The sequence below is a fragment of the Micromonospora sp. CPCC 205546 genome (assembly GCF_036902715.1).
Lineage (GTDB): Bacteria > Actinomycetota > Actinomycetes > Mycobacteriales > Micromonosporaceae > Micromonospora.
Genome location: NZ_JBAKHL010000017.1, coordinates 57,672 through 110,987 on the forward strand (window position 1 = coordinate 57,672; position 53,316 = coordinate 110,987).

General features: G+C 73.9%; 54 protein-coding genes, 1 tRNA gene and 1 riboswitch (1 of these 56 cut by a window edge). Of the genes, 20 read left to right on the plus strand and 35 right to left on the minus strand.

Annotated features, from left to right (window positions below):
• Both V6U77_RS11550 and V6U77_RS11555 read right to left on the minus strand, forming a co-directional pair.
• Positions 1-80, minus strand: the start of a protein-coding gene (locus V6U77_RS11550; protein WP_334606266.1) for an alcohol dehydrogenase catalytic domain-containing protein. The gene continues 1,099 nt to the left of window position 1, outside the view; 80 of the gene's 1,179 nt are visible here — the first part of the coding sequence; it begins with the start codon at positions 78-80; the stop codon falls past the left edge of the window.
• Positions 77-526 (minus strand): hypothetical protein, encoded by a 450-nt coding sequence (locus V6U77_RS11555; protein WP_442934416.1) that lies wholly within the window; start codon positions 524-526, stop codon positions 77-79. Before V6U77_RS11555 ends, V6U77_RS11550 begins: the two co-directional genes overlap by 4 nt.
• A 112-nt stretch (positions 527-638) precedes the next feature.
• Between V6U77_RS11555 and V6U77_RS11560 the strand changes: the two genes are divergently transcribed.
• A complete protein-coding gene (locus tag V6U77_RS11560; RefSeq protein WP_442934417.1) occupies positions 639-3,749 on the plus strand; it encodes a LuxR C-terminal-related transcriptional regulator in 3,111 nt (1,036 codons plus the stop codon).
• 150 nt (positions 3,750-3,899) lie between these two features.
• On the opposite strand, the gene V6U77_RS11565 is transcribed toward V6U77_RS11560, so the two are convergent.
• The 4 genes from V6U77_RS11565 to V6U77_RS11580 form a co-directional block, all read right to left on the minus strand.
• Positions 3,900-4,445, minus strand: coding sequence for a DsbA family protein (locus tag V6U77_RS11565; protein ID WP_334606268.1), 546 nt, complete (start codon positions 4,443-4,445; stop codon positions 3,900-3,902).
• A gap of 109 nt (positions 4,446-4,554) precedes the next feature.
• Positions 4,555-5,241 carry a BON domain-containing protein gene (locus V6U77_RS11570; RefSeq protein WP_334606269.1) on the minus strand — a complete coding sequence of 229 codons (687 nt, stop codon included), beginning with the start codon at positions 5,239-5,241 and terminating at the stop codon, positions 4,555-4,557.
• A gap of 301 nt (positions 5,242-5,542) precedes the next feature.
• Positions 5,543-5,950 carry a hypothetical protein gene (locus tag V6U77_RS11575; protein WP_334606270.1) on the minus strand — a complete coding sequence of 136 codons (408 nt, stop codon included), beginning with the start codon at positions 5,948-5,950 and terminating at the stop codon, positions 5,543-5,545.
• A gap of 176 nt (positions 5,951-6,126) precedes the next feature.
• Positions 6,127-6,276, minus strand: coding sequence for a hypothetical protein (locus tag V6U77_RS11580; protein WP_334606271.1), 150 nt, complete (start codon positions 6,274-6,276; stop codon positions 6,127-6,129).
• Positions 6,277-6,605: 329 nt separating this feature from the next.
• Here V6U77_RS11580 and V6U77_RS11585 point away from each other — a divergent pair, with 329 nt between their 5' ends.
• Positions 6,606-6,968 carry an STAS domain-containing protein gene (locus V6U77_RS11585; RefSeq protein WP_334606272.1) on the plus strand — a complete coding sequence of 121 codons (363 nt, stop codon included), beginning with the start codon at positions 6,606-6,608 and terminating at the stop codon, positions 6,966-6,968.
• 68 nt (positions 6,969-7,036) lie between these two features.
• On the opposite strand, the gene surE is transcribed toward V6U77_RS11585, so the two are convergent.
• Together surE and V6U77_RS11595 are read right to left on the minus strand one after the other, a co-directional pair.
• The gene (gene surE / locus V6U77_RS11590; protein WP_334606273.1) at positions 7,037-7,861 is read right to left on the minus strand and encodes a 5'/3'-nucleotidase SurE; all 825 of its coding nucleotides are present in this window, start codon (positions 7,859-7,861) and stop codon (positions 7,037-7,039) included.
• The gene (locus V6U77_RS11595; protein WP_334606274.1) at positions 7,858-8,835 is read right to left on the minus strand and encodes a 1-phosphofructokinase family hexose kinase; all 978 of its coding nucleotides are present in this window, start codon (positions 8,833-8,835) and stop codon (positions 7,858-7,860) included. The genes surE and V6U77_RS11595 overlap by 4 nt, the downstream gene beginning before the upstream one ends.
• Positions 8,836-9,013: 178 nt before the next feature.
• Here V6U77_RS11595 and V6U77_RS11600 point away from each other — a divergent pair, with 178 nt between their 5' ends.
• A complete protein-coding gene (locus tag V6U77_RS11600; RefSeq protein ID WP_334606275.1) occupies positions 9,014-9,481 on the plus strand; it encodes an SRPBCC family protein in 468 nt (155 codons plus the stop codon).
• An 87-nt stretch (positions 9,482-9,568) separates the two neighbouring features.
• Here the strand turns inward: V6U77_RS11600 and V6U77_RS11605 are convergent, their stop codons facing one another.
• From V6U77_RS11605 to V6U77_RS11620, 4 genes are all read right to left on the minus strand, one after another.
• Positions 9,569-10,645, minus strand: a complete 1,077-nt coding sequence (locus tag V6U77_RS11605) for a coiled-coil domain-containing protein (protein WP_334606311.1) — start codon at positions 10,643-10,645, stop codon at positions 9,569-9,571.
• Positions 10,646-10,658: 13 nt separating this feature from the next.
• Positions 10,659-10,790: riboswitch (cyclic di-AMP (ydaO/yuaA leader) on the minus strand.
• A gap of 153 nt (positions 10,791-10,943) precedes the next feature.
• Entirely contained in the window at positions 10,944-11,861 is a 918-nt protein-coding gene (locus V6U77_RS11610) for a cation diffusion facilitator family transporter (protein ID WP_334606276.1), read from the minus strand.
• Between the two features lie 76 nt (positions 11,862-11,937).
• Positions 11,938-14,055 carry a HelD family protein gene (locus tag V6U77_RS11615; protein ID WP_334606277.1) on the minus strand — a complete coding sequence of 706 codons (2,118 nt, stop codon included), beginning with the start codon at positions 14,053-14,055 and terminating at the stop codon, positions 11,938-11,940.
• 153 nt (positions 14,056-14,208) lie between these two features.
• Entirely contained in the window at positions 14,209-15,144 is a 936-nt protein-coding gene (locus V6U77_RS11620; protein ID WP_334606278.1) for an alpha/beta fold hydrolase, read from the minus strand.
• 148 nt (positions 15,145-15,292) lie between these two features.
• Between V6U77_RS11620 and V6U77_RS11625 the strand changes: the two genes are divergently transcribed.
• A complete protein-coding gene (locus V6U77_RS11625) occupies positions 15,293-15,883 on the plus strand; it encodes a carbonic anhydrase (protein WP_334606279.1) in 591 nt (196 codons plus the stop codon).
• Between the two features lie 74 nt (positions 15,884-15,957).
• Here V6U77_RS11625 and V6U77_RS11630 read toward each other — a convergent pair whose 3' ends face one another.
• Positions 15,958-16,287 (minus strand): hypothetical protein, encoded by a 330-nt coding sequence (locus V6U77_RS11630; protein ID WP_334606280.1) that lies wholly within the window; start codon positions 16,285-16,287, stop codon positions 15,958-15,960.
• Positions 16,288-16,592: 305 nt separating this feature from the next.
• Here V6U77_RS11630 and V6U77_RS11635 point away from each other — a divergent pair, with 305 nt between their 5' ends.
• Positions 16,593-17,084: a DUF3145 domain-containing protein gene (locus tag V6U77_RS11635; protein ID WP_334606281.1), complete on the plus strand. Its 492-nt coding sequence runs from the start codon at positions 16,593-16,595 to the stop codon at positions 17,082-17,084.
• Positions 17,085-17,161: 77 nt separating this feature from the next.
• Positions 17,162-18,901 carry a glycoside hydrolase family 3 protein gene (locus V6U77_RS11640; protein WP_334606282.1) on the plus strand — a complete coding sequence of 580 codons (1,740 nt, stop codon included), beginning with the start codon at positions 17,162-17,164 and terminating at the stop codon, positions 18,899-18,901.
• Positions 18,902-18,949: 48 nt separating this feature from the next.
• Here the strand turns inward: V6U77_RS11640 and V6U77_RS11645 are convergent, their stop codons facing one another.
• Together V6U77_RS11645 and V6U77_RS11650 are read right to left on the minus strand one after the other, a co-directional pair.
• On the minus strand, positions 18,950-19,600 hold the full coding sequence (locus tag V6U77_RS11645; protein ID WP_334606283.1) for a lipoprotein: 651 nt from the start codon (positions 19,598-19,600) through the stop codon (positions 18,950-18,952).
• A gap of 74 nt (positions 19,601-19,674) precedes the next feature.
• Positions 19,675-20,580, minus strand: a complete 906-nt coding sequence (locus V6U77_RS11650; protein WP_334606284.1) for a helix-turn-helix domain-containing protein — start codon at positions 20,578-20,580, stop codon at positions 19,675-19,677.
• A gap of 88 nt (positions 20,581-20,668) precedes the next feature.
• Between V6U77_RS11650 and V6U77_RS11655 the strand changes: the two genes are divergently transcribed.
• Positions 20,669-20,887 carry a hypothetical protein gene (locus V6U77_RS11655; RefSeq protein ID WP_121400334.1) on the plus strand — a complete coding sequence of 73 codons (219 nt, stop codon included), beginning with the start codon at positions 20,669-20,671 and terminating at the stop codon, positions 20,885-20,887.
• A 70-nt stretch (positions 20,888-20,957) separates the two neighbouring features.
• Here the strand turns inward: V6U77_RS11655 and V6U77_RS11660 are convergent, their stop codons facing one another.
• The 6 genes from V6U77_RS11660 to V6U77_RS11685 all read right to left on the minus strand — a co-directional run bounded on the left by V6U77_RS11660 (position 20,958) and on the right by V6U77_RS11685 (position 27,583).
• Entirely contained in the window at positions 20,958-22,397 is a 1,440-nt protein-coding gene (locus tag V6U77_RS11660; protein WP_334606285.1) for an acyl-CoA carboxylase subunit beta, read from the minus strand.
• Positions 22,398-22,407: 10 nt separating this feature from the next.
• Positions 22,408-23,634 (minus strand): beta-ketoacyl-ACP synthase II, encoded by a 1,227-nt coding sequence (gene fabF, locus V6U77_RS11665; RefSeq protein WP_334606286.1) that lies wholly within the window; start codon positions 23,632-23,634, stop codon positions 22,408-22,410.
• Positions 23,635-23,636: 2 nt separating this feature from the next.
• On the minus strand, positions 23,637-23,876 hold the full coding sequence (locus V6U77_RS11670; RefSeq protein ID WP_007072348.1) for an acyl carrier protein: 240 nt from the start codon (positions 23,874-23,876) through the stop codon (positions 23,637-23,639).
• Between the two features lie 82 nt (positions 23,877-23,958).
• The gene (locus V6U77_RS11675; protein ID WP_334606287.1) at positions 23,959-24,903 is read right to left on the minus strand and encodes a beta-ketoacyl-ACP synthase III; all 945 of its coding nucleotides are present in this window, start codon (positions 24,901-24,903) and stop codon (positions 23,959-23,961) included.
• 118 nt (positions 24,904-25,021) lie between these two features.
• Positions 25,022-26,191: an acyltransferase domain-containing protein gene (locus V6U77_RS11680; protein WP_334606288.1), complete on the minus strand. Its 1,170-nt coding sequence runs from the start codon at positions 26,189-26,191 to the stop codon at positions 25,022-25,024.
• 78 nt (positions 26,192-26,269) lie between these two features.
• Positions 26,270-27,583, minus strand: a complete 1,314-nt coding sequence (locus tag V6U77_RS11685; protein WP_334606312.1) for a PucR family transcriptional regulator — start codon at positions 27,581-27,583, stop codon at positions 26,270-26,272.
• Positions 27,584-27,774: 191 nt separating this feature from the next.
• On the opposite strand from V6U77_RS11685, the gene V6U77_RS11690 reads away from it, so the two are divergent.
• Positions 27,775-28,110 carry a hypothetical protein gene (locus V6U77_RS11690; protein WP_334606289.1) on the plus strand — a complete coding sequence of 112 codons (336 nt, stop codon included), beginning with the start codon at positions 27,775-27,777 and terminating at the stop codon, positions 28,108-28,110.
• A gap of 36 nt (positions 28,111-28,146) precedes the next feature.
• Entirely contained in the window at positions 28,147-29,073 is a 927-nt protein-coding gene (locus V6U77_RS11695) for an NADP-dependent oxidoreductase (protein WP_334606290.1), read from the plus strand.
• Positions 29,074-29,182: 109 nt separating this feature from the next.
• On the opposite strand, the gene V6U77_RS11700 is transcribed toward V6U77_RS11695, so the two are convergent.
• The gene (locus V6U77_RS11700; protein ID WP_334606291.1) at positions 29,183-29,833 is read right to left on the minus strand and encodes a hypothetical protein; all 651 of its coding nucleotides are present in this window, start codon (positions 29,831-29,833) and stop codon (positions 29,183-29,185) included.
• A gap of 272 nt (positions 29,834-30,105) precedes the next feature.
• Between V6U77_RS11700 and V6U77_RS11705 the strand changes: the two genes are divergently transcribed.
• A complete protein-coding gene (locus V6U77_RS11705; RefSeq protein ID WP_334606292.1) occupies positions 30,106-30,708 on the plus strand; it encodes a copper resistance CopC family protein in 603 nt (200 codons plus the stop codon).
• Between the two features lie 101 nt (positions 30,709-30,809).
• Here the strand turns inward: V6U77_RS11705 and gltX are convergent, their stop codons facing one another.
• From gltX to V6U77_RS11720, 3 genes are read right to left on the minus strand one after another with little or no spacing between them, the layout of a single operon-like run.
• Positions 30,810-32,219: a glutamate--tRNA ligase gene (gene gltX, locus V6U77_RS11710; RefSeq protein WP_334606293.1), complete on the minus strand. Its 1,410-nt coding sequence runs from the start codon at positions 32,217-32,219 to the stop codon at positions 30,810-30,812.
• 49 nt (positions 32,220-32,268) lie between these two features.
• The gene (locus V6U77_RS11715; protein WP_334606294.1) at positions 32,269-33,546 is read right to left on the minus strand and encodes an MFS transporter; all 1,278 of its coding nucleotides are present in this window, start codon (positions 33,544-33,546) and stop codon (positions 32,269-32,271) included.
• Complete coding sequence (locus V6U77_RS11720) at positions 33,543-34,874, minus strand: GH1 family beta-glucosidase (RefSeq protein ID WP_334606295.1); 1,332 nt, start codon at positions 34,872-34,874, stop codon at positions 33,543-33,545. The genes V6U77_RS11715 and V6U77_RS11720 overlap by 4 nt, the downstream gene beginning before the upstream one ends.
• 186 nt (positions 34,875-35,060) lie before the next feature.
• On the opposite strand from V6U77_RS11720, the gene V6U77_RS11725 reads away from it, so the two are divergent.
• Entirely contained in the window at positions 35,061-35,507 is a 447-nt protein-coding gene (locus tag V6U77_RS11725) for an SRPBCC family protein (protein WP_250795157.1), read from the plus strand.
• A 140-nt stretch (positions 35,508-35,647) separates the two neighbouring features.
• Here V6U77_RS11725 and aceE read toward each other — a convergent pair whose 3' ends face one another.
• Complete coding sequence (gene aceE / locus V6U77_RS11730; RefSeq protein ID WP_334606296.1) at positions 35,648-38,392, minus strand: pyruvate dehydrogenase (acetyl-transferring), homodimeric type; 2,745 nt, start codon at positions 38,390-38,392, stop codon at positions 35,648-35,650.
• 185 nt (positions 38,393-38,577) lie between these two features.
• Here aceE and V6U77_RS11735 point away from each other — a divergent pair, with 185 nt between their 5' ends.
• The 6 genes from V6U77_RS11735 (at position 38,578) to V6U77_RS11760 (ending at position 43,294) form a co-directional block, all read left to right on the plus strand.
• A complete protein-coding gene (locus tag V6U77_RS11735; RefSeq protein WP_334606297.1) occupies positions 38,578-38,982 on the plus strand; it encodes a YjbQ family protein in 405 nt (134 codons plus the stop codon).
• Between the two features lie 66 nt (positions 38,983-39,048).
• Positions 39,049-39,531 carry a MarR family winged helix-turn-helix transcriptional regulator gene (locus tag V6U77_RS11740; protein WP_334606298.1) on the plus strand — a complete coding sequence of 161 codons (483 nt, stop codon included), beginning with the start codon at positions 39,049-39,051 and terminating at the stop codon, positions 39,529-39,531.
• A gap of 51 nt (positions 39,532-39,582) precedes the next feature.
• On the plus strand, positions 39,583-42,039 hold the full coding sequence (locus V6U77_RS11745) for a thiamine pyrophosphate-dependent enzyme (protein WP_334606299.1): 2,457 nt from the start codon (positions 39,583-39,585) through the stop codon (positions 42,037-42,039).
• A gap of 112 nt (positions 42,040-42,151) precedes the next feature.
• Positions 42,152-42,589, plus strand: coding sequence for a DUF3052 domain-containing protein (locus V6U77_RS11750; RefSeq protein WP_121400356.1), 438 nt, complete (start codon positions 42,152-42,154; stop codon positions 42,587-42,589).
• A gap of 83 nt (positions 42,590-42,672) precedes the next feature.
• The gene (locus tag V6U77_RS11755; protein WP_334606300.1) at positions 42,673-43,140 is read left to right on the plus strand and encodes a peroxiredoxin; all 468 of its coding nucleotides are present in this window, start codon (positions 42,673-42,675) and stop codon (positions 43,138-43,140) included.
• 79 nt (positions 43,141-43,219) lie between these two features.
• Positions 43,220-43,294: transfer RNA gene (locus tag V6U77_RS11760), tRNA-Val, on the plus strand.
• Positions 43,295-43,491: 197 nt separating this feature from the next.
• Here the strand turns inward: V6U77_RS11760 and V6U77_RS11765 are convergent.
• Positions 43,492-44,211, minus strand: coding sequence for a hypothetical protein (locus V6U77_RS11765; RefSeq protein ID WP_334606301.1), 720 nt, complete (start codon positions 44,209-44,211; stop codon positions 43,492-43,494).
• A gap of 144 nt (positions 44,212-44,355) precedes the next feature.
• Positions 44,356-45,414, minus strand: coding sequence for a hypothetical protein (locus V6U77_RS11770; RefSeq protein ID WP_334606302.1), 1,059 nt, complete (start codon positions 45,412-45,414; stop codon positions 44,356-44,358).
• 116 nt (positions 45,415-45,530) lie between these two features.
• Here V6U77_RS11770 and V6U77_RS30045 point away from each other — a divergent pair, with 116 nt between their 5' ends.
• Positions 45,531-45,779, plus strand: coding sequence for a hypothetical protein (locus tag V6U77_RS30045; protein WP_442934418.1), 249 nt, complete (start codon positions 45,531-45,533; stop codon positions 45,777-45,779).
• 3 nt (positions 45,780-45,782) lie between these two features.
• Here V6U77_RS30045 and V6U77_RS11780 read toward each other — a convergent pair whose 3' ends face one another.
• Both V6U77_RS11780 and V6U77_RS11785 read right to left on the minus strand, forming a co-directional pair.
• Positions 45,783-45,980 carry a hypothetical protein gene (locus tag V6U77_RS11780; protein ID WP_334606303.1) on the minus strand — a complete coding sequence of 66 codons (198 nt, stop codon included), beginning with the start codon at positions 45,978-45,980 and terminating at the stop codon, positions 45,783-45,785.
• A 125-nt stretch (positions 45,981-46,105) separates the two neighbouring features.
• Positions 46,106-46,669, minus strand: coding sequence for a dihydrofolate reductase family protein (locus V6U77_RS11785; RefSeq protein ID WP_334606304.1), 564 nt, complete (start codon positions 46,667-46,669; stop codon positions 46,106-46,108).
• 187 nt (positions 46,670-46,856) lie between these two features.
• Here V6U77_RS11785 and V6U77_RS11790 point away from each other — a divergent pair, with 187 nt between their 5' ends.
• Positions 46,857-47,444, plus strand: coding sequence for a phosphotransferase (locus tag V6U77_RS11790; protein ID WP_334606313.1), 588 nt, complete (start codon positions 46,857-46,859; stop codon positions 47,442-47,444).
• A 97-nt stretch (positions 47,445-47,541) separates the two neighbouring features.
• On the opposite strand, the gene V6U77_RS11795 is transcribed toward V6U77_RS11790, so the two are convergent.
• The 5 genes from V6U77_RS11795 to V6U77_RS11815 all read right to left on the minus strand — a co-directional run bounded on the left by V6U77_RS11795 (position 47,542) and on the right by V6U77_RS11815 (position 51,829).
• Positions 47,542-48,414, minus strand: coding sequence for an aminoglycoside adenylyltransferase domain-containing protein (locus V6U77_RS11795; RefSeq protein ID WP_334606314.1), 873 nt, complete (start codon positions 48,412-48,414; stop codon positions 47,542-47,544).
• 255 nt (positions 48,415-48,669) lie between these two features.
• Positions 48,670-49,218 (minus strand): nucleotidyltransferase family protein, encoded by a 549-nt coding sequence (locus V6U77_RS11800; RefSeq protein WP_334606315.1) that lies wholly within the window; start codon positions 49,216-49,218, stop codon positions 48,670-48,672.
• Positions 49,219-49,326: 108 nt separating this feature from the next.
• Positions 49,327-50,229 (minus strand): aminoglycoside phosphotransferase family protein, encoded by a 903-nt coding sequence (locus tag V6U77_RS11805; protein WP_334606305.1) that lies wholly within the window; start codon positions 50,227-50,229, stop codon positions 49,327-49,329.
• 159 nt (positions 50,230-50,388) lie between these two features.
• Positions 50,389-50,724, minus strand: a complete 336-nt coding sequence (locus tag V6U77_RS11810; protein ID WP_334606306.1) for a DUF6204 family protein — start codon at positions 50,722-50,724, stop codon at positions 50,389-50,391.
• A gap of 232 nt (positions 50,725-50,956) precedes the next feature.
• On the minus strand, positions 50,957-51,829 hold the full coding sequence (locus tag V6U77_RS11815) for a hypothetical protein (RefSeq protein WP_334606307.1): 873 nt from the start codon (positions 51,827-51,829) through the stop codon (positions 50,957-50,959).
• Positions 51,830-51,962: 133 nt separating this feature from the next.
• Between V6U77_RS11815 and V6U77_RS11820 the strand changes: the two genes are divergently transcribed.
• Positions 51,963-53,316 (plus strand): sigma-70 family RNA polymerase sigma factor (locus tag V6U77_RS11820; protein ID WP_334606308.1); only part of this gene is annotated, 1,354 nt, incomplete at its 3' end.

Sequence of the window (53,316 nt, forward strand, 5' to 3'; positions counted from 1 at the left end):
TCGTGGCCGTTGCGCAGCTCCGGGTCGGGCACCTGCCGTACCGCCAGCTCGCCAGCGCCCGCCCAGCACAGCGCCCTCATCGCGGCGGCCCCGCCGGGCGGTCGGCCGGCCAGCGGTCCGCGCGGAGCACCTCACCGGTCTCGGCGAGCTGCTTGGCCTCCCGCAACGCCCGGCGGACCAGCAGGCCGGGGTCGTCACCGACCAGGTGGGCGGCGAGGCCGGCCGGGGGCGCCGCGCCGGGCACCGGCCGGGCGGCCAGCTCCGTGCCCCGGCAGCCGGGGGCCGGCCGCAGCTCGACCTGCACGGCCGCGCCGAGCCGGCGCAGGGGCTCCGGCCAACGACCGTCGGGCAGCACCTCGCCGGGCGCGCGGTCGACGGTCACCACCTGCCAGCGCGCGGGCCGCGGATCGGCGCCGGCCGCGCGGGGCCAGGCGGACCCGGGCCGGCGTACGGCCAACGCCCGACCCGTCGCCACGAGGGCGAGCGCCGCCCCGGCCGCGCCCGCCAGCCGTCCCCTTCGACCCACCCCGGCCCCCTCCCGTTGCCCTCCCACGCCGGACGCGCACCGGCGCGCGGTCGCTCGCCCGCGTACGCCCAGGGTCGCCCGGGGCGGGGTGAAGCCGGGTCCCCCCGAAGGGGTGAACGGGCCCGCGCCGGGTAACCGCCGCCCGCGGGACCTGGGGGAGTGGACGCATCGGTGGAGGGTGGGCCGGATGCCGGAGCACGTACGGGACACGGGGGGCGTCGCGGTCGCGGGCGGGCCGGCCGGCGGGCGGCTGCTGACGTCGCGGCTGTGCCCCGCCCCGCCGCCGGAGCCGTTGGTGCTGCGGCCCCGGCTGCTGCGGGCGTTGGACGAGGGGACCGCCGGGCCGGTCACCCTGGTCCGCGCCCCGGCCGGGTGGGGCAAGACGACACTGCTCGCCTCCTGGTACCGCGCCGCCGGCGAGGCCGGCGCGCACCGGGACCGGGTGGGGCCGGGGCCGGTGACCGCCGCCGCCGGGGGGCCCCGGGACGACGGGCCGGCCGGCGCGGCTCCGGGCGACTTCGGCGCGACGGCGGGCGTGCCGTCGGAACCCGAGCGACCCCGCGCGGCCTGGCTCTCCGTGGAGGCCGGCGACGACGGCGACCGGCTCTGGTCCTACCTCGCCGCAGCGCTGCGCGCGGCCACGGATCCCACCGACGACCCGGGGCCGCCCGTGCCGGACCGGCCGCCCCGCCCCGACCAGTTGGAGGTGCTGGCCGCGGCCCTGGCCGCCCGGGAACGGCCGGTGCTGCTGGTCCTGGACGACCTGCACCGGATCACCGACCCGGAGGCGCTGACCGGTCTGGAGTTCCTGCTCCGCCACGCCGAGCAGCGGCTGCGCCTGGTGGTGGGCGCCCGCGCCGGGATGCCGCTGGCCGTGCACCGGCTGCGGCTGGCCGGCGAGCTGACCGAGGTCGGCCCCGACGAGCTGGCCTTCGGCGGCGACGAGGTCGCCGACCTGCTGGCCGCGCACGGGGTGGCGCTGCCGGCGGCCGGGGTGCGCCGGCTGCGGGACCGCACCGGCGGCTGGCCGGCGGCCCTCCGCCTCGCCGCGCTGGCGCTGCGCGGGCAGCCGGACCCGGCCCGCTGGGTCGAGCAGTTCGGCGGCGACCAGCCGGCCGTGGCCGGCTACCTGCGCGAGGAGGTGCTCGCCGGGCTCGACCCGGACGCGCGGGACGTGCTGCGTCGCTCCGCCGTCGCCGACGCGGTCTGCGCCGGCCTGGCCGACGCGCTGACCGGCCGGACCGACGCCGAGCAGACGCTGGCCGGCCTGGCCGGCGACGACGGGCTGCTGCGCCGCGACGACAGCCGCCCGCCCTGGTACCGGTGCCCGCCGCTGCTGAGCGACCTGCTGCACGCCGAGCTGGCCCGGCTGCCCGCCGACGAGCTTCGCGACCTGCACCTGCGCGCGGCCGGCTGGTACTCCGGCAACGGCCGGCCCGCCGAGGGGCTGCGGCACGCGCTCGCCGGCGGCGACCACGACCGGGCCGCCGCGCTCTTCGTGGCCTGCTGGCCGGAGCTGGTCCCCTACGACCGGGAGGCCCCCGCCGGCCGGGCGCCCGCGCCCCCGCCGCCGGGGGCCGTGCGCGGCGACCCGGAACTCGGGCTCGCCTGGGCCGCCGATCGGGCCCGGACCGGCGACGCCACCGCCGCCGCCGGGCACCTGCGCGAGGCCGTCGAGGCCGCCCGGACGCTGCCGACGCCGCGCCGGGACCGGTTCCGGCGGCTGGCCACGGCCGTGGAACTCACCCTGGCCCGGCTGGCCGGCGACCCCGAGGCGGTACGCGCCGCCGCCGCCCGGCTGCTCGCCACCCGTCCCACTCCGCCGGCCGGGGCGTCCCCGTCACCGGGGTCGGCCGGGGCGTCCCGAGCGTCGGGGTCAGCTGGGTCTCCGTCACCGGGGTCGGCCGGGGCGTCCCCAGCGTCGGGGTCGGCCGGGGCGTCCCCGGCGCCAGCGACCGGTGGGCCCGCGAGGCATCCGACCCCGCCGGGTAGGCCCCCCGACGGGCTGCCCGCCGCGCAGGTGCCGGCCGAGCCGCGCAGTGCCGCCGCCGAGGACGCCGACGTGCGGGCGGTGGCCGGTACGGCGCTCGGCCTGGCCGACCTGGCGGACGGGGACCTGCCCGCCGCCGGCCTCGCCTTCGCCCGGTCGCTGTCGGCGGCCCGGGAGGCCGGACGGCCGCGTACGGAGCTGGTCTGTGCCAGCCGGGCGGCCCTGCTGCACGCCGTGCGGGGCGAACTGCGGGCCGCCGAGACCCTCGCCCGGGACGCCCTGGCCCTGCCGCCCTGCCACGGCTGGTCCTGCCGGGAGGACTGCGCCCACGCGTACCTGGCGCTGGCCGTGGTCGCGCTGCACCGGGACCAGCCCGAGGAGGCGCGGGCGAACCTGGCGCCGGCCGACCCGGCCACCGGCCAGCCCGTCGTGGGGGCCGTGGCGGCGCTGTGCCGGGCGTACCTGCTGCGCGACGCCGGTGACCTGGCCGAGGGCCACCGGCTCCTCTTCGAGGCGCGGGAGCGGCTTGGCGACCGGCCCCGGGCCGGCGAGCTGACGCACTGGCTGCTGGCCGCCGAGGCGGACGTGCGCGGGGCCCGGGGCGACCTGGGCGCCGCCCGGGACCTGCTCGTCGACCCCGTACGCGACGGGACCGCCCCGCCGCTGGCGGTCGCGCTCGCCCGGGTGGAGCTGCGCGCCGGCGACCCGCGCGCCGCCGGGTACGCGCTGCCCGACTGGCAGTCGCCGGAGGCGGTTGGCTGGCCGCTGCCCGTACGCCTGGACGCCGCGGTGCTGGACGCGGTGCTGGCGCGGCGCGCGGGCGACGACCGGCGCGCCGGACGGGTGCTGGAACAGGCCCTCGACCTGGCCGGGCCGGAGGGCCTCCGGCGGCCGTTCACCCGCGCCGAGCCCGGGATCCGCGACCTGCTCGCCGCGCACCTGGACGCGGGCACGGCGCACTGGCCGACGGTGAGCGACCTGGTCCGGGGTGCCGACGCGCCCGCCGAGCGGGCCCCGGCGCCCCGGGCGGCGGCGCTGGACGAGCCGCTCACCGAGCGGGAGCTGACCATCCTGCGCTACCTGCAGAGCATCCTGACCAACGTGGAGATCGCGGCCGAGCTGTCCCTGTCGGTCAACACGGTGAAGACCCACGTACGCAACATCTACCGCAAGCTCGACGCCACCCGCCGCCGCGAGGCCGTCCGCCGAGCCCGCGACCTCCACCTCATCTAACCCACCCGCCCCGCCCCTGCCCCACCCCTCCTGCCGGTCGATCATGCAGTCGTGGTGGGCGGACTGCCCTCCTGCGCCCCATTCGCGGGGCACCCGAACTGCACGATCGGCGGGGTGATGGGCGGGGCGGGGTGGGCGGGTGGGGTGGGGTCAGGGGGTGGCGGCGTCTATTGCCGTGAGGAGGTCCGCGACGTCGTAGTTGCCGTCGTGGCGGGCGTCGTTGACGAAGAGGGTCGGGGTGGCGTGGACGCCGCTGCGGATGCCGCCCACGAAGTCCCGCCGCACCCGGTCGGCGTGCGCCTGGCGCTCCATCTCCGCGGCCACCTCGTCGGCGGGCAGGCCGAGCTGCTCCATGCCGAGCGACAGGTGCACGCGGTCGAGCTGGTCCTGGTGCTCGTAGAGCCAGTCGTGCAGCGCCCAGAACTGCCCGCGCCGGCCGGCGGCCTCGGTGGCCTCGGCCGCCTGCTCCGCGTACGGGTGCATGTTGGTGATCGGGAAGTGCCGGTACACCAGGCGCACCGTGTCCGCCCGCTGCCGCAGCAGCTCCCGCAGGTTCGCGTACGCGGCCCCGCAGAACCGGCACTGGAAGTCGGCGTACTCGACGATCGTCACCGGCGCGTCCATCGGCCCGCGGATGTGGTCGTCCTCGCTCACCGGGGTCCGCAGGAGGGGACTCACCTGGAGTGGGGTGGTCATCGGATGCTCACCTCAGTCATGTCGCCCAGCCTGCCCGGCGACGGGGTGAGGGCGGTTCACCCCGCCGGGGTGGCTCGACGTGCGGCCGTCGGGTGCTGCCGGACGCGGTTCAGCCCAGCACCGGGGCGACCGCGATGTGGTTCTGCACCTCGCGGATGCCCGGCGCGCACCAGGCGGTCCGCTCCACCTCGGCCCGCTCGGGCATCGAGTGGACCAGCCCGCCGAGCACCACCGTGTCGCCGTGCACCCGGACGGTGATCCGCTCCGCCGGGGTGGCCCGGTTGCGCGCCAGCGCGTCGACGATCCGTTCCGCCAGGGCGTGCCCGTCCGGCCGCGCGTCCGGGCGGACGGTGATGCCGTTGCTGACCCCGCGTACGCCGGTCAGCCGGGCCACGGCGCGTTCGGCGGCGCGGCGCTGGTACTCCCAGTCCACGTCGCCGTGCAGGGTGACCCAGCCCTGCGAGACGGTCACGTCGAGCCGCTCCAGGGGCACGAACGCGTCCCACTCCAGCGCGTGCGCGGCCGCGGCGGCGATGTCCGGGTCGGGGCGTTCGGCGCCGGTGCCGAGGCGTACCGCCAGGTCGTTGGCGACCGCCCGGACGCGCGCCACCCGGTGCGCCGCCCGCTCGGCGGCCCACTTCTTGGCATAGCTGTCCACCCGGCCGGTGAGCGTGACCACGCCCTCGGCGACGGTCACGCCGATCTCGTGCGGCCGTACCCGGGGTTCCCAGGCCAGCTCGTCGAGGACGGCCGACTGGATGTCCTGGTCGCTTCGGCTGATCGTCTCGATGGCCATCTGTCACTCCTCACCTGGCTGGCCGGTGCGCACGCCTCCGCCGGGACCGATCCTGGCGGGCGGGCGGGTGAGGGGGCCCCACCCGTACCGGGTGAGCGCGGGGAGCGCTTCGGCGCGGACCGACCGCCACGCGGGCGGGACCTAACTCGGCGCCCCGGTCGAGGACACCGTGAGCGTCGCCATCGGCCGCGCCGGCGAAGGCCTCGCCGCCGAGCGGTCGAGCCGGTGCTGACGGGCGTGCCCCGGTCGACCCGTGGGGGTCGGCCGGGGCACGTTCGCCGTCAGCGTGTGCCGGGGTTGCTCAGCCGTCGAGGCCGACGGGGGAGTTGGGCCGGTCGACGTCGACGAACTCGATGTCGTCCATCGCCCGGTCGCCGCGGCTGCCGGCGGCCCGCGCGGCGGTGCCGGCGGCCCAACCGACCGCCGCACCGACGAGCGCGGCGCCGATCAGCAGCGTCCAGGGCAGTGCGGGCCGGCGGCCGGCCAGCGCGTCGAAGGCCTGGGTGGCGCGGCGGCGGGCCTCGTCCGCCGCGGAGCCCACCAGGTCACCGGCCTCGTCGGCGAGACCCGAACCGCCTCGGCGGGCCGAACGTGCGGTGTCCCGGACACTGTCGCCGGCGGAGCTGACCGCCGAGACCAGTTGCTGCCACGCCTGGTCCGTGATCCGCTCGGGCTTGCTGCGGCGGTCCAGCAGGTTGCTTGCGAACATGGTGGGTTACCTCCTCGGGTGCCGAAGCCGGCGGCCATTTCGGACTTCGGCGTCGCACCGGCGTGTGACGGTTCGCTCGTTACCGCCTGTGCCCCGTGGGGCGTCTGCGCAAACCCGGTGCGGCGGCGGGTGCCGCGATCCGGGCGACGTCGGACGGGCGGCGCGCCCGTCCGGCGTCAGCGCAGGGCGACCGCCGAGGTCACGCCCCGGGCGAAGTCGTCGTCGTCATCGTCGTCGTCCCCGCCTCCGCCGCCGCCGAACCCGCACGCCAGTACGAGGGCCAACAGCGCGCTGACGCCGGCCAACGCGGCAAGTCTCCTGAGCATCGATCGTCCTCCCGGTCGTAGTCGTGTCTCCGAGCCGATGCTAGGCAGAACGGGCAAGGCCAGGGGCCGGAGCGCAACAGGCCACGCCCGGGGGACGGCTGTTGGGCGGTGCCGGGGGTGGCCGGCTACCCTGGGGGCGCGACGCGTCAGCGGAAGCCGATGCGCCGTGGGACAAAACGTCAATAGTCCGGAAAAGGGCGACTTGCTGTGTCCTGATCCGCGAATTGCTCATCCCGAGGGGTGGCGACCGAGGCCGTCGGAGGAATACTCTCGGTCGCGGCCCGCGTACTGATGAGGCGCCCGTCGGACGGGCGAGTGGAGGTGCTCGCGTGAGCCTGTCGATCGTGAAGTCGGTCCTGCCCGGTGGTGTCATCGAGATCGCCCCGCGGGGTGAGATCGACGTCGACACCGCATACGAGGTGCGCGAGGCCATCGCCGAGGTCCTGACCAAGGGCCGCCCCGCTCGGATCGAGCTGAACATGCGGCTCGTCACCTTCATCGACTCGGTCGGCATCAGCGCGATGGTCGCCGGCTTCCAGACCGCCGAGGTGAGCGGTGTCAAGCTCGTCGTCACCGAGCCGAGCCGGTTCGTGCACCGGCAGCTCTGGGTGACGGGCCTGCTCGGCCTCTTCGGCGCTCCCGAGCCCTACTACGCCGGCGCGCCCACCCCCGAGGTCCTCCCCGGGGCCTGACCGCCGTCGGCACCGCCGGCCCGCGCCACCACCGGAGGCGGTGCGGCCCGGAGCCCGGTGCGCGTCGTTCAGGCGTCGCCGAGGCCCGACAGGTCGACGTCCGCCACCTCGGTGACCGCGCGGATGGCCGTCACCGAGGCGTACCCCTCGGCCAGCAGTGCCAGGTCGGTGCCGGGCTGCACGGCCTGCCCCGGCTCCTCCAACGAGGTGCGGACGAAACCGTGCCCGGCCTCCGCCACCGTCATCTGCACCTGACCGAAGCTGGCCAGCGTGCCCCGGCGTACGCCCCGCAGCCGGTTGTGCGGCAGGTCCGGCGCGTTGACGTTGAGCACGCTCTCCGTCGGCCCCGCCGTGAGCCGGGGCAGCAGGTCCAGGGCCACCCGGGCGGCCGTCGCCCAGTGCCGTTCGGCGTCGCGTACCCGGGCGGCGGCGGCCACCGCGGCGCCCCCGCTCGCGGCGGTGGCCTCCCCGGCCGCGAGCACGTCGAGCGAGACGGCCATCGCCCGGCAGCCGTTCGCGGCAGCCGTGAACGCGGCGCCCACCGTGCCCGAGTGCAGCACGGCGCGTCCCGCGTTCGCACCCCGGTTGATGCCGGACAGCACCACGGTCGGCGGGGGGCCGAAGGCGCCGTGGACCGCGATCAGCGCGATGAAGCCGGGGGAGCCGCCGACCGCGAACGCCGGCACCTGCGGCAGCTCCGGCAGCGGGTGCTCGCGGACCACCACGTGCCCGTCGCGCTCCACGGCGGTCATCGCGGCGCTCGTGCCGCTCGCCTCCTCCAGCGGCGCGGCGACGACCACGTCCAGGCCCCGGTCCGCCGCCGCCCGCGCCAGCGCCTGGATGCCGGGCGCGGCGATCCCGTCGTCGTTCGTGACCAGCACCCGCAGGGTCATCGCTCGGCCGCCCGGTCGGCCAGCTCGTCGGGGCTGGTGCGCTCCTGCGGCCGGCTGCCGGCCGGTACGAGACGCACCCGGTCGACCAGGCCGGTGATCGAGTCGAGCCGGCCCGTGCCCAGGCCGTGGCGGGTCACGTTCAGCGCCCCGGCCGCCGCGCCGGTACGGATCGCGGTGCGCACGTCACCGCCGCGCGCGACCACGGCCGCCACCCCGGCGGTCATCGAGTCGCCCGCCCCGCGCGGGTCGGCGGCCTCCAGCCGGGGCATCTCCACCTCGAAGACCTCGCCGTCGACCAGGGCGAGGGCGGGCTTGTCGGCCCGGCTCACCACCACGTTCTCGGCGCCACCGGCGTGCAGGTCGTACAGGGCCCGGGTGAGCCGCTCCTCGTCGTCGCCGTCAGCGCGGCCGTCGGCCAGCAGCTCCTCGTGGCTGACCTTGAGGAAGAAGACGCCGCTGTCCAGGACGGCGTCGAGGTGCTCGCCGCAGAGGTCGACGACCACCCGGCTGCCGTTGGCCCCGAGGTCGGCGGCGAACCGCCGGTAGAGGTCGGCCGGGACCAGCGACGGCTCGTTCGGCCCGCTCAGGACGCTGACGGCGGCGCGCAGCCCCTCGCCGAGGGCCAGGTTGTACAGCTCGTCGAGCTCGTGCCGGCTGAGCGGCTGGCCGGGCACGTCCACCAGCTCCTGCCGGGAGCCCTCGCGCCGGTCGTGCACGTAGCCGCCGCTGCCGGAGTCGCGGACCACCACCTTCAGGTCGACTCCCTCGCTGACCAGCAGGGGCTCCAGCACCTGGCCGATCTCGCCGCCGAGGGCGGTGCAGAGCACCACCTCCACGCCGAGCGACATCACCATCCGGGCCTGCCACACGCCCTGCCCGCCGGGGTGCAGGTGCAGCTCCGGGGCCTCGCTGGGCTGGTCGATGGTCACCGTCAGCCGGGGCGTGGGCGCGAAGACCATCACGTGCCCGCTCATCCGTCGCACCCGTCCATGCGACCGCCCTCCACCGGTGTACACGTCACGTGGTCGTTCATGAGCTGACCGTAGTGGGGGCGTGGCCCGGACGTCCGGACTCCGGGCGGGATCGGCGCGGCGTTGCCAGGGCGCCCCCGCATGCGCGACGATCGGGCGACCATCGGCGGTGGGGAGACGCGTGCTCAGGCGGAGTTCCTTCAGCTACACCGTGCAGGCGCGCTGCTCCGTGGCGGAGGCGGCGGCACTGCTCGCCGACCCCGCCCGCCAGGTGGGCCTGCATCCGCTGATCGTCCGGGTCCGTCGGGTGCGGCCCCGCCCCGGCGCGCGGGCCAGCTACGACATCACCGATCGACTGGCCGCCGGGCCGTTACGCCTGCCGCTCACCTACCGGGCCGACGTCCTCGTCGACGAGCCCGACGAGATCGTCACCGTGGCCCGGCAGCGGCCCGCCACGACGGTGCGCAACCGCACCCGGCTGCGGGCGGAGCCCGACGGCGTGGTCCACATCGACGTGGAGATCACCCTCGCCGCGCCCGCGCCGCTCTTCGGCTACGCGTTCCGCCAGGCCCGCGCCGCCCACCTCGGGCTGGCCGCGCGCCTCGCCGAGGCCCTCGACACGCCTGCGCCCGAGCCGCCGGCGGGCTGACCGCCCGGGACGGGCGCGGCGTCCCGGCCGGGCGAGCGTAGCCACGCCCCGGTGACCCGCGAGCTGCGGGGCACCGGGGCGCGGGCGTCAGTAGACCGACAGGTGCACGTGGTTGGTGTGGTCGCTGGACGGGTCGCCGTTGGCGCCGCTGTACGACTTCCACCCGCTGCTCGGCAGCCAGATCTGCCGGTACCAGATCACGTAGAGCACCGCGAGCCGGTCGGCGTTGCGCACGTAGTACGCCGCCAGGTTGTTGCCGTACGTCCGGTCGCCGCCGGTGGCGTCGCCGCCGAAGCCGCCCTTCTGGGCCGCGAAGTCGCAGGCGCGGCCCTTCGGGTGCTCGCCGGAGCCGCCGGGGCGGTAGCAGGAGACGTAGCGGGTGAAGCCCGCCGCCTTGGCCTGGTTGAGCGCGTGCAGGGTGCGCGGCGTGATGCAGCCGTTGGCGGGGGTGGGGTCGTTGACGCTGCACGACTCGCGCGGCCAGGAGCCGTCGGAGTTGCGCGGCGCCGCCTTCGCCGTCTTGTTCGAGGTGCCACCCGGCGAGCCACCCCCGCCCGAGGACTGCTGCCGCTGCTTCTGGTTGGCGACCGTCAGCGCCCGTTCGGCCTGCTCCTTGCGCTTGGCCATCACGGTGACCTGCTTACGCTGCTCCCGGATCTCGCCGTCCAGGGCGAGCTTGGTGCGGACGGCCTCGTCCCGGGTCTGCTGGAGTTCCCGCAGGGCCCGGTCCTCGTTGGCGGCCACCGCGTCGAGGGCGGCGGCGCGGTCCATGAAGCCGTCCGGCGAGTTGCTGTTGAGCAGGGCGGACGCCACGCTGAGCCGCCCGGTGCGGTAGGCGGCTCCCGCGATCTCGCCGACCTTGGCGGTGCGCGCGTCCAGCTCCACCTCGGTCGTCTTGAGCTGCGCGGTGAGCTGCCGCTGCCGCTTGGCCGACGTGTCGAGGGCCCGCTTGGCGTCGAGGTAGCCCTTGCTGGCGGCCTCGAGTTGGGCCCGCAGCGCGGGGGTGCCACCCTCCTCGTCCTGGCCGGGAGCCGCGGCGAGCAGGCCGGCGCGGGTGGCGGCCGCCGCCGGGGCGGCGGTGGCCGGAGCCACGGCGGCGCCGAGGGCGAGCATCGTGGCGATCAGGGCCGCCGTTCGGGCGGCACGTCGTCGTACAGGTGCCATCACTGGCATACACGCGTCCTTCCGTCAGCCGCCGACCGGGTTAGCTGACGGGTTCGGGACGGAAGATCCCTACCGCTGACGCGGATGCACCCCACGAACATGGTTCCCCGGTTCGCCCCGGCGGGCGATTAGGCGGCGGCCACCGCCGGCACCGGTGGGTGCCGCCTGGCGGAGGCCGAGGCTGAGCCTACCGGTGCCGGTGTGACTGCTGCACCGCAGGTGACGCACGGTGCATGTCTATTAACCGTCAAATCCGGCATAAGGTAACAATACTCTCCCAGATTTAAGGTTGTCCTCATTACCACTCGACTGCCCCGCAGGCCCCGGGCGACGCTCCGGGCTCGATCTGCAACGTGGCGTGCTCGATCTGGAAGTCCTCGTGCAGCGCGGCCCGGGCGGCGCCCAGCACCGCGCCGACCTCCGCGTCGGGCGTCATGGTCAGGTGCGCCGAGGCGACCTCCATCCCGGAGGTGAGGGTCCAGACGTGCAGGTCGTGCACCTCGGCGACGCCGGGCACCGCGGCCAGCCGGTCGTGCACGGCCGTGACCTGGAGGTGTTCCGGCGCGGCCTGCACCAGGATGCGCAGCGCCGCCCGCCCGAGTCGCCAGGTGCGCGGCAGGATGAACACCCCGATCCCGACCGCCACCAGCGGGTCCGCCCACCACCAGCCGGTGGTGACGATCAGCAGCGCCGCCCCGATCACGCCGAGTGAGCCCAGCAGGTCGCCGAGCACCTCCAGGTAGGCGCCGTGGACGTTGATGCTCTCCTTCGCCCCCGAGCGCAGCAGGGCGAACGCGCCGACGTTGGCGAGCAGGCCGAGCACGGCGACCACCAGCATGGGGCCGGCCAGCACCTCGGGCGGGTCGCCGAAGCGGCGTACGGCCTCGATCACGACGTAGACCGCGACGCCGGAGAGCAGCGCGGCGTTGGCCAGCGCGGCCAGCACCTCCAGCCGGTAGAGGCCGAAGGTGCGCTGCGGGTCGGTGCCCGCGCGCCGGGTGGCGGCGATCGCCGCGAGGGCCATGCCGATGCCGAGCACGTCGGTGAACATGTGCCCGGCGTCGCTGAGCAGGGCCAGCGAGCCCGTGCGGAAGGCCGCCACCGCCTCCACCACCATCAGGCCGGCGAGCAGCCCGAACGCCGCCCAGAGTCGGCCCCGGTGGCGGTGCGCGGCGTTCGCGACCGATCCGTGATGGTGGTCATGACCTGCGCCCACGCGCCCACCCTCCGTCAGGCGTCCGGATCCGCGTCGAATCTATGCTCACATCGCAATGTGTGCAAGTGATGTGGCGTCAGCCGATCGGGTCGACGGTGGTCAACCGCTGGGTGGCCCGGGACAACGCCACGTAGAGCGTCCGCACCCCCGACCCCGGGTCGGCCCGGATCTCGCTCGGGGCGACGAGGACGACCCCGTCGTACTCCATGCCCTTGGCCTCCAGGCTGGTCACCACCTGCAGGCGCGGCGCGCCCAGCCCGCTCAGCCAGCCGGCGACCTCGTCGCGGCGGGGCACCGGCGTGATCACCCCGACCGTGCCCTCGACCTCGGTGAGCAGCGTCCTGGCCGCCGCCACGACCGCGCTCTCCAGCTCCGTCGGCGACACCGCCAGGGCGACCGGGTCGACTCCGGTGGACCGCACCGCCCGGGGCAGCGGGAGGTCCGGGTGCAGCCGGCGGATCTCGGCCGCCGCCACCGCGAAGATCTCCGCCGAGTTCCGGTAGTTCGTGGTGAGGGTGAAGTGGTGCCGCTTGCGCCGGCCAAGCGCCTGGTCCCGGGCCCGGGACAGCTCCTCCGCCTCACCCGTCCACGCCGTCTGGGCCGGGTCGCCCACCACCGTCCACGAGGCCAGCCGGCCGCGCCGGCCGATCATGCGCCACTGCATCGGCGAGACGTCCTGCGACTCGTCGACGACCACGTGCGCGTACTCGCGGTAGTCCTCCGGACGCTCGCGCGCCGCGTCGCGGGCGGCGCGCTGCCGGTCGGCGAAGGTGCTCAGCTCCCGGACCCCGCCGGCGAGCTGGAACGGGTCCCGCTTCGCCCGGGCCGGTCGCATCGGCTTGCCGAGCAGCGCGTCCAGCTCGTCGAGCAGGGCGATGTCGGCAATCGTCAGCCCGTCCTCGTCCAGGCTCCGGTACGCGTCGCCCAGCAGCCGGATCTCGGCCCGGGAGAGGACCCCCTCGGCGTAGCGGCGCAGCCGGTCCGGGCGGGCCAGCCAACCCAGCACGTGCCGGGGGTGCAGCCGGGGCCACCATGCCTTGAGGAACTCCCGGAACTCCGGGCGCTCGGCGATCTCGTCCTCGAACGCGCGCTGCTCGGGCAGCCGGCCGACGCCCAGCCTGCGCGCCTGCGCCCACAGCGCCGCGAAGACCCCGTCGAAGCCCGCGCGGCGCACCTCGTTGCGTCGGGCGCCCCGGGGCATCGCCCGGTCCCGGATGCCGTCCAGCTCGCGGCGCTCCAGCCGGAGCAGCTGCCCCCGGTAGAGCAGGCGCAGCTCGGTCGGGCCGCCCGGCACCGCGTCCCGGGCCGCCCGCTCCAGCACCCGCCGCATCCGCAGCGAGCCCTTCACCGCCGCCACGGCAGGCGGGTCGGTGCGGGTGGCGGTCATGCCGGCAAAGAGCGTGCCCAGCGAGTGCAGGGTGGCGGTGTCCTCGCCGAGCGAGGGCAACACCGAGGCGATGTACTCGACGAAGACCGAGGACGGGCCGACCACCAGGATGCCGCCCCCGGCGAACCGGCCACGGTCGGAATAGAGCAGATACGCGGCCCGGTGCAGCGCGACCGCGGTCTTCCCGGTGCCCGGACCGCCGGACACGAGCGTCACGCCCGAGCCGGGGGAGCGGATCGCCTCGTCCTGCTCCCGCTGGATGGTGGCGACGATGTCCCGCATGCCCCGGCCGGTGGCCTTCGACAGCGTGGCCAGCAGCGCGCCGTCGCCGACGACCGCCATGTCGGACGGCGCGGCGGCGGGGTCGAGCAGGTCGTCCTCGATGCGGGTGACCCGTTCGGCCGAGGACTGGATCGTGCGCCGCCGCACCACGCCCAGCGGCTGCGCCGGGGTGGCCTGGTAGAAGGCGGCGGCGGCCGGGGCCCGCCAGTCGACCACCAGCGTGGACGCGTCGTCGTCCCGGATGCCGAGCCGCCCGACGTGCAGCACCTGCCGGTCGAGCAGGTCCAGTCGGCCGAAGACCAGGCCCTCGTGCTCGGCGTCGAGCATGTGCCGCCGCCGTGCGGCGTGGAACACCATCGCGTCCCGTTCGACGAGCGCCCCGAAGTTGCCCACCCGGGCGAGCCGGTAGCCCTCCTTCTCGGCGCTGACCGCCGACCGGCGCAGCTCGGCCAGTCGGGCGTACACCCGGTCGAGGTGCCGTTGCTCGACGGCGATCTCCTGTTCCAGGGTGGTCTGGTCGCTCACCGCTCGCTCCTCCTGACGTCGGCGGCGGGCGGCGCGAACCCCGCGAACCGCGCCAGGCCAACCGCAAGAGGGTACGGCCCGCGCGCAACCGGCGGCGTCACCGGTGCGGGAAAGGAACCCGCGTCACGCCCGGGGTGCGCCGCGGGGGCCGGATCAGTCCACCCCGGCGGCGGCGGTCGCGCCGGTCCCGGGGACGGTGAGCACGCGCCGGAGCACGCCGCCCAGCGCCGCGTTGACCTCGTCGGGGCGTTCCATCATGAGCATGTGCCCGGCGCCCGGGCAGACGGTCAGCTCGGTCGCCGGCAGCGCGGCGGCGATCGACTCGGCGCAGGGCGGCGGGGTGAGCCGGTCCCGGTCACCCACCAGGGCCGCCGCCGGCAGGTGGGCCAGCTCGGCGAGGGTGTCCAGCCGGTGCTGCGCCCCGATCGAGGCGCGGAACCCGCCGATCGAGCGCAGGGAGGCGCGGGCCACCGCCGACGTGACCAACCGGATGTCGTGGGGGTCGCAGCGGTCGCCGAAGAGCATCCAGCGGATGCTGGGACGCAGCGCCCGCAGCAGCGCCCGGGGCGGCCGCCAGGCCCCGCAGCGGGCCAGCACGCCGGCCCCGGTGGTCTCGGCGAGCCGGATCAGCCGCGCGATGCGGGGCGAGAGGCCGTAGACGGTGTGCGTGTGGCCCTCGGCGGTCGTGGAGACGAAGACCAGCCCGGCCGTACGGGCGGCGAAGTGCCTCACGTGGCGGTGGGCGTACTCCATGATCGTCATGCCGCCCATCGAGTGGCCGACCAGCACGACCCGGCCGGTCGGGGCCACCTCGTCCAGCACCGCGGCGAGGTCGTCGCCGAGCTGGGCCACGGTGGCGGTGGGCAGCGCCATGCAGCTCGACCGGCCGTGGCCACGGGCGTCGTAGGTCACCACCCGCACCGCGTCGTCGAACCGTTCCCGCAGGTCGGCGACCTGTCGGTGCCAGGCCCGCCCGTCCAGCGTCCAGCCGTGCAGCAGCACGACGGTGACCTCGGCGTCGGCCGGCCCGACCACCTCGACGTGCAGGCGTACGTCGTCGGGGAGGCGTACCTCCACGTGTTCCGGCATCGTCACCTCCCCAGGCCCGCGCGGAACCGCAACACCGGGGATACCCGGTGGTAACACCGGCTACCCGTCATGAGACCACGACAACCGTCCCGGTGAGAAGATTCGTAACCCGCTCCGGTCGTCCGGTGGGCCCGCCAAGCTGGGTGCCATGGGGTCGCCCCGGGCCGCGCTGGCCGAGCTGCTCGCCGGCAACCGTCGCTTCGTCAGCGGCCAGCCGATCCACGGCCACGACGTCACCGCCGCCGCGGCGGCGGCCTCGGGCGACCAGCAGCCGTACGCGGTGCTCCTCGGCTGCATCGACTCCCGGGTGCCGCTGGAGGCGATCTTCGACCAGACCTTCGGGTCGATCTGCGTCATCCGCACCGGCGGGCACGTGCTCGACCGGGCGGTGCTCGGCTCCATCGAGTACGTGGTCGGTGAGCTGGATGTGCCGCTGGTGGTGGTGCTCGGGCACGAGCGGTGCGGCGCGGTGGCCTCCGCCGTGGACACGCTGCGCGGCGGGCCGTCGCCGGGCGGCGCGCTGGCCCACCTCGTCGACCAGATCGCCCCTGCGGTGACGGAGGTGGGCGTCGACGACCCTCGGGTGCATCCGCTGGCGATCCGGCGGCACGTGCTGCGTACGGTGGCCGCCCTGCGCGCCGACGACCGGCTCGCCGCCCCGGTCGCCGCCGGCCGGCTGGCGGTGGTCGGCGCCCTCTACGACCTGGGGACCGGCGACGTCGCCCTGCTCGAGGCCTGAGCCCGTGCCGCAGACGGCGACCGCCCGCCGGGATGATCCCGGCGGGCGGTCGCGGTGTCGCGTGGGGGAGGGGCTCAGCCCTCGAAGACGCCGGCCTCGACGAGGCGCTTCTCGGCGGCGTCCCAGCCGTCACCCGGGTGGGTGGCGTTGAGGTTGTTGAGCTCGGCCCGGATCTTGGCGGCGTGGCCGGCGGCGGCCAGCACCCGGATCTCCTCGACGAAGGCCTCGGAGTCGGTGCGCAGGTGCACGGTCTTGCCGTTGGTCAGGTTCCGCACGTAGGCGTGCTTGCCGCCGTTGAGCGGGATGACGTACTTGAACTCGCCCAGCACGCTGAGGGCGCCACCCTGGCCAGCCTGGCCGGCCCGGACTGACGCGCGCGCGGTCTTAGAGGTGTTGCTCGCCACGGAGGTACTCCTTGCAAGACGTACGGGAGGACGGAAAGTCCGGGGGCTGTGCGGGTGACACCCGGGAGGGTGGGCCCGCGAAGATGTGCGCGGCACAGGCCGCCGATGGAACTGTACACGACCCGATCCCTGGCTGGTCACCGCGTCGTGAGGGGGCAACCGGGGCACTCGTCCGACTATTCCGACCCGCGAATTTTCCGATTCCCTGGCGCACCATCCGTCACACCAGTCATCATGTGTTCCAGCAACCACTCGGGTGGTCGAGGTCGTAGGGGAAGACGCACCTCGCTCTCCGGGAGGTCACCGTGCCAACGCGTGGCGTCGTATACGTCCACTCGACCCCGCTCGCCGTGTGCTCACACGTCGAGTGGGCGATCGCGCGCGTCCTCGCCGCGCCGGTCAACCTGCAGTGGACGGCTCAGCCCGTCGACCCCGGCGCACGCCGGGCCGAGTGCGGGTGGACCGGTCGCCCGGGGACGGGTGCCGAGCTGGCTGCTGCCCTCCGGCAGTGGCCCATGATCCGTTTCGAGGTGACCGAGGAACCCAGCTCCGGCGCCGACGGCGAGCGCTTCATGCACGTGCCCGGGCGGGGCCTGTTCCGGGCGACCGTCGGGGCGGCCGGCGACATCCAGCTCGGCGAGGACCGGCTGCGCAGCATCATGGCGGGCGCACGGGCGCCCGAGGCGCTCGCGCACGCCCTCGACAAGGCGCTCGGCACGGCGTGGGACGCCGAGCTGGAGCCCTACCGGTACGCCGGCGACGGCGCGCCGGTGACCCTGCTCACCCGGGTGGGTTGACGCCGGGGCCCGGACCGGGGCGGACTCATCCTGCCGGGTGAAGGTCAAGTTGCCCCGATAAGGGGTGAACTGGTGGGATGGGCCGCGTGTCGATTACCCCGCGACGTGCCGGTGTCGCGCTCGCCGCGCTGACCGCGCTGCTCGTCTCCGGTTGTTCCGGTCCGGCGGAGCGCCGTCCCGACCCGGTGCCGACGAGCGCCGCCGCCCCGACGGCCACGCCGACACCCGCCCCGAGCGTCGCCGGCGCCGACCCCGCCGCCCGCGCCGCGGCCCTCGTCGCCTCGCTGGCCGACGAGGACCTCGTCGGCCAGGTGCTCATGCCGTACGCCTACGGCGACGCGGCCACCCGGGTCTCGCCCGGCTCGGCCGCCGGCAACCAGGCGCTGGCCGGAGTGGACACCCCCGCCCAGATGGTCGAGAAGTACCGGCTCGGCGGGCTGATCCTGGTCGGCTTCAGCGCCGACGATCCCACCAAGGGCAACCAGGAGACGACCAACGTCGACAACCCGAAGCAGGTTCGCGCGCTGACCGACGGCCTGCGCGCGTCCGCCGGCCGGCTGCCCACCGCGGCGGCGCCCTTCCTGGTCGGCACCGATCAGGAGCACGGCGTGGTCACCCGGATCACCGACGGCGTGACCCTGCTGCCCAGCGCCCTCGCCGCCGGCGCGGCGGGACGGCCGGAGCTGACCGAGGCCGCCTGGCGGGCGGCCGGCGCGGAACTGGCCGCCATGGGGATCAACCTCGACTTCGCCCCCGTCGCGGACGTGCTCGCCACCCGCAGCACCGTGATCGGCTCCCGATCCTACGGGGCGGACCCGAAGGTGGCGGCGGGGCAGGTCGCCGGGGCGGTACGGGGGTTGCAGGCCGCGGGCGTGGCGGCCACCGTCAAGCACTTCCCCGGGCACGGGCACAGCGCCGACGACTCCCACGAGGGTCTGCCGGTGCTCGCCCAGTCCCGCCGGACGCTGGAGACCGGGGCGTGGCCACCCTTCTCCGCCGCCATCGACGCGGGCGCGATGGCGGTGATGTCCGCCCACCTCGACGCGCGTGCGGTGGACCCGGGCACCGCGGCGACCTTCTCGCGCAAGCTGCTCACCGACGTGCTCCGTGGCCAGCTCGGCTTCCAGGGCGTGGTGATCACCGACGGGATGAACATGCCGCCGGCCAAGCGCTGGTCGCCGGGCGAGGCCGCGGTGCGGGCGCTGAAGGCCGGCAACGACCTGATCCTGATGCCGCCGAACGTCCGGCAGGCGTACGACGGGCTGCTCGCCGCGCTCCGCGACGGCTCGCTGCCCCGGGCCCGCCTCGTCGAGGCCGTGACCCGGGTGCTGACGATGAAGTTCAAGCTGGCCGACCGGCCCACGCCCGAGCTGTCCACCCTCGCCGCCGCGGCGCACCGCAAGGCGGCGGAGGAGTTGGCCGCGGCGGCGGTGACGGTGCTGCGCGGCCGGTGCGGCGGCGGCGTACGGGGCCCGGTGACCGTGACCGCCTCCGGCGGACGGGAGCACACCCGGGCGGCGCTGACCGAGGCGCTCAAGGCGGCCGGCGTCGAGGTGGTGGCCGCCGGCGGCACGGTGGTGCACCTCGTCGGGTACGGCGACGGCGCCGGCGACCTGCGCGCCGGCGCCGCCGTGACGGTCGCCATGGACACCCCGTACGTGCTGGCGAAGGCCAAGTCGCCCACCCTGCTGGCGACCTACTCGTCCAGCCGGGTGTCGATGACCGCGCTCGCCGGGGTGCTGGCCGGCAAGGCCCGCCCGGACGGCCGGTCCCCGGTGCGGGTGACCGGCCTGCCCGCCACGACCTGCGGTGCATGAGCCGCCCGCGTGGCCCGGTGGTTGTCGACCGGGCCACGCGTCGACGGGTCAGTCGCGGTTGATCCGGGCCGACTGCTTCACCAGCTGGTACGCCGGCAGCAGCTCCTCGGGGTCCGAGGTGTCCAGGCTCAGCACGACCGGCCCGTAGAGGGACGAGATCGCGATGGCCCGGTCGTTGACCGCGCCGCCGTCCTTCCCGGGGTAGCTGGCCTCGACGGCGTCGAGGGTGCCGGCCTTCAACCGCCGGTACTCCGCGTCCGTCGCCCCGGGCGCGTACACGCCGAGGAAGTGCTTCAGGTGCTCCTGGCCGCCGCCGGCGACACCGTCGACCCGCCACACCCGGAGGAACCCGAGGTCGCCGGCCGGCCGGGCGTCGATCTCGCAGACCATGAGGGCCTTGCCGACGCGGGCCTCGCCGGACTTCGCCGAGCGCTTCACCGCCTTGACCTTCCACTTCGCGGGCACCGAGAAGGTGACCGGCAGCTCGCAGGGCGTGCCCTTCCCGCCCACCGTGGTGCCGGCGGGGGCGGCAGCCACCTCGTCGTGCCAGGGCGGGCCGGGGGTCACCGGCGAGGCGGTGGGGCTCGGCGAGGCGGACGGGGAGCCACCGGCCGACGGCGGCTCCTTCCCTTCGGCGCAGCCGCCGGTGAGTGCGATGGCGAGCGCCGTGAGCACGGCGGCGCGGGTACGACGTTCCATGGTGTCCATTCCCCGTTGACGATGAGAGCCGGACCATCAAAGCGGCGCGGACCGGCGCCGTCAAATTGGTTGATCTACGGCGTCGCGCGCAGGGCGGCCACCAGCCACTCCACGGCGGGCACTGCGGGCGGGAACGGGGGCCGCCGGTTGAGCACCCCGATCAGCTGCCAGTACCGCTCCACCTGCCGGTCGGTGAAGGCCGCGATGCCGTCGGCGAGCGTGAGCCGTTCGGCGCGGGACAGTCCCGGGTCCACCATCTCGTCCAGCACCGCCCGCGCCCGCCCGGAGTCCGGGGCGATCCCGGCGGCGAGCGCGGCACGCGCCGCATCGATCGAGTGCATCGGCGCGGGGGGCGACGGCGCGGTGCCCGCCGCGCCGGCCTGCGCCATCGCGCGGACCCGCCGCCGGAACGCCGGGTCGGCGACCAGCTCGGCCAGCTCGATCCAGGCGTCCACCTCCTCGTCGGTGGGCTCGTCGGGCAGGTCGGCGGGGAGCGCCCGCATGGCGCGGGCCAGGCCGTCGCCGTCGGGGCCGGGCGCCACGCCGCCGAAGACCTCGTCGACGAAGTCGTCGATGATCCGCTGCCGCTCCCGGGCGGAGAGGCGGGCCAGGTCGTTCATCAGTCTCAACTCCTCGGTCGTGCTGCCACGTCGGGCGACCGACCGCAGCACCGCCCGACGCAGCCGCAGCGTGCGGATCTCGGCGTCCAGGGCGTGGCTGTGCGCCTGCGCCACCTCCCGGACGCTGGTCCGCCGCTGCAGGATCCGGCGGACGTCGTCCAGGCCGATCCCCAGCTCCCGCAGGCTCCTGACGAGATCCAGCCGGGCCACGGCCGCCGCGTCGTAGAGCCGGTAACCGCCGGTGGAGCGCGCGGTGGGCGGGAGCAGGTCGAGGTCGGACCAGAAGCGGATCGTCCGGACGGAGAGGCCGGTGCGGCGGGCGAGCTGCCCGATGGTGAACAGGTCGGTGCGGTCGTCCACGTCGAGCAGCCTCCTGCCTCCAGCCGCTGGAGAGTCAAGCAGGAAAACCGGGTCGCGTCCCGCCGCCCCGCCTGGCACCCTCGCGCACATGGCAACGGCTGAGGGTTTCGCGTACGTCGAACGGTCCGACGGCACGGTGGTGATCACCCACCACGGCCGGGCGGCGGGCACCCTGCGCGGCGGCCGGGCGGCGGAGTTCCTCGCCGAGGTCGACGGCGACCCACAGCTCGTCATGGCCCGCTGGACCGGCAACTACCGCCGGGGCAACGAGCGGACCGCCCGCCAGCACCCCCGCAACCGGGGCTGAGCGACGCGCAAGGGCGCGCGCCCGTCGTGAGCGTGGGCCCTCCGCGGCGGTACGTCGTGCCGTGGTCGTCCTAGAGCGGGATGTTGCCGTGCGCGCCTCGCGCGGCGGGGGCGGCGGCGAGGGCCTCGGCGATGCGGCGGCGGGTCTCGGCGGGGGCGATGACGTCGTCGACGACGCCGATCTCGAGGGCCCGGTTGACGCCGCCGGCGATGCGGGTCTGCTCCTCGACGAGCCGTGCGCGCAGCGTCTCGCGCTCCTCGGCCGGGACGGCGGCGAGCTTCTTGCGGTGCAGGATGTTGACGGCGGCGCCGGCGCCCATGACCGCGACCTCGGCGTTGGGCCAGGCGAACACGGCGCTGGCCCCCAGGGAACGGGAGTTCATCGCGATGTACGCCCCGCCGTAGGCCTTGCGGGTGACCAGGGTGACCCGGGGCACGACGGCCTCGGCGAAGGCGTGCAGGAGCTTCGCGCCGCGCCGGACGACGCCGTCCCACTCCTGACCCAGGCCGGGCAGGTAGCCGGGGACGTCGACCAGGACGATCAGCGGCACGCCGAGGGAGTCGCACATGCGCACGAACCGGGCGGCCTTCTCGGCGCTGGAGGCGTCCAGGCAACCACCCAGGCGCAGCGGGTTGTTCGCGACGACCCCGACGGTGCGCCCCGCGAAGCGCCCCAGGGTAGTCACCACGTTGGGCGCCCACTTGGCGTGCAGCTCCACCCCGGGGGCGTCCAACAGCGCCTTGACCACCGGCCTGACGTCGTAGGCCCGGTTCGGCTCCGTCGGCATCCTCGCCGCCAGGTCGTGTCCCCCCTCGTCCTGGGCGGGCACGTCGTCGGGCGACAGGCGTCCCTGGCGGCCCAGCAGCGCGGCGAGCCGGCGTGACTCGGAGATCGCCGACTCGTCGTCCGGGCAGGTCACGTGGACCACCCCGGAACGGCGTCCGTGCGGCTCGGGCCCACCGAGGCGGGCCATGTCGACCTGCTCACCGGTGACGCTGCGGACCACCTCCGGGCCGGTGACGAAGATCCGGCCCGCGCCGCTCATCACCACGATGTCGGTCAGCGCCGGCCCGTACGCGGCGCCACCGGCCGCCGGACCGAGCACCGTCGAGATCTGCGGCACGCGTCCCGAGGCCCGCACCATCGCCGCGAACACCTGGCCCACCGCGTCCAGGGCGACCACGCCCTCGGCCAGCCGCGCCCCGCCCGAGTGCCACAGCCCCACCACCGGCATCCGCTCGCGCACGGCGGTGTCGATGGCGTCCACGACGTGCCGGCACCCCTCGGTGCCCATCGCCCCGCCCATGCGCGTCGCGTCCGTGGCGTACGCGACCACCGGCGACCCCTCGATCTCGCCCCGCGCCCACAGCACCCCGGAGGTGTCGCGCGGCACCGACAACCGCATCGATCCCGGGTCGAACAGCGCCCGGAGCCGCACCTCCGGATCCCGGTGGTCCACGACGCAAGTGGGGTCCACGCCGACGGCGGTGGTGCTCACGCGAGCCTCCATGGCTGTGGTGTCAGGCCCGCGTGAAGACGAGAGCCACGTTGTGACCGCCGAAGCCGAACGAGTTGTTCAGCGCGGCGGGGATGTCCATGCGGCGTGCCTCGTTGGCGGCCACGTCTAGGCTGAGCCCGTCGTCGGGGTCGTCCAGGTTGATCGTCGGCGGTACGACACCGTCGCGGATCGACAGGATGGTGGCGATCGACTCCAGCGCGCCCGCCGCGCCCAGCAGGTGACCGGTCATCGACTTGGTCGAGGTCAGCACCGGGTGGTCGCCCAGCGCCGCCCGCAGCGCGGTGATCTCCGCGACGTCGCCGACCGGGGTCGACGTGGCGTGCGCGTTGACGTGCACGATGTCCGCCCTGGCGACGTCCGCGTCCGCGATCGCCTTCGCGATCGCCCGGATCGCGCCCTCGCCCTCCGGGTGCGGCTGGACGATGTCGTAGCCGTCGGAGGTGAGCCCGGCGCCGGCCAGCCGGGCGTAGACGTGGGCGCCCCGGGCGACGGCGTGCTCCGCCCGTTCCAGCACCACGATGCCCGCGCCCTCACCGAGCACGAAGCCGTCGCGGCCCTTGTCCCACGGGCGGGAGGCCCGCTCCGGCTCGTCGTTGCGGGTCGACATGGCCCGCATCGAGCTGAAGCCGGCGATGGGCAGCTGGTGGATGACCGCCTCGGTGCCGCCGGCCACCACCACGTCGGCGCGGCCGGCGCGGATCATGTCCATGCCGAGCGCGATCGCCTCCGCGCCGGTCGCGCAGGCGCTGGCCACCGAGTGCACCCCGGCCTTCGCGCCCAGCTCCAGCCCCACCCAGGCGGCGGGGCCGTTCGGCATCAGCATCGGGATGGTGTGCGGGGAGACCCGCCGCGGGCCGGACGCCTCCAGGATGTCGTCCTGGGCGAGCAGCGTCAGCGCCCCGCCGATGCCGGAGCCGACGCTGACGCCCAGCCGCTCCGGGTCCAGCCCGGAGTCGGCCAGACCGGAGTCCGCCCAGGCCTGCTGCGCCGCGATGATCGCGATCGCCTCGGAACGGTCGAGCCGGCGGAGCTTGACCCGGTCGATCAGGCCGGTCGGCTCGACCGCGAGCCGGGCGGCGATGCGCACCGGCAGTTGCTCGGCCCACTCCTGGGTGAGCGGACCCACCCCGGAGCGGCCGGCGAGCATGGCGTCCCAGGTCGACGCGACGTCCCCGCCCAGCGGGGTGGTCGCGCCGAGCCCGGTGACGACGACGTCGGTGTGAGCCATGATCAGGACTGCGCCTCGATGTAGCTGACGGCGTCCCCGACGGTCTTGAGGTTCTGCACCTCGTTGTCCGGGATCTTGACGCCGAACTTCTCCTCGGCGGCCACCACGACCTCCACCATGGAGAGCGAGTCGACGTCCAGGTCGTCGGTGAAGGACTTCCCCTCGGCCACGTCGTCCGGGTTCACCCCGGCAACCTCTTCGAGGATCTCGGCGAGGCCGGCGGTGATCTCGTCACGGGTCATTGCGGTTGGTTCCTCTCATCGTGGTTCACTCGACGGCCGACGACGCCGGCCGTCACTCCCCGGCACGCGGCCGGAGGGGCTTTCAGGGGCAGCGCACGACCTGACCGGCATAGGTCAGGCCGCCGCCGAAACCGAAGAGCAGCACCGGGGCGCCGGACGGCACCTCCCGCCGCTCGACCAGCTTGGACAGGGCCAGCGGCACGCTCGCCGCCGACGTGTTGCCGGACTCGACGATGTCCTTGGCGATGATCGCGTCCGGGATGCCGAGCCGCTTGGCGATGCCGTCGATGATCCGGGAGTTGGCCTGGTGCGGTACGAAGGCGGCCAGCTCCGACGGGTCCACCCCGGCGCGCTCGCACGCCTGCCGGGCCAACGGCGCCAGCTCGGTGGTGGCCCAGCGGAAGACCGACTGACCCTCCTGCTGGATGTACGGGCGCCAGCCCTCGATGCGTACCGCGTCGCCCCGCTCCGGCACCGAGCCCCACACGACCGGGCCGATCCCGGCGGGCTCGCCCTCGTCGACGGCCGACACCACGGCGGCGCCGGCACCGTCGGCGAAGATGATGCAGGTGGACCGGTCCGTCCAGTCGACGATGTCGGACAGCTTCTCCGCGCCGATGACCAGGGCGTTGCGCGAGGCGCCGGCCCGGATCGCGTGGTCCACGGTGCCCAGCGCGTACGCGAAGCCGGAGCAGGCCGTGTTGAGGTCGAACGCTCCGGGCGCGGTGATGCCGAGCTTCGCGGCGACCCGGCACGCCACGTTGGGGCTGCGGTCGGCGGAGCTGCACGTCGCCACCACGACCAGGTCGATGTCGGTGGCGGTGAGCCCGGAGTTGGCCAGCGCCTTGCCGGCGGCGGCGGCGGCCATGTCGGCGACCGTCTCGCCGTCGGCGATCCGCCGGGTGACGACGCCGACCCGGTCCCGGATCCACTCGTCGTTGGTCTCGACCAGTTGGGCGATGTCGTCGTTGGTGACCACCCGGGAGGGCTGGTAGTGCCCCAGCGCGACGATCCGGCTGCCGGTCATCGGCGCTGTCCTTCCGTTTGCGGCTGCGGGACTCGCAGACCCGGCTCGTTCCTCGCGCTCACGGGGCTGCTTGTTGTTCGCGACTGCGGGACTCGCAGACCCGGCTCGTTCCTCGCGCTCACGGGTGACCTCCGATTCGGACGAGCGGTTGGCCCGGCGCGACCGGGTCGTCGTGGTGGGCGAGCCACTCGGTGAGCACCCCACTGTCGTGCGCGGTCACCTCGACCGGCCCCTGCCGGGTGGCCACGTGGCCGACGACCTGCCCGACGCGGAGCGTGTCGCCCTCGGCGAGGTCGGGGGACGGCTCGAAGGTGCCGGCCGAGGGGGCCACCACCACGCGGAAGTGCATGGTCGGCTCGTGGCTCGGCGCCATCCCGTGCCGGGCGATCAGGTCCCGGGCGGCGGGCAGGTCGTTCGGGGTGTTGAGGGTGACCACCTCGGGGGCGCCGGGCCCCTTCAGCTCCCGCTTCACCAGGCCCGCGAGGGTGCCGGCCGGGGGAAGCTCGATCACGCCGGTCACCCCGAGGTCGGCCAGGGTGCGCATGCAGAGATCCCAGCGCACCGGCGCGGTGACCTGGCGGACCAGGCGCTGCAGCATGTCGCGCCCGTGGCCGACGGCGGCGCCGTCGAGGTTCGACAGCAGGATCCGGGCCGGGTCGCTCGGGGTGATCCCGGCGGCCACGGCGGCCAGCGCCGTCTCGGCGGGAGCCATGTACGGGGTGTGGAAGGCGCCGGCCACCCGTAGGCGGATCACCCGGGCCTTCGTCGGCGGCTCGCCGGCGAGTTTGTCCAGCCCCTCGGCGGCGCCGGCGGCGACGAACTGCCCGGCGCCGTTGTGGTTGGCCGGGTGCAGTCCGTGCGCGGCGATCGAGGCGAGCACCTCGTCCGGGTCCCCGCCCAGCACGGCGGCCATTCCGGTGGGCTCCAGCGCGCAGGCCGCGGCCATCTCGCGGCCGCGTACGCCGGCCAGGGTGATCGCCGCCTCCGCCGGGATGACCCCGGCGAGCGCCGCCGCGCCCAGCTCACCCACGCTGTGGCCGACGGTGAGCGTGACGTCGTACATCGGCAGGTGCTCGGCGGCCAGCAGCGCGGCGGCGACCAGCAGCGGCTGGGTCCGGGCGGTGTCCCTGATCTCGACCGCGTCGGCCGCGGTGCCCAGGTGCACCAGGTCGACGCCGGCCAGCGCCGACCATGAGCGCAGACGCGCCTCGGCGCCGCTGAGGTCCAGCCAGGGAGTCAGGAAGCCGGGTTTCTGGGAACCCTGGCCGGGCGAGAGTACGGCGAGCACGCCTATGACTCTCCCGGATACGCGCGGGTAGCGCTGTGCGGCCTTCGACCAAACCACACTAGAACCTTTGGAGGAAACCTACAAAGATCGGCGGCGATCATCACCTGTGTGTGGTGTTTTGTTGACACTCGGGGTCATTGTCTGGGTTGGTGCCACCGGGTCGAGCCGGCCGACGGTGAGGGCCACCTGGAGCGCGAACGCGTCCCTCGCCGCGAGCGGCGAGAAGCCGGTGACGTCGCAGATCCGCCGCAGCCGGTAGCGCACCGTGTTCGGGTGCACGAAGAGGGATCGCGCGGCGCTCTCCAGCGTGCCGCCGGCCGCGAAGAAGGCGTCGAGGGTCTCCAGCAGTTCCCCGCCGGAGCGCACCAGCGCGGCGTAGACGTCGTGGCGCAGCCGTCGGCGCGCCTCCGCGTCCCCGGCCAGCGCCCGCTCCGGCAGCAGGTCGTCCGCCGGCACCGGCCGGGGCGCGGTCGGCCAGGCGGGGGCGGCCCGGAAGCCGGCCAGCGCGGCGCGTGCCGACTCGGTCGCCTCGTCCAGGCTCGGCACGGCCGGCCCGACCACCACCGGCCCGTCGCCGAACGCGCCGAGCAGCTTGCCGGTGGCCGCGACCGGATCGGCGGCGCCCCCGAGCACGATGACCAACCGGTCGCCGTGCACCCCGCCGATCACCTCCGTGTCGATGCGCCGGGCCTGCCGGTGCACGGTGTGCAGCACGGCGGAGACCTCCCCGCCGGGGGAGCGGCCGACCGCCACCGCCACCGGCGGGGCGTCCGCCCAGCCGAGCGCCGCCGCCCGGCTCGCCAGCACGTCCGGCGAGTCGCCGCGCAGCAACGCGTCCACCAGCAACGCCTGCAACCGGGCGTCCCACGAGCCGCGCGACTCGGCGGCCCGCGCGTACACGCGGGCGGCGGCGAAGGCGATCTCCCGCGAGAAGCGCAGCACCGCCTCGCGCAACTGCTGCTCCTCGCCCTCCGCGGCCAGGTACGCGACCTGCTCCTCGACCACGTCGATCATCACCTTCACCAGCGCGACGGTCTGCTGGAGGCTGATCGAGCGGGCGAGCGCCTGCGGCGCGGTGGCGAAGACCTCGTCCGAGACCTCCTGGGTGCTGTCCGCCGTGCCGCCCCCGTCACGCAGCCACTGCACCAGCGACCGGGCACCGGCCTGGGCCACCAGCATCACCCAGGAGCGGTGATCGGGCGGCAGGCCGCGGAACCAGGGCAGCGCCTCGTCCATCCGGGCCACGCTGGCGCTGGCCAGCGCCCCCGCCGCCCGCTCGATCCGGCGCAGCGTGGCCGACAGTTCCGTCCCGCCCGGCTCGCTCACCGCCCCAGCCTGACACGCCCCGACCTGCGCCTGGGCCCCGGGCAGCCCCCGCCCGCTTTCGCCGATCGTGCAGTCGTGGTGGGGGACGAAAGCTGCACGGGCGTACGAAATTCCCACCACAACTCCATGATCGCCAGGGGAGGGGGAGGTGCGCGGTGGGGGAGTCGGGTGGCTGCGTGGGAGTCGGGGTGGGCCAGTACGGTGACAGGGCCCGTCGGAGCGACCCCGGTGGGCGGGGCGAGCGTGAGGAGACTCCGATGGCGCACGGGGAGGCCGAGCACGGCTGCGCCCAGGGCGAGCCCTGCCGGCCGGGCCACCACGAGCAGCAGGCGGCGGCCAAGCATCGCCGCCCGCCCGGGGGGTTCCCGGCCCACGCGCCGGAGCACCCGGGCCGCGCACCCGAGCGCCCCGACGACGACGTCGCGGTGCCCAGGCAGCGCGTCGCCGAACCGGCTGCGGCGGGCGAGGCGGAGCCGGCGAACCAGGGCTGCCGCAGCGACCTGCCGGGCTGGGCCGGCGGACACCGGCACGGCCCGGTCCGCCCGCGGCAGCGCGGCACCCGCCGCGAGCGGCCGCCACGCCGCTGGTGCTGACCACGGCGGCGCCGTCCGCCCGCTAGCGTGGTCGGTGTGAAGGCGATCGCGATCGACGCGTACGGCCCGGCCGACCTGCTGACCCTGCGCGAGCTGCCCACCCCGCCCGTCGGCCCGGACACGGTCCTCCTGCGGGTCCGGGCGGCCGGGGTGAACCCGGTCGACTGGAAGGTGCGCGAGGGGCACCTCGCCGGCGCGATCCCGGGCCACTTCCCGCTCGTGCCGGGCTGGGACGCGGCGGGGGTGGTCGAGGCGGTCGGCCCGGCGGTGACCGGGTTCACGGTGGGCGACGAGGTCGTCGGTTACGTCCGACGCGACCACGTCCAGTACGGCACGTACGCCGAACTCGTCCCGGCGCCCGAGCGGACGCTGGCGGACAAGCCGGTCCAGGCGTCCTGGGCCGAGGCGGCCGGCCTGCCCCTGGCCGGCCTCACGGCCTACCAGGCGCTCCAGGCGGCCCGCACCGGTGCCGGCGACACGGTGCTGGTGCACGGGGCGTCCGGCGGCGTGGGCCACCTCGCGGTGCAGATCGCCCGCGCGCTCGGCGCCGACCGCGTGATCGGTACGGCCGGCCCGGACAACCACGACTTCGTCCGGTCGCTGGGCGCCGAGCCGGTCGCGTACGGCGACGGGTTGGCCGACCGGGTGCGCGCGGTCGCGCCCGACGGGGTCGACGTGGTGCTCGACCTGTTCGGCGGCGACGCGCTCGACGTGTCGGCCGAGTTGATCACCCGTCCCGCGCGGCTGATCTCCACCGCCGATCCGGAGCACGTCACCCGGCTGGGCGGCAGTTACCTGTTCGTGAAGCCGTCGACGATGGACCTCGGCGTGCTCGCCGGGCTGGTCGACGCCGGCCGGCTGGGCGTCCACGTAGAACGGACGTTCGCGCTGGCGCAGGCAGCGGACGCGCAGCGCATGGTGGAGGAGGGGCACGTGCGCGGCAAGGTGGTCCTGGAGGTCTGAGCCCGGGCCCGTCCTCCCGCGGAGCGAGGCGCTGGCGGTCGGCGCCGGCGCCCGCCCGGTTACGCCGGCCCGCGACCGGCGCAGGGCGGCCGGTCAGCGGGCGGCGGGGTCAGCGGGTGCGGCGACGCACCAGCAGCGCGATCCCGGCCAGCCCCGACGTGATGACCAGCACCACGGCGACGTTGAGCAGCAGCAGCCGCTGCAACTCGCCGAGCGCCTCGTCGATGTCCTTCGCGGGGTTGAGGGCGTCCTCCGGGATGACCCGTTCCCCGCCGCCGACGCCGCCACTGACGGTGTCGAACTGCCGCTCCAGCGGGACCCCGGCCGTGCGGAGCGTCTCCGACATGCTGAGCCGGCCGAGGAACCAGCCCGCGACGGCCTTGCGGGCGTCCGGCTGCTTGGCCGGGCGGTAGACGCGCGGCCCACCGACCGCCTTCGGGTAGAGGTCGTAGGTCTGCTTCGGAACGTCGCCGGCGAACACCACGACGGTGTACTTGGGGCCGAGGTCGGCCGCCTTCGGGCCCTTGGCCTGCCCCGTGCGGCCGAGGAAGTTGACCTGGTCGATGACCGCCACCACGTGCGTCGGGTGGGCCTCGGCGCGCAGCCGCAGCGGCTCCGACAACCCCTCCCCGGTGATCTCCACCCCGGCCGGTGGGGACTTCGGCGCCGCCGTCGCCGTCCCGGCCGCACCGAGCGACAGCACCGCCGCCGCGAGCCCGCCCGTCACCATCGCGACCAACCGCCGCATCGTTCGGACCATCGCCGCCTCCTCGCCCCGTTCGATGGATGGCTTGCTGCAGGTCACGCGTTGGTCGGCTGACGGGGTGACCGAACCCGTACCGGGTGCCACCCTCAAGACTGCGCAGAACGTCGATCGGTTGCAGCTCGTGAAACAGTAATTGGAACTATCTGTGATCCTGGCCCGACCAATGAACAGCGGCCGTGGATCAGCGGGCGGATCGTACCTTTACGGAGGGGTTCATGGGGGGCAGGTTCCCACGTACGGCACGTACCTGGCCAGTGGTGGTCGGCGTGGCGCTCGGTGTGTCGTTGTTGCTGCCGGCCGCGCCGGCGGCCGCCCACAACTCGCTGACCGGCAGCGATCCGCGCAACGGCGCCCGGCTGGCCGAGGCGCCGGCCCGGATCGAGTTGCGGTTCCTGGCCAAGGTGGACCCGGGTACGACGAAGATCACAGTCACCGGCCCGGACAATGTGGCCGCGCTGGGCGGCGCGCCGACCTTCTCCGGCTCCCGGGTGAGCGTGCCGTTCGAGCCGGGCCGGGCCGGGCTCTACGTCGTCGACTACCGGGTGGCATCCAGCGACGGGCACCCGGTCTCCGGGGAGGTGCGGTTCACCCTCACCACGGGCACCCCCGCCGAGGCGCCGAGCGGCGCGGGCACCGCCGGCCCGAGCGCCCCGGCGTCGGCCGTACCGCCGTCGGCCGGCACCGGGCCGACCTCGGCCGCACCCGCTCCGGCGGGCACGGATACGGGCTCGCCGGGATCCGCGGTGCCCGCGGCGCAGACGAGCGACGGCGCGGCCGGTCGCGGCTGGCTGTGGGCGCTCGGCGGCGTGGTCCTGCTCGCCGCCCTCGCCGCCGGCCTGCTGCTGCGCCGCCGCTCCGCCCGCCGCTGAGCCGCATCCGCGGCACCGGAGACGTCAGCGCCCCGCGCGGAGACGTCAGCGCCCGGACCGATCGCCGGTCCGGGCGCTGACGGGTACGACCCGGTGACGGCTCAGACCACGCGGGCCCCGGCGGCGCGCGCCCGGCTGGGGGCGCGCTCGCGGCCGAGCACCTCCAGCGACTCGAACAGCGGCAGGCCGACGGTGCGCCCGGTGACCGCGACGCGCACCGGGGCCTGGGCCTTGCCGAGCTTGAGCCCGCGCTCGGCGCCGACCGCCTCCAGCGTCGACTTGAGCGTCTCCGCGTCCCACGACTCCACCGCCTCGAACGCCGCCGTGGCGGCGTCCAACAGCTCCGCGGAGCCCTCCTTCATCGCCTTGGCCCAGGCGGCCTCGTCGATCAGCGGCGCGTCGAGGAAGAGGAAGTCGACGTTCGGCACGATCTCGCTGAGCACCGCGATGCGGGTCTGCGCCAGCGGGGCGACGGCGGCGAAGGCGTCCGCGTCGAACTCCTCCGGCTGCCACGGCGGCGGCGCGATGGTGCCGGTGCCCGTCAGCCACGGCCGGCAGGCCTCGACGAACTCCTCGACGCCGAGCGCCCTGATGTATTCGCCGTTGAACGCCCGCAGCTTCTTCTCGTCGAAGAACGCCGGGGAGGGGTTGACCTCCTCCAGCCGGTATTCGTCCTCGATCACCGACCATTCGACGATCTCCCGGTCGCCCGACGGCGCCCAGCCGAGCAGCATCAGGTAGTTGCGCATCGCCGTGGCGAGGTAGCCCTCGTCGCGGAACGCCTCCAGGGCCACCTTGTCCCGGCGCTTGGAGAGCTTCTGCCGCTTCTCGTTGACCACCACCGGCACGTGGGCCCAGATCGGCGGCTTGACCCCGAGGGCGTCCCAGAGCAGCTGCTGCTTCGGGGTGTTGGGCAGGTGCTCCTCGGCCCGGATCACGTGGGTGATCCCCATGGTCATGTCGTCGACCACGTTGGCGAGCAGGAAGACCGGCGAGCCGTCGCCCCGGGCGATGACGAAGTCCTCGATCAGCTTGTTCTCGAAGGTGGGCTCGCCGCGGATCAGGTCGACCACCACGGTCTCGCCCTCGTCCGGCGTGCGGAAGCGCAGGGCGCGCCCCTCGCCGGCCGGCAGGCCGCGGTCGCGGCAGAAGCCGTCGTAACCCTGGTACTGGGAGCCGGTGCGGGCCTGCACGGCCTCGCGGGTGCAGTCGCAGTAGTACGCGCGGCCGGACTCGTGCAGCCGCGCGGCGGCGGCCCGGTGCTCGTCCGCGTACTCCGACTGGAAGTGCGGGCCCTCGTAGGCGCCGCGCTCGATGCCGATCCAGTCCAGCGCGGAGAGGATGCCCTCGATCCACTCCGGCTTGTTGCGGGCCGCGTCGGTGTCCTCGATGCGGAGCACGAACACCCCGCCCTGCTGCTTGGCGTAGATCCAGTTCTGCAACGCCGAGCGGGCGCCGCCGACGTGGAACATACCGGTCGGGGAGGGGGCGAAGCGCACACGTACCGTCACGTCCTCCAGCCTACGGCGGCCCGCGACCCGATTCCGCCAGGGGTGCGGCTCAGGGCACCGAGCGGATCTTGAGCACCAGCACGCTGCCCAGTACCGTCACCGCCGCGGTGACCGCGTAGAGCACCGGATAGCCGCCGAGGTGCACCACGAGCGGGGCGGAGATCGCCGGACCGAGCACCTGCGGGGCGGAGTTGGCGATGTTGATCACGCCCAGGTCCTTGGCCCGGTCGGCCGCGGCCGGCAGCACCTGGGTGATGAGCGCGGCGTCCACCGACAGGTAGACGCCGTAGCCGGCGCCGAGCAGCAGCGCGGCGACCACGGCCACCGGCCAGACCGGCGCGACGGCCAGCAGCAGCGCGGCGACCGCCATGATCCCACCGGCGGTGATCACGAAGACCTTGCGTCGGCCGGAGCGGTCCGACAGCCGCCCGGCCACCACGGCGGTGGCCGCCAGGCCGGCGGTGTAGAGCAGGATCAGCACCAGCAGCCCGCCCGCGGGGTCGGCGTGGCGCACCTCGTCGGTGAGGAAGTAGAGCAGGTAGAGCGTGCCGAGCGCGTTGCCGAGCTGCACCAGGAACCGGGTGATCCAGGCCCAGCCGAAGTCGGGGTGGCGGCGCGGCGAGATCCACATCGACGCGAGCAGGGCGCGCCAGCGCAGCGCCGGACGGTGCGCCCGGGGCAGCGCGTCGTCGGCGGTGAGCAGCGCGAACGGCAGGGCCAGCAGCACCACCGCCGCCGCCATCGCCGCGTAGCCGGCGGCGGTTCCGCTCACCACGGCGGTGACCAGCACCACCCCGAGCACCAGCCCCAGCGCCTGGGGGATGCCGACCCAGCCGGAGACGCCGCCGCGCTGGGCGACCGGCACCCGGTCCGGCACGGCGGCGGTCAGGCTGGCCAGCATCGCGTTGAAGCAGACCTGCGCGGCGACCCAGCCGAGCGCGACCCCGGCGACGGTGCGCTGCTGCGCCAGCAACACCAGGGCCGCCGCGCCGAGCAGCGCGCCGCCGGCGGTCCAGACGTGCCGCCGGCCGAACTCGCGCCCGGCCAGCCGCAGGCAGGTGCGGTCCGACAGCGCCCCGGCGAGGGGGTTGGCGAGCACCGCGGCGAGCGCGCCGAGGCCGGTGACCAGGGCCAGCGCGGTCTCCTTGTCGGCCGGCGCGATCCGCTCGAGCTGCTGCGGCAGCAGCACCTGGATCGGCGTGAAGAACGCCATCCAGACCCCGAGGTTGGCGGCGAAGATCAGGGCGATCCACCTTCGCCGTACGGGCGCGGTCGGCTCGGCCAGCGCCGCCGGAAGCGACGCCGGCGTCGGGTCGACGGTGCTCACGGCCGCGCGATCAGGTCACGCAACCAGGCGTACGAGGACTTGGGCGTGCGCACCCGGGTGTCGAAGTCGACGTGCACGAGGCCGAAGCGCTTGGTGAAGCCCTCCGCCCACTCCCAGTTGTCGAGCAGCGACCAGACGAAGTAGCCGGTCACGTCCACGCCGTCGTCGATGGCGGCGCGCACGGCGCGCAGGTGCCCGTCGAGGTAGGCGATCCGCTGCGGGTCGTGCACCCGGCCGTCGGCGTCGGGCGCGTCGTCGTACGCGCAGCCGCTCTCGGTGACCTGGATCGGCGGCAGGTCGTCGGCGTACGTGCGGTGCAGCCAGCCGAGCAGCTCGCGCAGCCCGTCGGGGGCGACCGGCCAGTCGAAGGCGGTGCGCGGGTATCCGTCGAGCGGCACGAACTCGAACGGCAGGGGCGAGCCCTCCTGCGGGGCGCGTACGCCGGTGGGGTTGTAGTAGTTGACGCCCAGCACGTCGATCGGCGCGGCGATGACGTCGAGGTCGTCGGCGCGCACCACGGCAGTGTCGAAGCCCAGCCCGTCGGGGTAGCCCCGGCCGAACAGCGGGTCGGTGAAGAGCCGGTTGTGCAGCGCCTCGTACGCCGCGGCGGCCGCCCGGTCGGCGTCGGTGTCCCCGGCCGGGCGCACCGGCGAGTAGTTGTTCGCGACGGCCACCGGGCTCGTGGTGCGCGTCCGCAGGGCGGAGACGGCGAGGCCGTGGGCGAGGAGCTGGTGGTGGGCCACCGGGAAGGCGTCGAAGAGCAGCGTCCGGCCGGGGGCGTGCTCGCCCGTGCCGTGCCCGAGGCTCATGTGGATGAACGGCTCGTTGAGGGTGATCCAGAGCTTCACCCGGTCGCCGAGGCGGGCGGCGGTCGCGTCGGCGTACTCGGCGAAGCGGTGGGCGGTGTCCCGGTTCAGCCAGCCGCCCGCGTCCTCGAGGGCCTGTGGGAGGTCCCAGTGGAAGAGCGTGGCGACCGGGTCGACGCCGTGGGCGAGCAGGTCGTCGACGAGCCGGTCGTAGAAGTCCAGGCCGCGCGCGTCGACCGGGCCGTCGCCGGTGGGCCGCACCCGGGGCCAGGCGATCGAGAAGCGGTACGCCGAGACGCCCAGCCCGGCCAGCAGCGCGACGTCCTCGGCGTGCCGGTGGTAGTGGTCGCAGGCCACGTCGCCGGTGCTGCCGTCGGCGATCCGCCCGGGGGTGTGGGCGAAGGTGTCCCAGATGGACGCTCCCCGCCCGTTCGCGTCGACGCCGCCCTCGATCTGGTAGGCGGAGGTGGACACTCCCCAGCGGAATCCGGCGGGGAACTCGGGCATCGCTGCGGTCGACATGCGCCCTCCCGTCGTACGTGAATCGTGCTCGCGACTCTAGAGTGCGGTCGATCGATGCGCCATAGGCCGTCCGTCGCCGCAGCGCAATGGATTTCGGCGTGTCTTTTCCAAACCCGTCCCGGTACGTCCGAATTTGCGCATAGAGTGCCGATATCGTGGGATGTCCTCACTGGAGGAAAGACGGAAATGATCCTCGTGGAACGCAGTGCGCACGTGATGGCGCCAGTGGAAGCGGTCTGGGACGTCGTGCAGCGGGCCGAGCAGTTGCCGGCCTGGCTGGCGGGGGTCCGTGCGGCCGAGGTGCTCTCGGGCGAGGGCTTCGGGCGCCGACAACTCGTCCAGGCCGGACGTGGCGCCGCGCATGAGGCCGAGGTGATCGCCTACCAGGAACCGACCCTGATCGGCTGGCGCGAACGTGCCAAGGGCGCCGGTGCCCGAGCGGAGGCGCGCACCGAGATCTACGTCCAGCTCACCGCCGACGAGGAGGAGGGCGGGACGATCGTGCGACTCATCGTCGTACGCTGGCCGGCCGGTCCGGTCAAGGCCGCCCTGCTCCGCCTCGGCCTGCGCAGGGTCGGCGCCGACCTGGAGGACTCGCTCGCCCGGCTGACCGATCTGGCCGCCGTCGGCTGAGCCGGGCACGTCCTGGCGTCACCCGCGACGGCGGTGGCCCGGTGTCCCCGCCAGGGACTCCGGGACCACCGCCGGTTCGCTCGTCCGGCAATGACGAAGGGCCCGGCGCGGGATGCGCCGGGCCCTTCGCCGCGTACGTCCTAGCTGTCGCCGCCGGTCTCGCCGACCGGGGCCGCGTTCACGTCCTCGATGGCGTACTTCTTGGCCGCCTCGGCCGGCACGTTCGCCGGCACCGTGCCGCGCAGGGCGAGCTGCCGCAGCGTCGCGACGACGACCGACTCGGCGTCGACGTGGAAGTGCCGACGCAGGGCGTGCCGGGTGTCGGACATGCCGAACCCGTCCGTGCCGAGCGAGGTGTAGTCGCCGGGCACCCAGCGGGCGATCAGGTCCGGCACCGCGCGCATCCAGTCGCTGACCGCGACCTTCGGGCCCTCGGCGTCGGCCAGCTTCTGCTGGATGTACGGCACCCGCTGCTCCTCGCCCGGGTTGAGCAGGTTGTGCTCCTCGCACAGCACCGCGTCGCGGCGCAGCTCCGTCCAAGAGGTCACCGACCAGACGTCGGCGGCCACGCCCCAGTCCTGGGCCAGCAGCTGCTGCGCCTTGAGCGCCCACTGCATCCCGGTGCCCGAGGCGAGCACGTTGGCCTTCGGCGCGTCGTCGCCCACCGACGGCGCGGGGGAGTAGCGGTAGATGCCCTTGAGCACGCCCTCGACGTCGACCCCCTCCGGCTCCGCCGGCTGCAGGATCGGCTCGTTGTAGATCGTGAGGTAGTAGAAGACGTTCTCCTGCGCCTCGCCGTACATGCGGTGCAGGCCGTTCTCCACGATGTGCGCGATCTCGAACGCGAACGCCGGGTCGTACGCGACCACCGCCGGGTTGGTGGCGGCGATCAGCAGCGAGTGACCGTCCTCGTGCTGGAGACCCTCACCGTTGAGCGTGGTCCGGCCGGCGGTGGCGCCGAGCAGGAAGCCCCGGGCCATCTGGTCGGCGGCGGCCCACAGCCCGTCGGCGGTGCGCTGGAACCCGAACATCGAGTAGAAGATGTACATCGGGATCATCGGCTCGTCGTGGGTGGCGTACGCCGAGCCCGCGGCCGTGAACGACGCGACCGAGCCGGCCTCGTTGATCCCCTCGTGCAGGATCTGCCCGCCGACGGCCTCCTTGTACGACAGGAACAGCTCCCGGTCGACGGAGGTGTAGCGCTGGCCGTGCGGCGAGTAGATCTTCTGCGTCGGGAAGAGCGAGTCCATGCCGAAGGTGCGGGCCTCGTCCGGGATGATCGGCACCCAGCGCTTGCCGAACTCCTTGTCCTTCATCACGTCCTTGAGCAGGCGGACGAAGGCCATCGTGGTGGCCACCTTCTGCTTGCCCGAGCCGCGCTTGACGTCGGCGAAGCGCTCCGGGCCGGGGATGGCCAGCCGCTTCTGCCCGGAGCGCCGCGACGGCAGGTAGCCGCCGAGCTGCTGGCGCCGCTCCTTGAGGTAGGTCATCTCGTCGGACTTCTCGCCCGGGGTGTAGTACGGCGGCAGGTAGGGGTTGTCCTCCAGCGCCTTGTCCGGGATGTCCAGGTAGAGCCGGTCGCGGAAGGTCTTCAGGTCCTCCAGCGTCAGCTTCTTCATCTGGTGGGTGGCGTTGCGGCCCTCGAAGTGCGAGCCCAGCGTCCAACCCTTGATCGTCTTGGCCAGGATCACGGTCGGCTGGCCGGTGTGCTCCATCGCCGCCTTGTAGGCCGCGTAGAGCTTGCGGTAGTCGTGCCCGCCCCGCTTGAGGTTCCAGATCTCGTCGTCGCTGAGGTGCTCGACCATCTTGCGGGTGCGCTGGTCGCGGCCGAAGAAGTGCTCCCGGACGTACGCCCCGGACTCCGCCTTGTAGGTCTGGTAGTCACCGTCGGGCGTGGTGTTCATCAGGTTGACCAGCGCGCCGTCGGTGTCCGCGGCGAGCAGTGGGTCCCACTCGCGGCCCCAGACCACCTTGATGACGTTCCAGCCGGCGCCCCGGAAGAACGCCTCCAGCTCCTGCATGACCTTGCCGTTGCCGCGCACCGGCCCGTCGAGCCGCTGGAGGTTGCAGTTGATCACGAAGGTGAGGTTGTCCAGCTCCTCGCGGGCGGCCACGCCGATCGCGCCCAGGGTCTCCGGCTCGTCCATCTCGCCGTCGCCCAGGTAGGCCCACACCTGCTGGTCCGAGGTGTCCTTGATGCCCCGGTGGTACAGGTAGCGGTTGAAGCGCGCCTGGTAGATCGCGTTCAGCCCGCCCAGGCCCATGGAGACCGTGGGGAACTCCCAGAAGTCCGGCATGAGCCGTGGGTGCGGGTACGACGGCAGGCCGCCGCCCGGGTGCGACAGCTCCTGGCGGAACCCGTCGAGCTGGTGCTCGGTGAGCCGCCCCTCCAGGAAGGCCCGCGCGTACATGCCGGGGGAGGCGTGGCCCTGGTAGAAGATGTGGTCCCCGCCGCCCGGGTGGTCCTTGCCGCGGAAGAAGTGGTTGAAGCCCACCTCGTAGAGCGAGGCCGAGCTGGCGAAGGTGGAGATGTGGCCGCCGACGCCGATCTCGGGGCGCTGCGCCCGGTGCACCAGCATGGCCGCGTTCCACCGGACGTACGCCCGGATCCGCCGTTCCACATGCTCGTCGCCCGGGAACCACGGCTCGTGCTCCGGCGGGATCGTGTTGATGTAGTCGGTGGTGGTCAGCGACGGCACCCCGACCTGGCGCTCGCGGGCCCGCTCCAGCAGGCGCAGCATGACGTAGCGGGCGCGCTTGGTCCCGCGCTCGTCGATGACACCGTCGAGCGACTCGACCCATTCGCCGGTCTCTTCAGGGTCGATGTCCGGAAGCTGGCTCGGCAGACCAGCGGTGATCACCGGGCGCTTGCGTTCCGTAGCCACAGGCGTTCCCTCGGTTCTGTGTGGGATAGGTCTCTAGGGCCATCCTGCCTCCTGGTGGCACCCGCCGTCACGCCCACCGCCCGGAGACGCGACGCGCGACACAGGTACCCGTCGGTAACTTTGCGCAACGGGGCCGCCCGGTGGGAAGTGGGCGGCCGGCGACCCCCTCGGGCAGAATGCGTCGTATGCGCAGTGAGGTGATCACCGTCCAGACCGGGGCGCGGCCGACCGTCCGGGACATCACGGCGGAGGCCGGGCGGTTCGTCGCGGGGCAGGGCGACGGCCTGCTGCACGTCTTCGTGCCGCACGCCACCGCCGGGCTGGCGATCATCGAGACCGGCTCCGGTTCCGACGACGACCTGCTCGCCGCGCTCGACGACCTGCTGCCCACCGACGACCGCTGGCGGCACCGGCACGGCTCGCCCGGCCACGGGCGGGACCACGTGCTGCCGGCGTTCGTGCCCCCGTACGCGACGCTGCCGGTGATCGACGGGCGGTTGGCGCTCGGCACCTGGCAGTCGGTCTGTCTGGTCGACCCCAACGGCGACAACCCCACCCGTACCGTCCGCTTCTCCTTCCTCCCCGGCTGACCGCCCGTCCGGCGGGCCGGCAGATGGTGGAGCTGCTGAACTGTTGACGTGAGTACGATGTCTGCCATGGCGCCGCACACCGTCTCCTCCGACCCGCCGGATCCCGCCGACCGCGCGGCGCTCGCCGGCGACGTGGTGCGTCGCATCACCCATGTCGCCGCCGCGCTGCGCCACCACCAGGACGCGGAGATCGCCGGGCTGGGGCTGACCCCCGCGACCGCACGGGCGCTGCACGAGCTGGATCCCGACCGCCCGCTGCCGGCCCGCGACCTCGCCGAAGGGCTGGGCTGCGACCGTTCCAACGTGACGGCCCTGGTCGACAAGCTGGAGCGGGCCGGGCTCGTCGAGCGACGCGCCGACCCCGCCGACCGCAGGCTGAAGACGCTGGTGGTGACCGGGCCGGGGCGGCAGGTGCGGGCCCGGGTGCGACAGGTCATGTCGGACTCCCGGCTGCTCGCCGGGCTCACCGCGTGGGAGCTGGCGACCCTGCGCGAGCTGGTCTGGAAGATCTCCGACGGTGGCTGCCCCGAGCGGTGCGACGACGACTGATCCACACCGCGACGTCCGTGTCCGAGTGGGCGCGCGGGCCGCTCGTCGGTAATGCTGTCCGACGTGACCACCCCGCAAGATCTCGACGACCGGTTCCGGGAGACGCTGGCCGCGCTGGCCACCCCGCCGCAGCGGCGTGACCCGGCACGGCCGGTCACCGACGACACGACGTTGACCGGCGCACGGGCGTTGGACCTCTTCGACGCGCAGGCCACCAGCCGCCAGCTCGACCTGGCCGGGCGTTGGCTGAGCAGCTTCGGCGAGGGCTTCCACACGGTCGGCTCCGCGGGCCACGAGGGCAACGCCGCGGTCGCCGCCGCGCTGCGTGCCACGGACCCCGCGCTGCTGCACTACCGCTCGGGGGCCTTCTACTGCGTCCGCGCCGCCCAGGCCGCCGGGCCGACGCCGGCCGACACGCCCGCGACCGGGCCGAGGGCGACCGACCGACCGGCCGACGCCGAGGCGGAGCCCGCGGGGTCCAGCGACGGTTCCGGGCCGCACGCCCTCGACGAGGACCAGTCGGCCGGCGGCGCCGGGTCCGTCGTGGACCGGCCGCTGGCCCGGGGGTACGCCGACGCGGCCCGCGACGTCCTGCGGGGCATGGTCGCCTCCAGCCGCGAGCCGATCGCCGGCGGGCGGCACAAGGTCTTCGGCCGCGCCGACCTGGCCGTCGTCCCGACCACCTCCACCATCGCCTCGCACCTGCCCCGCGCCGTCGGGATGGGGCTGGCGGTGGAACGGCTCCGCCGGCGGGAGACCTCCGGCCGGCGCGACGCCGGCGCGCAGGCGCCCTGGCCGCCGGACGCCATCGTGGTCTGTTCGTTCGGCGACGCCTCGGTCAACCACGCCAGCGCCACCGCCGCGTTCAACACCGCCGGCTGGTACGACCACACCGGCCTGCGCATCCCGGTGCTCTTCGTCTGCGAGGACAACGGCTTCGGCATCAGCGTCCGCTCCCCGAAGGGGTGGGTGCAGACGACGCTGCGGTCCAAGCCGGGTGTCCGCTACTTCGCCGCCGACGGCGACGACCTGGTGCGGGCGTACGAGGTCGGGGCCGAGGCGGCGGCCTGGGTGCGCCGGCACCGCCGTCCCGCCGTGCTGCACCTGTCGACCGTGCGGCTGATGGGGCACGCCGGCACGGACGCCGAGACCGCCTACCGCAGCACCGGGGAGATCGCCGCCGACCTCGACCGCGACCCGCTGGCCGGCACCGCGCGGTTGCTGGTGGCGGCCGGGGTCGCCACCGGCGAGGAACTGCTGGCCCGCTACGACGAGATCGGCTGGCAGGTGCGCCGGATCGCCGAGGAGGTGCTGGACGAGCCGAAGCTGACCGCGCCCGCGGAGGTGGTGGCCCCGCTGGCCCCCCGCCGGCCCGCACGGCTCGCCCGGGCGGTGGCCGACGCGGCGGCCCACGCCGCCGGCCCCGGCGCCGCCGCCCGGACGGAGGCGTTCGGTGGCGAGCCGCCCGAGCTGGCCGGCCCGCTGACGCTGGCGCAGAGCATCAACGCCGCGCTCGCCGACGGGATGCTCGACCACCCGCAGATGGCCGTGTTCGGCGAGGACGTCGGCGCCAAGGGTGGCGTGCACGGGGTGACCGGGGGGCTGCGGGACCGCTTCGGCGCGGCCCGGGTCTTCGACACGCTGCTCGACGAGACCTCGATCCTCGGGCTGGGGCTCGGTGCCGGGCTGGCCGGGATGCTGCCCGTGCCCGAGATCCAGTACCTGGCGTACCTGCACAACGCCGAGGACCAGCTGCGCGGCGAGGCCGCCACGATGCAGTTCTTCTCGCAGGGCGCGTTCCGCAATCCCATGGTGGTGCGGGTGGCGGGCCTGGCCTACCAGGAGGGCCTCGGCGGGCACTTCCACAACGACAACTCGGTGGCCGTACTCCGGGACGTGCCGGGTCTGGTGATCGCCGTACCGGCGCGGCCGGACGACGCCGCGCCCATGCTGCGCACCTGCCTGGCCAGCGCGGCGGTGGACGGCGCCGTCTGCGTCTTCCTGGAGCCGATCGCGCTCTACCACACCCGCGACCTGTACGCCGATGGTGACGGTGAGTGGCTGGCCCACTACGCCGAACCCGGCGCGTGGACCGGCGGTCACGTGCCGGTCGGCCGGGCCCGCGTCTACGGCGTCGGCTCCGCCGAGGACGTCACCATCATCACGTTCGGTAACGGAGTGCCGATGTCGCTGCGCGCGGCGGCGACCCTCGCCGACGAGGGGATCGGCACCCGGGTGGTGGACCTGCGCTGGCTGTCCCCGCTGCCGGTGGCCGACGTCATCCGCGAGGCGGCGGCCACCGGCCGGGTGCTGGTGGTGGACGAGACCCGCCGCTCCGGCGGGGTCGGCGAGGGGGTCATCGCGGCCCTGGTGGACGCCGGATATGTCGGGGCGGCGCGGCGGGTGGCCGGAGTTGACTCGTTTGTACCATTAGGTCCGGCGGCCCGTCACGTTCTGGTCTCCGAGGAAGCAATTACCCAGGGTGCCCGCGCGCTCCTGGCACGGTAAATTCCGTTCCACCCGGTGCGCCACTTGCGCGGGGAGCCACAACTGTGTGGACTTTGCCTGACGGCGTCGACGCGACGCCGCGGGCAGGGATGAGATGAGGAGGCACGCGACAGTGAGCGCGACCGCTGGTCAGGCCGCCGACGGGGTACGCAGCCTGGCGGACCGGTTCGGGATCGAACCGGGGATGGTCGTCATGGAGATGGGGTACGACGACGACGTCGACCAGGATCTCCGGGACGCCCTGACCGACCGCTGTGGAGAGCTGGTCGACGAGGACACCGACGAGGTGGTCGACGCGGTGCTGGTCTGGTACCGCGACGGCGACGGTGATCTCTTCGAGCTCCTCGTCGACGCCCTCGGCCCGCTGGCCGACAACGGCGTCGTGTGGCTGCTCACGCCCAAGGCGGGGCGCGAGGGGCACGTCGAGCCGAGCGAGGTCGCCGAGTCCGCGCCCACCGCCGGCCTCCAGCAGACCTCCACCGTCAACGCCGGCCGGGACTGGAGCGGCGCCCGCCTCGTCCTGCGCCGCGGGGCCAAGGGCAAGAAGTAGGCCCACGTCGGCGGTCACCCGGCGGCGCCCGCTGCCGGGTGTGGCAGGCTGTTGCCCAACTGATCCCATCCTGAGGAGCTCGCATGCCGATCGAGGTTGGCGCCGAGGCGCCGGACTTCGTGCTCAAGGACCAGAACAACCAGGAGGTCCGGCTCTCGGACTTCCGTGGCAAGCGCACCGTGCTGCTGGTCTTCTACCCCCTCGCCTTCACCGGGATCTGCCAGGGTGAGCTGTGCGAGGTGCGGGACAACCTCAACGACTACGTCAACGACGACGTCCAGGTGCTGACCGTCAGCGTCGACTCCGTCTACGCCCACAAGATCTGGGCCGACAAGGAGGGCTACCAGTTCCCGCTGCTGGCCGACTTCTGGCCGCACGGCGCGGTGGCCCAGTCGTACGGCGTCTTCAACGACGTCGCCGGCATCGCCAACCGGGGCACCTTCGTGATCGACAAGGCCGGCGTGGTCCGCTTCGCCGAGATGAACATGCCGGGCGAGGCGCGCGACCAGCAGGGCTGGCGCAAGGCGCTCGCCGACGCCGCCGCGGCCTGACCCACCGGGCACGCCGTACGACCGGGCCGGTGGAGGGCAGGGTAAGCTTGCCACCCTCCGGCCCGCTCGTACGGGTTCCGGGCGCGTAGCTCAGTGGGAGAGCACTCGCCTTACAAGCGAGGGGTCGCAGGTTCGAAACCTGCCGCGCCCACCATCACCACCAGCCCCGACACCGGCCCGAAGATCAGGGATCGGGCCGATGACAGCAGCGGCGCCAAGCGATGTCCGATGGGTGAACCGCGACGAGACACGCGGGTCACGAGGTGTCGTAGGCTCCGGCGCGCCGGGACAGGGCAACCCTCCTGCGTCACCGCATCATCTGAGCGCCGCTGCTGTGGCATCGGCGTCTCGTCAGCGGGCCGCTTGCTTGTCAACTGTGTCGGCTCGGATCGCGATGGTGACCTGGTTCCCCGCAGCGGGGTCGATGACGCAGTGCAGTCCGAGGTCTGTGATGCGGCCGTCGCGTACGTCCCACTCGCGGGCACCGGCGTCACTCCCCAGGATTGAGCCGAGCGAGTCGATCGTGGGCTTCCACAGGTTCGGCCAGGCGCGGCGGGGCCCGACCACGAACGCAAGCTGGAGGGCGATACCGCCATCGGGAAGTGGTGGAGCGGCGATGATCTGGTCGCGGATCTGCCGCTTGTAAGCGGTGGTACTGGCTGACGCAGTCGTGTGCACCTGCAGCGAGCACACCCCGCCGGGATCCTGGACAGCGTGCGTCTGGCACACCGCGACCGAGGACCTCGTTGCATGCCGCTTGGTCGCCCACACCGAGGCGAACTGCCGCCCGATGCCCTTGGTCAACTTCGGGACGAGCGGAAACAGGTAGTTGTCGAGGTCGTTGAGCGCGAGCAGGGGCACCTCGTCCGGCAGTCCGATGTCCACGCGCAGCGCGAGCGGATCCGGTGTGACGCGCAACTGCATGGCGACGGCCGACTGGACGTCGGCGGCAAACGCGGCGAAGCGGACCTGGCCAGGTGACCCAGCCGTGTCCCAGCTGGCCAGAGCCGGCGGAACGCTCAGGGCGCTTCCCATGGACTCCGGGCGCGCATGAAAGACAGGCAGGATCACAGGCGGAATCTACCGCCAGGCCAGAGCTGGACCGCCCGTTGTGCCTGCGGGCCGCTCGGAGCAGCGTTCCTCGTTTACCTTCTTGCTTGTGCCGCGATCCGCGCCACGTGCGGAGACTTCCCAGGTGCGGTGGTGGCGGACCGCTCAAGCCGCACCCGGCTCCAGCGGCTCATAGCTGAATTCGGGGCTTGGCGCCAAGGCGATGAGTCGGTCGAGGACAGGCTCGGTATTGGTGCCCCACATCTTGGAGACGACCCAGGTGCGTCCTTGATCGTGCAGGGGTGCGTCGAGGAACCAACGGCCGAGGCGTTTGGTGGATCCCGGGTAGGTCGCTAGGAACGCCTTGGCGAGTTCTTCACCGCTCAGCAGGCCCTCGACTGGCAGGAATCTCGAGCGTGGGATGGCGGTGCTCAGCTGTTGGGCGGTAATTCCTGCCTTGTGTAGGGCTGTCGCCATGGTGAGCACGGCCCAGCGCTTGCGCAGAGGACGACTGCGGCCTTCGGGAGTGACGATCTCGTACTGGGTCCAGTCGCGGCCATCGGCACTGACCGCCCGGGCCTGGCTCTGCTTACGACGGATCTGGACGGTCAGTTCGCCGGCCTCGGGCAGCGGGATGATCTGCTGCACGTCCAGCAGCAGCCTTTCGGCGACCTTGTACGGCGTGAGCTTCACGCAACGGATGTCAAGTCCGTACACGTCGGTCAGCCAGAGCACAGTCGTGGTGATCTCACGGTCGAACCCGGCAGCCACGAGTACCAGGCGTACTTCGCGGCTGAGCACCGTCTCCTCCCCGCCGGTGTCCTCGAGGAATTCCGCCAGTCTGGACCGGGCTTCGTCGACCGCTTCGGGTTCGACCTGGGCCAGATAGTGCTCGTGATGTTCGACGAGGTCGTCAAAGGTCATGACGGACACCATCGCGGCATACCGCAGCGCCTGAAGTTCCACGTGACCGCCGTCGTTGGTGCGCTTGAGCTCGATGACGACCAGTCGGCCACTGCGGTCGACCCCCAGCAGGTCGACACGGCGTCGAGCATCGGTGAAGGCTCCGAACTCCTCAGCCACGACCATCACGCCGTCGACGATCATGTCGATTCGCGCGCGAAGCAGCCGCTGCAGGTCAGCCCGCTCCAGCACTTGCTCCGCCGTGAAGGTGGTGGACGGCACCGGCTCCAGCACGTTGGACGTCATCTCGTACAGCGGCATCCGGTCATCATCGCAGTGACGGCGGCGCTGTTGGGGAGGCCACGCGTGAGCACGCACGGCCCGGTGCCGCCGATCTGAAGCCGATTTCCGTGGCCCTCTGCCCGGGTGCCCAACTGGTGGGCGCCTCCGAGGATCTGGCCTCGGTGCCGGCGGGGGCGCTGCATCAACGCTTCCTCGGCTGGCTGCGGGGAAGAGGCCACCTGAGGAACGAGCGTCCCAAGGTGCGCATCCATGACGTGTACGGGTCGGACGCCGAGCGGGTGCCACAGCAGTGCACCGGAGAAGTCGGCAGCGCCCGGCGCGGAGTCGTCCGTCTCGGCCGTCTCGGCCGCGCCCACATCGTCATGTTGCGTGCACTGCCATGAAGATCAGTGGCTGGTGTCCTGGTGGCGCGTGTTGCGAGCGCGGACGGCAGCCTCCAACCGCAGGCCAGTGCCCACGAGGACGAGCAGTCCAGCGAGGATGAATGGACGGTTGCTGGCGGTCCCGAGGGTCAGCACGGCGACGAGCAGTCCAACCGTGATGGCAGCGGTGCCGACGTTTCGTAGCGTGATGGTGACCAACACGCCGCTGAGTGTGCCAGACCCTTGTTCGTTCGCCGTCCGGCGACAGCATCCGGACCTGCCGCCGTCCGCCAGTCGTCAGCGCTACGCGTGTCATGCGAGCGCCAGCGATCGCACAGGGCTGTCGATCACTGTCCGAGAGGGCGGTAGCGGAGGTGTACGACGCCGTTTCGGAAGCGGCGCTCATCGAGGAGCTCAAGGTCGGCGCGCATGCCCGTCGGCAGCCCTGGCTTGCCCCCGCCGACGACAACGGGCAGGACGAACAACCGGCACTCGTCGACCAGCCCGGCCTCGAAAGCCCGCGTCGCGAGGTTCGCGCCTCCTACGGTGAGATCGCTGCTGGCCGTGGCCTTCAGTTCGCGCACCGCGGCGGCGTCGAAACGGCGTTCGAGTCGGGTGTCGGCAGTCGACACCGCGGCGAGGGTCGTGGAGTACACGACTTTGCTCGCCGCCTGCCAGGCGCTCGCGAAGTCGGCCATGAGATCGGACTGCGCGGCCAGAGCGGCGTCGGTCTCCCAGACGGCCATCGCCTCGTACAGGCGCCGCCCGTAGAGACACGTGTCCACGGACCGCAGGAGGTCGGTGTGGAACGCGAACACCTCGTCGCCGATCGGAAACCAGTCGAACGCGCCCCGTTCGTCCTCGATGTAGCCGTCAAGCGACACGTTCGTCACGTAGATGAGCTTGCCCATGCCGTTACCTCGCGATGGTCGATCGAACTAGATCAAGTCTCGGGCCGTCTCCGACTGCCTTGCCCGGCCGGCTGCCCTTACCTGTTCTACGAACGACCCGAGGCGGATCCGACACCGTGCCGGAAACGTCCTCAGACTCCCGCCGCTCGGCACCCATGACCGTGAAGCACCCGTGCTCGTCGAGATCATGGCCTCCGTACCGGCGCGCCCTCATTGTCGCGATCAGCGCTCTGACGTGTCGCGGATCAGTCGACGGAGGACAGGGGTCGTCCGACAGTTGACGTGCGACGCAGTTCCGCCACTGGGGCGCGACCGCGCCGGCGATCGAGGGGTGGCAGGTCAGCCGCCGACGAGACGTCGCGAGTTGCATCGGCTGACGCGGGGCTGGCCGCAGCGGCCAGGCTGGCGATCGTCGACCGACCTCCTGCACGCCGAGACCGGGACGAGGATCGACCTCGGCGCGATGCCCCCGGAGAGCGTCGCTCGCTGCCGAGCGGCGTGGGCGCGGCTCACCGGGCGCCAGACATGCGTCGTCCACGGCAACCCCAACAACCCTGGCAACGTCCGCATGACCGCGAGTCGGGTCGCGCTGATCGACTGGGACGAGTCGCACGTCGACGTCCCCGACCTCGACCTCGTGCTGCCCGGCAACGCCGCCGACCTTGACGACGGTGCGCTCGACATCGCCGGACAGGCGTCGGCCGCATGGGAAGCCGCCGTCTGCTGGGACGACGAGTACGCGGTCAGAAGGCTCGCCGAGGTTCGAGCGGTCTAGGGACGCGTTCGAGCAGTGGGGTTGTCGGCGGCCCGGTGCGCAGTTCTGCCGCCGATTGAGCGTCACTGCCGAGAACAGCAGGCTCCTTGACCGGCAGTCACCGGCTGAGGCCGACGTGCGTGGCAGGCTCCGAGGCCAGGATCGTGGCGCTGAGTTCGTTCACGAACGCCCGGACGTCGTCGGCCCTGCCGGGGTCGGTGTCCGGGCCGGAGTCGTACCACCAGTCACGTGCCCAGATGATCAGGTGCGCCCATCGGGGGCGGGCGGTGATGGTCCTGTCGGCGGCCTGCCGCTTGGACAGTTGCTGGCCGTTCTTGAGGCGTTGGAAGGCCCGGCAGAGGGTGAGCACCGCGTAGGACTGGGCCCCGGAGGTGTTCATCCGGGTCACCCAGGCCGGCCAGTCGCGGATGTGGTCCAGCAGAGCCGAGCGGACGCGGTTGGGGTCGACGGCGGGTAGCAGGATGTCGGCCGGGGGGCCCAGCAGGCTGCGGCCGTGGTCGCGGACGGCGGCCCAGGTCACGAGGCGGTGGGTGGTGGCAGGTAACAGATGCAGCACTTCGCCGGGGCTGATCCGGGCAATGACATGGTCCCGGCCGGTGCCACCGTGCGCCGCGTCGCGCGCGGCAGCCAGTGACACGTATTCCACCTCGATCCTGCCGGCCCACCGCGGGTGTCGCCGGTCGAGGTCTGTGTGCAGTCCCGCGAGCACGGCGAGGAGGTTCTCGTCCGGGTCGCTGTCGAGTACCGCGAGCAGATCAAGATCACTGCGATCCGCGGCGAAGTCACCGGCTACCAGCGAGCCGTGCACGTACAGGCCCATGAGCCCACCCGCCAGCGCAGGGCTCCACGCGTCACGAAGATCGGATAACACCATCTCGGGCGATGCCACCGGGTCATCCTGCGCGGCGGCCCGCCAGCCCGCCACCGAGTAAACGCGGTAGCCGTCGACCCGACCCGCACCGACCGACATCGCCGCCACCGAAGTAGCGGGGGGCCTGCCGGCCACGGCCGGAAGGCGTAGGCACGCGTACGCGCCGGGATGAGTGCGTCTGATCATGGGGAGCGGACCCGGGCCCTTCTCAGGTTCGCTCGCGAGTCGATCGGAACTGGCGACGAGGCCGTCTGCTCGGCCCACGTCAGCGGTCCGCGGCGGCCCGGCTGTCGAGCGGCTCGAATCTGTCGACGTCCCGTCGTGGGGTCACCCCTCCTCCGCCTGGCGTGAGCGCTAGAGCTCCAGCCGCAGTCCGGCCCATCGGTCGAGCCATCCCTTGGCCTGCACGCGGCGCCGTACCGTCGCGCGGCCCGCGGCGTTGTCGAAGGCCGGAGAGGGGCGGACGACCATCCCCACAAGGTCGGCCAGCCCGTGGCAGGACACCAGGCGAACCGAGTCACCCCGGAGAGTAACCGCGACGCACGTCGCCGTTTCGGGCCAGCGCGATATCGCGTCCAGGACGGACGTGTAGGGCTCATCGCCGTTGCGCAGATGCATCCGTGCCTGATTACGGATCTCCCACGGCACCCCGGGCAGGGCTGCCACGGCCTGAGCTTCGGCGCGTGCGTCCTCGCGTGGGTCCAGCTTCTCCGGGTCGAAGTAGGCGACATCCACGTCGCGCTCCGGCAAGACCGGGAGGTTGCTGATCACGTCCCAGACGCGGTTGCGTACGAATCCGGCACCGATCCACCAGTCCGGTATTCCAAGGCCGGCCGCAGCCCGAAGGACTCTCATCGCCCCCGGGTCCGACTCGATCACGCCCACGACGTCCTGCGCGCTCATGGTCACCCCAGGGACCCTAGGCCAGCGGACCGACGCACCGCTTGCGAGGCGGGGCGAAGGGGATCAGCGCGTCGGTGAGCGTGGAGCCACCTGGCGGGGTGGTCGCGCTCACACGAGTTCGGCGATCACCGCGCGGACCATCCGGCGCCCGTGCTCGGCCATCCGGGGAAAGCTGTGCCGGTAGTAGTCGATGCCGGTCAACGACGGTGCGAGGGCCCAGCCGCAGGCGCGGTGCCAGGTGGCGTCGTCGTATCCGACCGCCTCCCGGTACGCGTCCCGGGCCGCGCCGGTGAAGGTCCACAGCGCCGGCGCCACGTCCGGTGCCGGGTCGCCGACCCCGAGTGCGCCGAAGTCGACGACCGCGGCCAGCCGGCCGGCGTCGGTGATCAGATTGCCCGGCTGAAGGTCGCCGTGGATCCACACGGGGTCACGGTCCCAGTCGGGAGCGGCGAGGCAGGCCTCCCAGGCGGCCTCGGCGTCGGCCACGTCGAAGCCGTCGTCATGCTCGGCGAGGCGGGGCAGCACCCGGCGGACGTCCGCGTCGACGTGGCGCAGGGCGGACCCGCGGGAACCCGGTGGCTTGACCGGACCGCCGGCAGGATCCACCCGCTGCAGGGCGTGGACGAAGGCCGCCACGTCGCGGGCCAGGGGTGCGTCGTCGCAGCCGAGCCGGGGCGGGGTCTCGCCCGGGACCCACGGCACCACCGTCCACCGCCACGGGTAGCCCGCGTCCGGCTCGCCGACGTACAGCGGAACGGGGATCCGCACCGGCAGGTGAGGCGCCAGCACGGGCAGCCACCGCGCATCGGAACCGGCCTGGTCCACCGCCCAGGCGATCTTTGGCATACGGGCGACGAGGTCGTCGCCGATCCGGAACAGGACGTGGTCGGTGCCCTCCAACTCGTCGGTCAGGGTCGTCACGGGAAGGTCGGCCCACTGCGGGCACTGGGCCGTCACCAGGCGGCGCATCTGACCGACGGTGACTCGGACCTCGTCATCGTGGATGGGCACGACCGGCACGGTAGTGCGGTGAGGCCGTACGGTGCCAACCGATTAGTCCGGCACTGCACCTGCCTGCGCTCGCAGCGGGGGGCACTACGTCCGCGACCTTCGGGCGCGGCTGCCCGTGCGGATCACCGAGGTGATGACTGCGTCGGACGGCGGCAGGCGTCACCGTCCCCGCTGTCGGACCTTGATGCTGTCGAGGTCAGTCGACACCGACGTGAGGTCGCGGTAGTCGACCCCGAGTCCTCGGACGGCGGCTGCGGCGAGCGCTTCCGCCTTGCCGATCACGACCTCTTCGTGGTCGTCCTCGCTGGCCGGGACGACGCAGCGGAAGGTGAACGAACTGAGCAGGGACCGCTCGTAGGTCACGGTGCCCTCCTCGGTGAAACGGGCCCGGAACACGTCGTGTTCGTCGGCCTCGGCGAGCAGCGCGGCCCGCTGCTCGTCACTGAGCGACGCGAACTTGCCGCGCACGATGACCTGATAGGTCTTGCGGGTCATTGCTGGAGACCTCCAGTCTGGCTGATCGCCACGATCGGACACCGGCCGCGGCTCAACCCGACCGTCGTCCCGCCGTCCTCCGCTCGTCGCCGGCAACCTATCAACGAGCTCCGTGGCGCCGTTGCCAATTTCGTGACTGCCCGGCGGAGACGCGCGAAGCCGATCTCGATCGACCCGGTGCCCCGGTGGTCCCGCGCCGGACGACCGGCGCGGGACCATGGGTACCGGCGAATCAGTTCGCGCAGACGGCGTACGCGCGCACCTTCCAGTTGCCGCTGAAGCCGTTCTCGTCCTCGGCGGCGGAGACGGTCACGACGGTCGAGGTGGTGGCCCGCATCTGGGTCAGGCGCACCTGCCCTTCGCCGCCGACGATCTCGCCGCCCACCCCGTGCACCCGGGTGCCGGCCGGGCAGGTGGCCGTGATCGACCGGGTGGCGGTGGAACTGTAGATGCTGTCGTCGATGACGCGCTGCTCGCCGGGCAGTGGGTCGGCGCAGATCGCGACCGCGTCCAGCCACCAGCTGCCGGCGAATCCGGTGCCGTCCTCGGCACCCGCCACCACGACGCTGTTCTGGTGGATGCGCAGGTCCTCCAGGACGACCTCGCTGTTCGCCGCCCCGACGACCGCGCCACCGACGCCGATGGCGTGCTTGCCGGCCGGGCAGGACTTCTCGAACCAGTTCGACGTGCCGAAGCTGGGCGCCGAGCTGCCGGAGACCGTCACCAGGCCGGCGGGCGGCGTGGCGCAGATCGCGTTCGACGTGACCGCCCAGTTGCCGCCGACGCCGTTCTCGTCCTCCCGGCCGGTCACCGAGTACGCGTCGCCGCCGATCAGCGGACGCATGATGTCCATGCCGACCTGCCCGAGGCCGGTACCGGTGATCGCGCCGCCGCCGCCGATGACCTTGGTGCCGGCCGGGCAGGTCGTGTTCTGCGTCTTCGCGCTGCTGTTGCTGGGGCCGGTGGTCGTCCTGGCGGTCAGGCCGGGCACCGCCGCCACCGGCCCGGCGAGGGCAAGCTGGCCGAGCACGAGCGCGCTCAGCGCGGCCCCGCCCACGGTGGCCGTCCGACGCGCCGACCGGATGTGCTTCGATCCTTCTCGCATGGTGTCTCCCCTTCGGGTTGTTCGTCGCGATGACACCGGTAGGAGTCGGGGCGGGTCGGGATGCCAACAGAAACTGCGGAGAAAAAAATTCCGCCGCTTTACTGGACCCGTCGACGATCAGCGAGGGACACGGATGGACACGGCGGCACAGGACGACTCCACACTGGTCGAGGCGGTGCGCCGCGGTGAGCGGGCCGGGCTGGAGGGCATGTACCGGCGGTACGCCGACCGGCTGTACACGTACGCCCGGACCATGCTGCGCGAGCCGGAAGCCGCCGCGGACGCCGTGCACGACGCGTTCCTCACCGCCAGCCAGCGCATCGACCAGCTCCGGGAGCCCGACCGGCTGCGCTCCTGGTTGTACGCCATCGTGCGCAGCGAGTGCCTGCGGCAGCTCCGGGAACGGTCCCGCTCGCTGCCGCTGGACGAGGCCGACGAGCCGGTGGCCGACGTCGCCGACCCTGGCGCGGGCGTCAACGCCGCCCAGGTACGCGACCTGGTGCACGTCGCGGTCGCCGCGCTGAACCCGGGTGACCGCGAGGTGGTGCACCTGGCCATCCGCCACGACCTGTCGTCCGCCGACATCGGCGCGGCCCTCGGAGTGCCCGCGAACCACGCCCACGCCCGCCTGTCGCGCGCCCGCTCGCAGCTCGAACGGGCGCTGGGGGCGCTGCTGGTGGCCCGCACCGGGGCCCGGGACTGCCCGACCCTCGCCGACCTGATCGACGGCTGGCAGGGCCGGCTCACCCCGACGCTGCGCAAGCGGGTCTCGCGGCACATCGAGAGCTGCGCGATGTGCGGGCTGCTCCGGCGCGAACAGCTCAGCCCGGCCGCGCTGCTGTCGGCGTACACGGCACCGGCCTTCCTGGTCGTCGCCGACACGGTGTGGCCGCGACTGGCCGAGGCCCACGCGATCGGCGGCGGGGCCGAGGCGGCGCCTGCCGCGCAGGCCGATCCGGCGGGTGCCGGCTCGACGGACCCGGCGACCGGCCCGGCGCCGGCGGACGGGCCGTCCGGCACGAGGGACGCCGGACCGACGGACGGAGCGGTCGACGACCCCACGCCGGCAGCCGACCCGGCCGTGACTTCCGACGGCGCGGCCGTGGCCTCGGACGGCGCGGCCCTGAAGTCCGACGGCGCGGCCGTGACCCCGGACGGCGCGGCCGTGAAGTCCGACGACGCGGCCGTGACCTCGGACGGCGCGGCCGTGAAGTCCGACGGCGCGGCCGTGCCCGGCGGCGCGGTGGGCCCGGACGGTGGCGTGCTGGCGCGCGGTCCGGGGCACCTGGTGCGGGCGACCTCGGCGGCGGGCCGCGACCGGCGTCGTCGGCGGCTGGCCGCCAGCGCGGCCCTGCTCGTCCTCGTCGCCGCGCTCGGCACCTGGGCGCTGGCGCCCGGTCGCCCGACCGCCGCGCGGGACGGCTCCGGTCGACCGGTGTCCGGGGCGCTCAGCGCGCCGGCCGGCGAACCGGCGGTCCCCGCGTCCG

Excerpts from the sequence above, each read along its gene's own strand:
- V6U77_RS11565 (WP_334606268.1), bottom strand. The coding sequence starts at position 4,445 with ATGACCACCCCACTCCAGGTGAGTCCCCTCCTGCGGACCCCGGTGAGC.
- V6U77_RS11570 (WP_334606269.1), bottom strand. The coding sequence starts at position 5,241 with ATGGCCATCGAGACGATCAGCCGAAGCGACCAGGACATCCAGTCGGCC.
- V6U77_RS11575 (WP_334606270.1), bottom strand. The coding sequence starts at position 5,950 with ATGTTCGCAAGCAACCTGCTGGACCGCCGCAGCAAGCCCGAGCGGATC.
- V6U77_RS11580 (WP_334606271.1), bottom strand. The coding sequence starts at position 6,276 with ATGCTCAGGAGACTTGCCGCGTTGGCCGGCGTCAGCGCGCTGTTGGCC.
- surE (WP_334606273.1), bottom strand. The coding sequence starts at position 7,861 with ATGACCCTGCGGGTGCTGGTCACGAACGACGACGGGATCGCCGCGCCC.
- V6U77_RS11595 (WP_334606274.1), bottom strand. The coding sequence starts at position 8,835 with ATGAGCGGGCACGTGATGGTCTTCGCGCCCACGCCCCGGCTGACGGTG.
- V6U77_RS11605 (WP_334606311.1), bottom strand. The coding sequence starts at position 10,645 with ATGGCACCTGTACGACGACGTGCCGCCCGAACGGCGGCCCTGATCGCC.
- V6U77_RS11620 (WP_334606278.1), bottom strand. The coding sequence starts at position 15,144 with ATGCCGGAACACGTGGAGGTACGCCTCCCCGACGACGTACGCCTGCAC.
- V6U77_RS11625 (WP_334606279.1), top strand. The coding sequence starts at position 15,293 with ATGGGGTCGCCCCGGGCCGCGCTGGCCGAGCTGCTCGCCGGCAACCGT.
- V6U77_RS11640 (WP_334606282.1), top strand. The coding sequence starts at position 17,162 with ATGGGCCGCGTGTCGATTACCCCGCGACGTGCCGGTGTCGCGCTCGCC.
- V6U77_RS11645 (WP_334606283.1), bottom strand. The coding sequence starts at position 19,600 with ATGGAACGTCGTACCCGCGCCGCCGTGCTCACGGCGCTCGCCATCGCA.
- V6U77_RS11655 (WP_121400334.1), top strand. The coding sequence starts at position 20,669 with ATGGCAACGGCTGAGGGTTTCGCGTACGTCGAACGGTCCGACGGCACG.
- V6U77_RS11660 (WP_334606285.1), bottom strand. The coding sequence starts at position 22,397 with ATGGAGGCTCGCGTGAGCACCACCGCCGTCGGCGTGGACCCCACTTGC.
- fabF (WP_334606286.1), bottom strand. The coding sequence starts at position 23,634 with ATGGCTCACACCGACGTCGTCGTCACCGGGCTCGGCGCGACCACCCCG.
- V6U77_RS11670 (WP_007072348.1), bottom strand. The coding sequence starts at position 23,876 with ATGACCCGTGACGAGATCACCGCCGGCCTCGCCGAGATCCTCGAAGAG.
- V6U77_RS11675 (WP_334606287.1), bottom strand. The coding sequence starts at position 24,903 with ATGACCGGCAGCCGGATCGTCGCGCTGGGGCACTACCAGCCCTCCCGG.
- V6U77_RS11690 (WP_334606289.1), top strand. The coding sequence starts at position 27,775 with ATGGCGCACGGGGAGGCCGAGCACGGCTGCGCCCAGGGCGAGCCCTGC.
- V6U77_RS11700 (WP_334606291.1), bottom strand. The coding sequence starts at position 29,833 with ATGGTCCGAACGATGCGGCGGTTGGTCGCGATGGTGACGGGCGGGCTC.
- V6U77_RS11720 (WP_334606295.1), bottom strand. The coding sequence starts at position 34,874 with ATGTCGACCGCAGCGATGCCCGAGTTCCCCGCCGGATTCCGCTGGGGA.
- V6U77_RS11725 (WP_250795157.1), top strand. The coding sequence starts at position 35,061 with ATGATCCTCGTGGAACGCAGTGCGCACGTGATGGCGCCAGTGGAAGCG.
- V6U77_RS11735 (WP_334606297.1), top strand. The coding sequence starts at position 38,578 with ATGCGCAGTGAGGTGATCACCGTCCAGACCGGGGCGCGGCCGACCGTC.
- V6U77_RS11740 (WP_334606298.1), top strand. The coding sequence starts at position 39,049 with ATGGCGCCGCACACCGTCTCCTCCGACCCGCCGGATCCCGCCGACCGC.
- V6U77_RS11745 (WP_334606299.1), top strand. The coding sequence starts at position 39,583 with ATGCTGTCCGACGTGACCACCCCGCAAGATCTCGACGACCGGTTCCGG.
- V6U77_RS11755 (WP_334606300.1), top strand. The coding sequence starts at position 42,673 with ATGCCGATCGAGGTTGGCGCCGAGGCGCCGGACTTCGTGCTCAAGGAC.
- V6U77_RS11770 (WP_334606302.1), bottom strand. The coding sequence starts at position 45,414 with ATGCCGCTGTACGAGATGACGTCCAACGTGCTGGAGCCGGTGCCGTCC.
- V6U77_RS11785 (WP_334606304.1), bottom strand. The coding sequence starts at position 46,669 with ATGGGCAAGCTCATCTACGTGACGAACGTGTCGCTTGACGGCTACATC.
- V6U77_RS11790 (WP_334606313.1), top strand. The coding sequence starts at position 46,857 with ATGGCCTCCGTACCGGCGCGCCCTCATTGTCGCGATCAGCGCTCTGAC.
- V6U77_RS11795 (WP_334606314.1), bottom strand. The coding sequence starts at position 48,414 with ATGTCGGTCGGTGCGGGTCGGGTCGACGGCTACCGCGTTTACTCGGTG.
- V6U77_RS11800 (WP_334606315.1), bottom strand. The coding sequence starts at position 49,218 with ATGAGCGCGCAGGACGTCGTGGGCGTGATCGAGTCGGACCCGGGGGCG.
- V6U77_RS11810 (WP_334606306.1), bottom strand. The coding sequence starts at position 50,724 with ATGACCCGCAAGACCTATCAGGTCATCGTGCGCGGCAAGTTCGCGTCG.
- V6U77_RS11815 (WP_334606307.1), bottom strand. The coding sequence starts at position 51,829 with ATGCGAGAAGGATCGAAGCACATCCGGTCGGCGCGTCGGACGGCCACC.